Here is a 57671-nt window from a genome sequence, read left to right on the forward strand (position 1 = left end):
GAAGCATCTGTAATAATCTTTTTATTTTCTTCTATCTTTTCTAATTCAGAAATTGCTATGCTATAGTCAACTATTTCAATATTAAGTTTTAAAAACGTATCAATCGCAATAGAAGAAAATCTATTTCTATCACAAAATAACCTTGTATGTGTTTTTCCTACTAAAGCATAAGCAGTTACCAGAGGTGTAAAATCTATATCTTGAGAACGAATGTTAAATAGCCATGCAATTTCGTCTAAGCTTGAAAATAAATAATAATCTGCTCTCGAGTTTAAAATTTCGTTTTGAACTTTTTTTACTTTAGAAATCGTTGTTTCTCCACTAAATTCTAATGGATGAATGTCAACTAAAAAATTAGGTAGATTAGGTCTATTGGCCCAAATTTCGCTAGCCAAAGCTGTTGTATTTTCAAGTTGGATATGTTTAGATTTAGCAATATTCTTAATATAATCTATTTGAGCTTTAGAAAATTGCAAAAAATCCACTCCTATAACAGCTTTTTCTTTTAGATTGTCGCATAGCCATTGTACATGCTCAGGAGCATGAGGAATTGATTGTTTATGTAAGTTTATATTATAATCTTTACACTCATCTTCAAATTGTAAAAAATAACGTGAATCTGTCCATAGCGCCGCTTCATCATGTGTTAAAACAAATATTCCTGCAGACCCTGTAAATCCAGAAAAGTATTCTCTTACTTTCCAATGCTCAGCGACGTATTCTGATTGATGAGGGTCTGTGGATGGAATGATAATAGCATCTAAATTATATTTAGACATACTCTCGCGAAGGTTATCTAGCCTTTTATTAATCATTTGTAATTAAAATTTTCTGTTTGGATGGAATGGATTTAAATCTAATGACGGTTTTTTATTAGAAATAATTTCTGAAACTAATTTTCCTGTTGAGGGTCCTAAACTCCATCCCATCATTGCATGACCAGAAGCTATTGTTAAATTTTTATATGTATCTGTTCTACCTATGTATGGCAAACCATCTGGAGAACATGGTCTTAATCCACAATCTGCCATATCAATTTCAGATTGCTCAATTATTAATCCTTTATAATAAGCTTCAGAAGCTTTTGCAATGGCACGAACTCTATTTATATTAATATTGTGGTTAATACCTCCTATTTCCATAGTCCCTGCAAATCGTGTAAAACCATTCATAGGGGTTACAGCAACCTTTGCTTCAATTAATATCGCTGGTGTTTGGATCCCTGTATGTCTTTCGACATTAATACGATAACCTTTTCCAGCTTGAATAGGGATTTTTAAATCTAACTTTTTAGCAAGCAAAGAGCTCCAAGAACCAGCTGCTAACACAACCTCATCTGCAGTTAACGTTCTTTCAGAAGTTTTAATCTCAGTAATTTCATCTCCTGTTGTTTTAATATCTTTCACTTCTTCATTTGTAAAAAACGTAACGCCTTGAGATTTTAAAAATGTATACATTTTATCCATAAACTCATGAGGGGTCATGTGAGCATCTGAATCGTAATAAATAGCACCTTTGATATTTAAATCAATATTGGGTTCGTATTTCTTGACCTCTCTTTTGGTTAAGTGCTTTACATTTAATCCTTCAGAGATTCCGCGTTGTCCAACCTCCCATTCTTCTCCTCCAGCTTCTTCTGTTTGATAATACATTAATAATCCTTTACGATCAAAGTGAAAATCAAATTCATCTGATGCCTTTAATGATTCATATAAATCTCTACCTAAAAGATTAATATCTTTTATCACAGGAATTGCTTTTTCTACTTTATGTTTTTTAGCAGATTTTTTAAAAGCCCAAGACCATTGTAAAAAATCTTTATTTAAACGAGGTTTTACATAAAAAGGACTGGACGAATCGAACATCCACTTTATGCCTTTTGTAATCATTCCTGGAGCTGCTAAAGGAACAAAATGGCTAGGCGTAATGTATCCTGCGTTAACAAAAGATGCGCCCTTAGTAATATCAGATTTATCAATAACAATAACTTCGTGTCCTTCTTTTTGAAGGTAATATGCAGAACATAATCCTATAATTCCACCACCTATTATAACTGTTTTTTTATTCACAAATTATTCCCATTTAAAATCCCAAATAGGAGTATTGCCTCCTAAATGTTCTACAAAGTAATTCCATCGCTTTTTTGTAAAGTAACTTCTATGTTTTCCTTGATAGCCATGCCTTTGGCTAGGGAGAATCAATAAGTCAAATTCTTTATCTGCATTTACCAATGCTTCGGCTAATTTAAAAGTTGCTGATGGATTTACATTATCGTCTATGCCTCCATGAACTAATAATAATTTCCCTTTTAAATGATTAGCCTTTGTTATGCTCGATACTTCTTGATAAGACTCATCAACTGGCCAACCCATGTACATTTCTGGCCACCACGCTTTTTCCATTCTAAAATCGTGATCTGCCGAACTTGCCACCCCTACCTTATAAAAATCCGGGAAATTAAGCAGAGCTTGCCCTGTATCAAATCCTCCAGCAGAATGTCCAAAAATACCAACTCGATCTGTATCTATCCAACTGTATTTATTTCCTAAATGCTTTATTGCTAAAATATGATCTTGCAGGTTGTTTCCCATATTTTTATACGAATGGTCATGAAACTCTTTTGAACGTCCCGAAGTTCCCAAACCATCCGCCATCATTACTATAAATCCTAATTCAGCTAATGATTGATTAAAAAAACCTCTGTCAAACGATTTAGGAAACATTTGAGTATGTGGTCCCGTATAAGTATGATCTATAATTGGATATGATTTTGTTGGGTCAAAATTTGTAGGCTTCCAAATTGCACCATATATGGTCGTTTTTCCATCTTTGGCAGTAAGTTCAAATACTTCTGGAGCCTTCCAGCCTTTTGAAATAGCTTCAGATACATCTGCAGTAGTTAATTCTGCTATAATTTTACCTGATTTTGATTCTCTTAAAACTGTTTGTGTTGGAATATTAATTGTAGAATAATTGTCTACAAAATAACGCCCATCTTCGGAAAAATCAACATTATGGTGTGTATTTTCTGGAGTTAATAATGTTAATTCTCCTTTTAAATTTACCTTATATACTTGTTGGTGATATGGATTATTTCCTACTTCTTTTCCTGATGCTAAAAAATAAATAGTTTCATTCTTTTCATCAATATATTCAATACTATTTATATAAAAATCACCATTGGTTACAGGAGTCGTTACTTTAGTTTTTGTATTTACAACATACATCTGTCTCCAACCACTTCTTTCTGACAAGAATAAAATTTTATCTGTACCTCCAATCTGTCTAAATTCAAAATTATCAATATTTGTATTACTGGTTTCTAAAATTAATGGCGTTTTAGTATTCGTGTTAAGATTCACTTCTAAAACATGTTCTTTTTGAAATCCTCTTTCTGCATAATTTGCAATTACTATTCCCGGTTTTTCAGTTGACTGTATCGTTACTGCATTAATATGAGTGTTCTTGGGAAGGTTAGCTTTTACTTCTTTTTTAGTATCTACATTAAAAAATACAGGTTGGGTATGCACCATGTTTTTATCTCCTGGTGAACCTCGATAATACGATAGTAATTTTGGCTTGTATAATGAATCTATACTCCAATCTAATAAGTACATTTTTTCTGCATTTTGCAGGTCTACAACACTAGTAGATATCCATTTAGAATCTTCTGACCAGTTTGCAAAAAAATGCTTTGGACGCTCTCCGTTTTCACCTTCCATTTTATCATACCATCCATACCATGATGCATATTCATAACCTCTTTTACCATCAAAAGTTAATTGATGTTCTTCTTCATTTTCTGTAGATTTTATATACAAGTTGTATGCTTTCACATAAGCTATCCATTTTCCGTCAGGTGATTTACTTTCAAAAAGATTTTGAGCTTCTCTCTCATTCTCTTCTTTAAGTTTAATAGTATACGTTTTTAAATTTAACGTATAATTTTTTCTATTACTTCTAAACGTAATTGTATTCTTTTCTGCTTTTTCAATATTAGAAAGAGATAGATCATTTGCTTTAATTTGAGTATTAGAAATTTTACTTAAAGCATCTGCAAGTTTTTGATGATCAAATAACAACTGTACTTTTCTATTTTTAAAAGCAACTGTTTTATAGGTCTTAGTTTCCTTTGTATAATCAATAAACCAAATCCCTGAATTGTCATCAAACCAATTTACATTGGTGTTTAAATTAAAAGCTGTTTTATTATTGTAATTATTAAACATAAAACTCACAGCTCTTTTATAATCTTCTTGTGTTAAATTTTGTGCTTTAATGGAAATTATCCCTAAACACATTATAACTATTAAGCTATAGATTTTCTTCATTTGTTCTTTCATTTCATGTTATTAAATTACCTGAAAACCATGAGCATACGGATCATCTTCATCATCAATTATGATATTATTATAACCGTATATTTTAGCCCATCCTTTTATGCTTGGAATAACAGCAACTTTACCATCCAAAGTTGTTACTTCTTCCACACATCCAATAAATTTACTCCCTATAAAACTTTCATGAATATAATCTTCCTTTTCTTTAAGCTTTCCTTTCGCATATAATTGTGCTAATCGTGCTGAAGTTCCTGTTCCACAAGGGGAGCGGTCAATAGCTTTATCGCCGTAAAACACAGCATTTCTTCCTGAAGATGTTGGATCTATAGGATCTCCACTCCATAGCATATGAGACACATCTCGTATCGTTTCATTTTCCGGATGAATAAACATATCTGGGTATTTTTGGTTAATTCTATCTCTAACTACCTGAGAATATTGCACAATTTTACTTGCGGTGAAATCATGCATTCCCGAAAAATTTTCTTGCGGATCTACAATCGCATAATAATTGCCTCCGTAAGCAACATCAAATGTTATCTCTCCTAACTCAGGGCAGTCTACTGTCAACCCTTCGGCAGCTAAATAACTTTTCACATTGGTCAATTTTACCCAATCTACTTTTTTCCCGGTTTGTTGATATTCAATCTGAACCAATCCTGCCGGAGCTTCCATTCTAATTTTCCCGGGAGTCTTAGGTGTTATCAAACCTTCTTCTATGGCAATGGTAATAGTACCTATAGTACCATGTCCACACATGGGTAAACATCCTGAAGTTTCTATAAATAGTATTGCAAAATCATTTTCAGGGTCATGTGGTTCATATAAAATAGAACCACTCATCATATCATGACCCCGAGGTTCAAACATTAAGCCTTTACGAATCCAATCGTATTCTTTTAAAAAATGTTGGCGCTTTTCACTCATATCAGCACCTTTTAAATTTGGTCCGCCACCGGCAACAACTCTTACCGGATTACCGCAAGTATGTGCATCAACACAAAAAAATGTTTTTCTACTCATTCTTCTTTTTCTCTATATATGCATTCATTCTATTTTCGAGAATTGAAAGCGTTACTGTACCTTGTCCTAAAATAACTTCATGAAATTCACGAATATCAAATTTTGATCCTAGTTCTTTTTTTGCTTTTTTTCTTAACTCTCTAATTTTGAGCTCGCCTATTTTATATGACAATGCCTGGCCTGGCCATGAGATATATCGATCAGTCTCTGTATTAACTTCATGGATAGATAATGCCGTATTCGATGACATAAAATCTACCACCTGTTCTCTTGTCCATCCTTTTGCATGAATTCCTGTATCCACCACCAGGCGACATGCTCTCCACATTTCATAAGTAAATTTTCCAAAATGCTCATATGGTGTTGTATACATCCCCATTTCTTCAGCTAAGAATTCTGTATATAACCCCCATCCTTCTCCATAAGCTGAGAGGTATAAGTTTTTTCTGAAATCAGGAATGCTATCTCCAAGTTCATTATTCAAACTACCTTGCAAATGGTGTCCTGGAACAGCTTCATGTACCGTTAATGACGGTAATGTATATAATGTTCTACTGGGTAGATCATAAGTATTCACCCAATAATAGCCAGGATCTGTACTGTTTTTTGAAGTTCCTATATAGCGTCCTCCCGTATATTTTGGAGCTATTGCATCAGGTACCGGAGCGACTCCATAAGGTTTACGAGGCAATGTTTTAAAAAATCGAGGCAATTGTTCATCTGCTCGTTTTGCCATATCTCTGGCAATCATCAATAACTCTTTCGGAGTTTCTGCATAAAATTGCTTATCGGTACGCAAGAATTTTAAAAAATCTGAAAAATCACCTTTAAAATTCAGTCTTTTAATGATCTTTTCCATTTCAGCTTTGATACGCGCTACTTCACGCAAACCTATATTATGGATATCATCAGCAGTATATTGAGTGCTTGTTGTATAAAAATTAATACGGTCTTGATAAAAAGCTTCTCCATTTGGCATATCTGAAGCTCCCAAAGTGGTTCTTGTATTGGGAAAGTATTCTGTTTCAAAAAACTCCTTTATACGTTTAAATTGTGGAGTAACATTCTCTTCAATTGCTTTTTTTGCTACTGTAAGCACAGAATCTTTTTGAGTTTCTGTTAAATTTTCGGGTAAGCTTTTAAATGGAGAATAATAAAAACTATCTTCGTAATTCTCTACAATATGGTCATCATATGTCGATTCATAACCTTTAAAAATCACTCTAGGCTGTGATACTCCTTTTTCCAGGCCTTCTCTTAAGATTACAAAATGCTGATCTACAAACTCCGGTATTGCATTTAGCTTATTAAGATAATCTACAACTTGTGTATAATTATTTAAAGGTCGTACCTGGTAAGTTAAATTACTATGAAATCCGGCATCAGAAAGTATTGGGTTTAGATATCTTTCTAACTCATAAAAACTTATTTCATCTTTTAAAACAAATTCTAATAGTTCTAAAGAGATTTTATCGATTTCATTTAAATTATCTCCATTAATTTTTGATAGTTCTTCAAGTTTAGATTTTGAATATTCTGCTTCGGCTTGATAATAGGTTTTGGTAAAAAGACCTAAAGGGTATTTCGTCTCATCATATCCTTTATGATTTTGATAATCTTCAATTATAGTTTTTAATAATTGTGATGAATCGTTTATTTCCTTCTGTGAACATCCAAAGGTTAGAATTACTAAAAAAACAAAAATAGATTTTATACAATTCATCACAACCAATTTTAAATTTTACCTCTTGTTTCTGTATTATCTACTAGTCTTAAAATATGTAATGGGTTTTCATTTTTAAGTGCATCAGGTAATAATTCATTTGGCCAATTTTGATAACTAAATGGCCGTACCCAACGCTTTATTGAATCTACCCCTACAGCTGTAAATCTGGAATCTGTTGATGCCGGATATGGACCTCCATGTTGCATCGACGGACATACTTCTACCCCTGTTGGCACTCCATTAAAAATAATACGTCCTACCCTGTTTTGTAAAGCAGAAATAATAGTTCTATTAGCATTAATATCATCACCATTACCTATAACAGTCCCTGTTAATTGGCCTTCCAAGTGATTTATCACTTCTTCTAACTGAGTTTCATCATTACATTCCACAACCAATGAAAATGGTCCAAATACCTCCTGATGTAATGCTTTATTGGCAATAAAATCCGAACCTTTTACTTTGGTCACGGCTTGCTGTGCATAATTGGATTGTACTGCAGTATCATAATCTGCTATTACATCTAATTCAGGCTGCACAATTGTTTTTGCTTTATTGGTTTGATATGCATTATTTATATTAGGGTGTAACATGCATGTGGGCTCTATCTTTGATATTTCTTCTCCCAATTCTGCTATGAATGCTGTTAATTCATCACTTCTAACTCCTAATAACAATCCTGGATTGGTGCAAAACTGACCTGATCCTAATGTAATTGATCCGGCATATATTTTTGCCCAATCAGATCCTTTTTCTTTTAAGGCTTCGGGTAATAAAACTACAGGGTTTATACTTCCCATCTCTGCAAAAACGGGAATGGGCTCCGGACGTTGTGATGCCAAATCAAACAATGCTCTACCCCCTCTAATACTTCCTGTAAATCCTACGCCTTTAACTTCCGGATTCTGTACTAATTTTTGACCAACTTCAATGCCACTACTGTTTATATTAGAAAATACCCCATTAGGCATTCCTGTTTTCTCAGCAGCTTTTATTATTGCTGATGCTACTAATTCTCCTGTTCCAGCATGCATAGGGTGTGATTTTACAATAACCGGACATCCTGCAGCCAAAGCAGCTGCCGTATCACCTCCTGCAGTTGAAAATGCTAATGGAAAATTAGATGCTCCAAATACTACCACTGGTCCTAACGGGATTAACATTTTTCGTAAATCTGCCTTTGGTAAAGGCTGGCGTTCTGGTTGAGCAGTATCTATACTGGCTCCTACCCAGGATCCTTCTGTAATATGTGCTGCAAATGCTCTCAGCTGACCTACGGTTCTCCCTCTTTCCCCTTGTGCTCTGCCTGCCGGCAAACCGCTTTCAGAAGTATACGTCTCTATCAATACATCCCCTAAAGCTTCTATTTCATCAGCGATTGCATTTAAAAATTCTGCTTTCTTTTGTCCGGATAATTCCTGGTACTCTTTAAATGCTTTCGATGCTAAAACTGCAGCTTGATCTATTTCATCAGATGTAGCTTCTACAAAAGTTGTTACATTCTCAATATTTAACTGAGGGTTAAATGTCTTATATGTTTCTGTTCCTTCAGCTTTAAGTTGATTTCCGATATAATTTTTTCCTGTAATCATCCTTTACTTATTTTTTAAATGTTTTTTTCAAATTTACTTGTTTGTAAGCTATTTCTTTTTTAATAATTTGAAAGGCTTAACCTATTAAGTCCAGAGTTTCAAGTCTTTCTTTTGCCAGGATATATCTTGCACGGACATCATCAATTTGCTGTTGCGTTAATTTCTTACCAAAGGTACGAAGCCCGCCATCGGCATCATTATGATGAATTCCAAAAGCAAACTTAAGATATTCTAGAAGCAACGGCTGAGCATCCAGATACGATATAGAATTCATAGCTTGAGAAATTTTGTTCGCCTCGGCCCATTCTTCATTTAAAACATACTCCTGCATCGTAACACTAGCTTTAGGGAAGATACAACCTACACCTGTAATTCCACCACATGCTCCGGCTAGTCCTGCATGTACCGTTACGGTGTCGACACCTGCCAAAACTTTTAAATCTTTGTTCGCTAACATCATCGTTTCAATAATAGAAACATCTATGGTCGATATTTTTAGCGCAGTTACATTAGGAAGAGTAGCAAGCTTTAGAAGAAGCTCAGTTGAGAGCGCATGGTAACCAGCTGCATCAGGATTGTTGTAAGGCATAATAGTTACACCTGCAGCTCTTGCAGTAGCTTCAGCAAGCTCGTAGTACGCATACATTTCTTCGTCAGAAGGAAGCGCCTTAGTTTTTGGAGGCATTACCATAACGGTATCAACACCAGCCGCCGCTAATCCTTCAACGATTGTAGCTAGTTCTTCTTTCGTTTCTGCTGCTGCTCCACTGATTAATGGAACATTATATTCTTTAGCAACCTCAGAAAGGGATTTAAGCAAAGAAACGCGTTGCTCAGAGCTTAGATAGCTATTCTCACCTAGCGTACCAGAACCGACCAATCCGCTCATTCTGCTTCCGCCCAATCCTTGAACTTTTAAAATACCTGCAGCGTATTCTTTTGTTTTTTCAAGGTCAATTTCAACGGTACCTGATTGTGACTCTTTTAGCCATGTAAACACGGCTGGCATTACGCCATTCCATTGTAAACTCATCTTTATATTTTTTTGTAAAGTTACTTCTAGATGTCTTAATTTTGATAATCTCTTTTTATCCATTATATGTACTATATTATCTTATATATTAATTTTAACATTATTTATGAATAGTATTTGCGTAATTTTATAATTCTTATTTTTATTGTTGGAATATTAGTATAGGAGATTATTTACAGATTAGATAGATGAAAGTATTACCTTTTATAATCCCAAAGCCCGAACAAGCTGCTCTTGTATATCAAGAGGATCATGAACTTGTATTTTATGATAAGTTTCATCAGCATGAGGAGATTCAGATCAGTTTAATTGTTGAAGGAGAAGGCACATTAATAGTTGGAGATACTATTAATTATTATAAGGCAGGAGATGTTTTAGTTATAGGTAGTAATTTGCCTCATGTTTTTAAAAGTGATCTTAAAAAAGAAAAGAAGTCACATATGCTTACTTTATTTTTTACAGAAGATGCTTTTGGAAATGATTTTTTTAAGTTAGAGGAATTAAAAGAATTGCTTCCTTTTTTTAAAAGAGCTTCTCACGGTTTTAAAATTAGTACTCCTAAGAAAGACTTGAATAACTTATTTTTAAAACTTAAAAGTGCATCAAAGCTAGCTCAATTTATTTTGCTTTTAGAAATCTTAAAAATAGTTTCTAAACAGTCTTACAAAAGTTTATCGTCATTCATTTACGAAAAAAAATACAATGATCTTGAGGGCAAGCGCATGCGTGACGTAATGGAGTATACCATGAACAATTTTCACAAAGACATCACACTTGATAAAATTGCAACAATAGCCGCCATGACAAAAAATGCTTTTTGTAAGTATTTTAAAAAGCGAACCAATAAAACTTATTTTAGGTTTTTAAACGAATTAAAAATTGAGAGTGCTTGCAAACTACTTTTGGCTAACGAAGATTATACTATATCTGAGATTGCAGATAAATCAGGTTTTAATAATATTTCTAATTTCAACAGGCAATTTAAATCTTTTAAACGAATTAGTCCAAAAGCATTCAAAAAAAATAATGTGATTAACTAATAAAAATGTTTATTTATTTAAAGCTTCTCTTATTTTTTTAGGCATTCCTTTAACAACCATATCATAAGAATGATCTATTAATTGTAATAAAAATTGATTAGATACATCTTTATTATTCTCAACTGTATTCCAATGTTTTGTATTAACAAATTTTGCATCAGCTTTTCTTCCCATTTGAAATCCACCATGTATACCATCATACGATTCTCTGAGTTCTAATGCCCATTGAGGGTCAAATTTTAAAACAACAATTTCTTGATTTCTTTCCCAGCGGTCTAAAGGGATTAGTATAAACATTTTGTTCATGACTTTAAAAACCAAAGTGTCATTATCAAAAGGAAGTTCTTCTGTAACTTTCTGTTTTTTTAAACAATAATCCCTTAACGCTTCAATAGTCATAAACTATGTTTTTTCGATTATGCCATATAAAATTGGTTTACTAGGGCTTGCATCATTATGAAAAGGTGCTATTTGTAAATTCAATATATAAGTTCCGTCTTTTATCGTATTTGACACAAAAATAAATTCTGTAATTGTAGCTTCAAACCTAATTTTTCCTGCAGTATTCCAAAAAGCATTATGCGCCAAAAGTTTACCATCATCTTTTTCTTTATCTATACTAGGCAAGTCAATTAGTAAGTGTTTTATTCCTAATTCTTTTAAATATATTACAGCTTCTTCTAATAAATAAGGTGGATTGGTGTTAGAATACTGACGCTTAAGTTTATCTTCAGTATTTGGGAGCGTTCGAATAATAATAGCTTCTGGATGATGATTGTTTTTTAAAGCTAATTCCAATTGTTTTTTAGTAATTACAAAATCATTTTTTAGTTTTCCAGGAGCAATGGTAACTAGTTCTGCAAAGAAAACAAATTGTTTTAAACTATCATTTACAGAATAAAACTCTTTTGTAATATGTCCTACACATTCTGTATGTGTTCCGTGAGAGTGTGGGCTAAATTTTATAGAATTAAAATTAACAGCAGCTCCTTTTTTAACTTTCCCTACCCAACTTCCTATTCGTATAGGTTTAATTTTTGGCTTCCCTACATACCAAGCACTCACATTATCTTTAGAGCGTTTTAAAGTCATAGAAATATCTATAGGTTTAGATAAATCAATATGGTATTCTTTTTTGTTGTATTCGATGGTAGCCTGCATATTCCAAAGATAATTAAATCTTAAACAATTCTGAAGCGATTCCGTCTGCTAAAAATTTCCCTTTTTTAGTAGTAGTTAATACTTGTGAGTTTGAAATTTTCAATAAACCTTGCTGTATAAATATTTCAGCTGAAACCAGTAAATGAGTTTTTAAATCTAATCCAAAATTTGATTCAACTTTTTCTAAAGATATCCCCCAAATAGTTCGCAATCCTGTCATTATATATTCGTTATAACGATCATTATTTGACAAGGTTTCTATAGTAAGGGGTAAATTATTTTTCTGAATGGACTGAATATATTTTGTATTGTTAGCTATATTCCAACTGCGTTGCTTACCATTAAATGAATGTGCAGAAGGACCAATACCTAAATACTCTTTCCCTTGCCAATATGATGTATTATGTCGTGATAAGTAATCAGGTTTTCCAAAATTTGAAATTTCGTAATGTATAAACTCTTTTTCTTCGGTTGCTTTAACTAAATGATTAAAATGCGCTAATGCTAGATCTTCATCCATTTGTGGGTATTCACCTTTTTTAATAAAGCGATCTAATGCTGTTTTAGGTTCTACGGTTAAAGCATAACTGGAGATATGATTAACTCCAAAACTAAAAGCCGTGTGCAAATTCTCATTCCATTTTTCTAAACTCATATTAGGAATACCATAAATCAAATCGATTGTTATATTATCAAAAAATTGTGTTGTTAACTCTAAACATTGTTTTGCTTCTTGAGCATTATGTGCTCTATTCATACTTTTCAAATCATCTTCAAAAAACGATTGTATCCCAATACTCAATCTATTAATAGGCGTATTTGATAAATTGTGTATTTGTTTAGTAGTTAAGTCATCAGGATTTGCTTCTAAAGTAATTTCAGGTTTATGGATGACAGTATAATTTTTATAGATATTATCAATCAATAATTGCAATTCATCAATCGATAATACACTTGGTGTTCCGCCACCAAAATATATAGTTTCTACAATTTCATTTTTTAGCTCATCTTTACGTAATTCAAGTTCTTTCACCAAAGCTTGAATTAATTCATCTTTCTTTTTTAGGGATGTCGAAAAATGAAAATCGCAATAATGGCATGCTTGTTTACAAAACGGGATATGAATATAAATTCCTGAGATGGCTTAAAAATTTAAATTAATGAGTTACTATTTCTTAATTCGTTTTTCATTTTGTTTTACAAAACTCTCCCAGCCTGTATAACTTTTACCAATAGTAACTTTTCCTGAATTATAAAAATGACATACCGCGGCTGCTAACCCATCTGTAGCATCTAAGTTTTTTGGCAATGTTTTTAATCCTAATAAACTTTGAAGCATCTTGGCAACTTGTTCTTTACTTGCATTCCCGTTTCCAGTAATGGCCATTTTAATTTTTTTAGGCAGATATTCTGTAATTGGAATTTGTCTGGATAAGCCTGCTGCCATTGCTACACCTTGTGCTCGCCCTAACTTTAACATACTCTGTACATTTTTACCAAAAAAAGGCGCCTCAATAGCAATTTCGTCTGGGTGATGTGTATCGATTAGCTCAATAGTGCGCTCAAAAATGAGTTTTAACTTTAGGTAATGATCACTATATTTTGATAAATTGAGTTCGTTAAGTTGAATGAATTGCATTTGCTTACTCACCACTTTTATAAGTCCAAAACCCATAATAGTTGTTCCTGGATCTATTCCTAATATAATTCGCTCCTTATTCATTAATTAATTGCTATATACACAATAATAATCTTACTTTGTAAAGCCTTCAAAATCTAAGGCTAGATTATATGTTTACTGGTTGGTCTCACAAAACTAAGCAATTCTTTTTTACGCTTATTAAAGTAAGCATTGTAATTGGTGCATGCTATTTTATTTATCAAAAATTATATAATAATGAAGATTTAAGTTTTTATGATGTTAGTCAGTTTTTAATTAGAAATGATATGTTTTCGCTTAAAAATGCTCTTTTTTTATTGATTTTAACTAGTTTTAATTGGTTTTTAGAGATTTTAAAATGGCAAAATTTAATCACTTCTTTTAAGTTTATTTCGTTTTCTGAAGCATTTAAACAAACTTTAGCGGCTCATACTGCAGCTATTTTTACACCAAACCGAATAGGTGATTATGGTGTAAAAGCGATGTATTATAAACAATCACTCAGGAAACGCATATTATTACTTAATTTAATTGGGAGTTTAGCACAAATGGGAACGACTATTGTTTTTGGAATTGTAGGTTTATTATTATTTATTTCCAAATATGATATAGCAATTTCAAATCAAAACATTTTTATATGTATTAGCAGTATTATTGTAATTGGTATTTTGATGTTTTTTATTCGAAAATCACTTCAGGTTAAAGGCGTATTTTTATCTAAAATTATAACGTTTACAACATCTATAAAAAAAGCTATTCATTTAAAAAATGAGATACTATCCATATTTAGATATCTTATTTTTTCTTTTCAATATTATTATTTATTAATATTATTTGGAGTAGACATTACTTATTTTGAAGCTATGACTGTTATTAGTTCAATGTATTTGTTATCATCTATAATTCCTACTATTTTTATTTTTGATGCAGTTATAAAAGGGAGTGTTGCTTTATATCTGTTTAGTTTTTTAGGAGTTAATGAATTTATTATCTTGAGTATTACTACTTGTATGTGGCTATTAAATTTTGCTCTACCAACTGTTTTCGGAACCTTTTTTGTTTTGACCTTTAAGTCTACAAAGGTTTTTAACAAAGCTATTAATATAAAATAGTAAGCTATGCTCTTTGTATTTTCAGGTGTTACTTTCTTCTATTTATTTCTAATTATAAGTTTAATTGTTGGCTTTAATAAGGTAACTCCATTTACCACTAGTTCTTTTAATTCAAAAACTTATTTCTCTATAATTATTCCGTTTAGAAATGAGGCTGCAGTTTTACAAAATTTATTGGTTTCACTTAATCATTTACAATATCCTAAAGAGGATTTTGAAATTTTATTAATTAATGATAATTCTACTGACAATTCTGTCGAAATTATTGAGCATTTTAAAAAAGAGAATCCCAAATTAAACATTACTATTTTAAAAAATAAAAGGCTTAGTAATGCTCCTAAAAAAGATGCTATTACTACGGCTGTTTCCATTGCAAAATACAGTTGGATTATTACTACAGATGCCGATTGTGAGTTTTCTTCACAATGGTTAAAAACCGTAGATAATTTTATACAGCAACAATCTCCAAAAATGATTATTGCTCCTGTTATATATAATTCTAATAATTCATTTTTAAAATTATTTCAAGCTTTAGATTTTTTAAGTCTACAAAGTGCTACTATTGGTAGTTTTGGACTTAAGCGTCCTTTTTTATGTAATGGTGCTAATTTTATTTATCAGAAAGAATTATTTACAAATCTTAATGGATTTGAAGGGAATACAAAAATTGCAAGTGGTGACGATATTTTTTTAATGGAAAAAGCAATTACTAAGCATCCTAACGATGTATTATATTTAAAATCTACAGATGCTATAGTAAGTACAATACCTCAGCCTGATTTTAAATCTTTATTATATCAGCGTATGCGTTGGGCTGCAAAAACTTCGGCATATCATAATGTTTTTGGAAAACTTGTTGGATTACTCATATTTTTAATGAATGGAGTTGTTATAATCGGTTTGTGTTTTTCTATTGTCGGGATCTTAAATTGGTTTATGCTTGCTTATATGCTTGCCATAAAATTTATAATAGATTATATTTTCATCTATAAATCTGCAAAACTATTTAAGCAAATTCCTTATTTAATTGCCTACCCAATAAGTGCTATTTTGTATCCTTTTTTTAGTGTATTAGTGGTAATTCTGACTGTGTTTTTAGATTATAAATGGAAAGGGCGCTTCTTTAAAAAATGAAGTCTAGTTAATTTTTTATAATTTTACATAGACCCAAAATCTATTTCTTATGAAAAAGCACATTATTTTAATCGTATTTGCTGTATTTTCAATTAGCTTTTTATCTTCTCAAGAATATTATACTGTAAATGGAAAAAGCTTAGAATTAAAAACTGAAGCTAAAGGTACTATTGACTTACTTTGGAATATTATAGATCGTCAATATCGTTATTTTGTTAGAAAAAATGATATCATTACCGAGTTAACAAATACAAAAGGAAATACTAAAAAATTTAAAGAAGAATACAAAGTTGTATTACAACAATTAAGTTCAGATCAAAATTTAGATATAAGTAAAGTCAATTTTACTTTAACTAGCTTAAGGCGCTTTATAAATAAATATAATTTAGCAACTAATACTAGTTATTCTGCTATACGTAATGATACAAAGCTTAAAACACAACTTTTATTATTTGGTGGTATTACCAATAATGTTTTTGTTGTAAATCCTAGTAATGTAGTTACTCCTTTTTTTGGAGCAGAAATCGAATTATTTACAGAGAATCGTTTCTCAAATCACGCAGCTTTTTTTAATGTTAGACATGTATTTGAACAAGATGATTTTGACTATTCCGAAACGCAATTGGCTTTAGGTTACCGTTATCGATTTATAAACACATCAAAATTTAATATTTATGGAAACGTAAATTTCCTTACTTATAGTTATGTCGACACAACTGTACAACTGGAAGAAAATATGTTTACAGAGCGTTTAAGTGATGGAAATATTGATTTCCCTTTTATTATTGGCTTAGGTGCAGATATAAAATTAAGCTCAAAGAGTTTTATAACTTTAGCTTACAATGAGATTTTTGCTTTATTTGAAGAGAGTTCTGATAACTTTCCTATAGACTTTGCGATAGGTATAAAGTTTGCTCTATAGTTAGTTTACTTTAACTACTACTGGGAGTTTAAATTCTGTTTTTACTTCTTGACCTCTTTTTATGGCAGGGAGTATTTTGGGCAGGTCATTTAAACTATTTTCTAACAATTTATTAATATTAGGGACTTGGGCTTTGGTTAAGCTATCACTTTGTATCTGTTGAATGCTAATTGCTCCTGTCTCAGAAATTAAAAATTTAATGAGAATAGTATCGTTAATTGTTTCTGTTACCACAACTACTTTTTTATTCAAATAGGTTGTAATGTGTTTAGTAATTGTATTTTGAAAACATTGTTTTCTTTCAATTTTAGTTGAAGCAGAGCTGCAAGAAGAAAAATTTGGATATTCATCAACTTCGCTCCAATTAAAAGTCTTTAACTCTTCATTAATGATATCTTCGGGATACACCTTTTTCTTATCGAAATAATCGCAAGATGATATGCACAAGAATATGAGAATAAGTTTTAGATACTTCATCAATTAAAACTAAAACTGAAAAGTAATTTTTTTGAGATCGAAAAACAAGTTTAGATCTGTTTTTAATCTTCTATCTTAAGAAACTTCTCTTCTTTTAATTTACTTAATTTACTCTGAGCAAAAGTTAAATATCTTGATTTGGGGAATTTTTTTATAAACTCTTCGTAAGCCTTAATTTTTGCATCAACATCTTCATAGTATACTTCTTTTAACAATACTAATCTAAAATAGGTGAAAGCGTTTCTAGGGTTTTCTTTAATTGCAATCTGCAAAACCTCAATGGCTTCTTTATATTTTTTCTGACTACTATATACCCCAGCCAATTTTAAGTACTCTCCATCCAAAGGTCTATCTAATATTTCTATTGCTGCTTTCATATATTTTTCAGCATTTTTATAATCATCTTCATTATTGTACAATAGTGCTTGTTGCTCGTAAGCTTGACCCAAAGCAAACATGTTTTCAGGACTTTTAGGATCTAGATTTAATGCTAAAACACCATACTCTATAGCTTTTTCAAAATTATAAACCTTTATATAAATCTCTCTTAGTTTTTCGTAAACAAATAGTGTTCTTTCATCTAATTCTACTAGTTTTTCAAACCATTTTATAGATTTATGATAATCTTCTTTCCAATAAAAATTTTGTGCTTTTAAACTTATTAATTCTTTATTATTTGCATATGATTTTAGTCCAATATCAATAAAATCATCTACTGTTTTATGATGTCTTTTAATTAAATGATGCTTAGCAATTCTAAATATTGCTTTCTGATGTGTACTGTCTAAACGAAATGCTTTTAAAAACCGATCTTGAGTTGTAGAGTCTTTTAATTTCTCTAGAACCAAACCAAGTTCGTAATGGTAATTAGGATTGAGGCTATCTGTAACTACAAGCGTATAAAAAACATCCGAAGCTGCTTTATATTGTTTGATCTTGTTTAGCAGTTTAGCATATTCAAATTTAAATAATGTATTATCAGGATTTGCTTTAACACTATATTCATAATTTAATAAAGCTTTATCATAATTTCCTAATGCGATATAGGCTTTTGCTATTTTATCATAAACATCTGCTTTATTCGTATGATCTTGATACGCTTCAATAGATTTTGAATAGTAACCTTTAGCATACAAGTCGTTTCCAAGTTCTAAAGCCGAAGACTGAGCTTCGGCTTTATATAACGTAATTAATAATATAAAAAGTATTATGTATTTAATCATGTATTTGAAAAATTATTGGTAAAGCATAAGGTACAATTACATTTTCACCTTGATGCTTACCTGGTTTCATTTTTGGTAACGACTCGATCACACGTTCTGCTTCTTCTTCAAGTTCTAGATGTGGTGCTCTTGATCTAATTTCTGTAATATTACCGTTTTCATCAATCTTAAAAAAGACATGAATCTTTTGCCTTCCAGATAACCCTAGTTTTTTTCCTAAATTAAGATTAAAATTTTTATTTACATGAGATGCTATTTTATTTGATAAACATTTTCGCTGAGCTTCTTTATCTAAACCTTCACATCCAGGAAAAACAGGAACTCTATCTATTTTTGCAAAAGGTACTTCATCTTCTTCATAAGACTCTGTTTCTAATTTTTCTTTAGAGTTTTCATTTTTAAAATCTGCAAATCCTAAATAATAAATCAACCCTTTATCTTCTTCTTTAAATCCTTCCAATTTATTATAACCATCAGGAACTTGTTCACTTGTATTATGTATTGTATGACTTATTCTATCAGGGCTAATTGTAACCCATTTCACATAATTTGGGTTAGCTCTTAAAAAAACATTCATTTTTTCATCATTCTCTTTAAACGGTGCCATTAATTCATCTATGTTATTACGGGATTCACTATTAATTAGAACTGAAAAATTAAGCTCACTAATAGTAGCCAGTATCTCCTCTTCTTCTAATACAGTTTCTTTTTCACAAGAAGTATATAATAACATTCCAAACACCATAGGGATTAGTAATGCGTATTTAAATTTTAAAATTTGGTTTGACTTTGTTTTACTTAACATGGTAATCCGGTTTTTAATTAATGATTGTTTAAAAAATGTATTTGTAAAAGAGAAGTTTTTTGTTTCAAAAACTTGAGATAATAAATTTTGATAATACTCTGCTTTACCTTGTAATTCTATTGCTTTTGCATCTGCAGTATATTCATGCAATGCTGTCATTTTTTTTTGATATAAATAAATTAAAGGGTTAAACCAGAATACAATTCGTAATACTTCAAAAAACAACAAATCGAAAGTATGCTTGTGTTTTACATGAACTATTTCATGGTTTAGAATAGTAGATTTATCCTCTGTTTTAATAAACTCTCCTAAAAATATGTAATGAAAAAACGAAAATGCAGCATTACTATTTATAAGTTTTACAATTAGTAAATCCCCTTTCCATTGTGTCGGATTTTTATAAACTAAAAACAACAATCTAACAAGTTTATATATAAAGATTACTGCTGTGATCACTATTCCTACATAAAATAACAGTTCCCAACTAAAAGTGAATCCAGTTGTAGTGTTATTTACATTTGATAGTGGACCTGTAAGTTCTATAGACTGCTCTCCTAAAAGCACTTCAGGTAGTGCGATAACAAATTGTTCTGGAATTACAGATTTAAAACTATCTACTTTTATAAACGGAAGGATTATAGATAAAGCAGCAGTAGACAATAAATACACCCTGTTCCAATTAAAAAAAGTTTCTTTTTTCAAGAACACATCATACACTATCAAGAAAAATAATTGAAATGCGATGGTTTGTAATATATAATGCAACATAACTATTCTTTTTTATTGATTTCTTTTAAAATAGATTCTAACTCATTTAAACTAATATCATTTTTCTTAGCAAAAAAAGACACCATACTTTTAAATGAACCTTGAAAATAGTTATCTACCAATTTGTTGATTGACTGATTACTATATTCTTGTTTTTGTATCACAGGAAAATATATATGTCCTTTTCCTTGTTTTTCGTAATCCACAAACCCCTTACTCTCTAATATGCGTACAATAGTGGATACTGTATTATAGGCAGGTTTAGGTTCTGGAAATTCAGATATAATTGCTTTTACATTGGCTTTTTTTAGTTGCCATAAAATTTGCATAATATCCTCTTCTGCTTTAGTTAATTGCTTCATATTATTTCCCAATTAGATTGGTAATATTTTTAGTTAAACATCTATTTATGAGATACTGAAACAAGTTCAGTATAGCAAAATGAATCGTAATTCATTTTGCTAATATAACTAAATAATTAGTTTAAACTAATTATTTAGTTTAAAAATGTAACATTTAACATTTCTATGCGTCCAACAATTAAATTCTAAAATGGATATCCTCTTAATTTTTGTGGCAGCTTTATTTATGATTCTTGGTATCATAGGAAGCTTTTTACCAATTCTTCCTGGGCCTATAACCAGTTGGGTAGGGTTACTTATACTTCATTTTACAGAAGCTATTCCAATGAATTGGACTTTTCTTGGTATTACTTTGGTTATAGCTATTATTATATGGATTCTGGATTATATTATCCCAGCCATGGGTACCAAAAAATTTGGTGGCTCCAAATACGGTATGATTGGTACTTCTGTAGGTTTAGTTGTAGGTTTACTATCTCCAATTCCTGGAGGTATTATTATAGGTCCATTTTTTGGTGCATTTGCTGGAGAGCTAATTAATAAAGCTGATTCTCAAAAAGCTTTAAAAGCAGCATTTGGTTCTTTTCTAGGGTTTTTAACATCTACACTATTAAAGTTTATTACAGCGCTAATTTATTTAGGTTTATTTATTGGAAAAGTAAGTGATTACAGTGGGGTAATTTTTTAAAAAGTAAAGCCCTACAACTTTACATTATGCGCTTATGCTTAGTTATAGGACCTTAGAATGAATTGCTATTAATTCAACAATTAAATTAGAGGGATTAATTAATTTACTGTTGATGTTATAACAAATATAACTTTACAAATTGATTTTCTTTTGCGGTTATAACTCCAAATTGGTAAGGTAAAACCGTACTTTTTAGGTTTTACTACTATTTCGAGAAGTTTTAAAATTTAAAGTTTAACGTATTTAAATAAGAAAAGTATGTCTTTTATTTAAATAAAGCCCTTCTCTTTAGCCTCTTTTAACAAGGTTTCGTCCTTGCCATCTTCAATAGAGAACAATAATTTAAGCTGTTTTTTTCGTTTTTCTATACCACTCATAGACAAACCTACATGGTTTGTTAAACTCTTTGTTTTTATACCCTGAGACAACAAGTACAATATTTTCCTGCTAATATCATCCAGTTGTATATTGGTCGTTACAGAAGCTCTTAAAAAGTTAATTACTGTAACACTATAATAAGGTGGCTTTGTTTGGATTTGCTGAAAAGCATCAGCCAATTCACGAGAGGTTAAGTCACTCTTAATTAAAAAGCCTTCAGGGTTAATTTCTTTTATAATATTGTGTACTCGATACGATTCATTAAACATCGTAAGGATTATAATTTTTGCTTTTGGTAAATACTGTCTTGCTATTTTAGCAAGGTCAATACCAGAAGTTATTAATCCGTCTTTAGATGGAGGCAAGCTAATATCGAAGAAAATCATATCGTAAGGGATAGAACCTCCTGAGCTTTTAATCATTTCGTTAGCCAAGTCACAATTAGTAGCAATATCTATTTGCAATTCCTGATCTGCTGCCTTTGTTGCTTGTAATGTATTTTTATAGCCTTCAATGATCATAGGGTGATCATCGACCATTAATATTTTTAATTTTTGTGCCATTAAGTTACTAATTAAGGGGGATTGTTATAGTTATAATTGTACCTTCATTAATCACCGAGTCTATATTAACTTTCCCTCCAAAGTCTTTTACTCTTGCATTAATGTTTTTTATTCCTATTCCTTTCTTAGCTTTTTCTGTATTAAATCCAATACCATCATCTCCAACAGTTACTAAAATTACACCTTTTTTTAATTGAAACCCAATATTTATGTAACTAGCTTTTGCATGTTTATAAATATTTTGCATAGTTTCTTGTAACATTCTGTAAATGTGAATTTTATTTTTATTGGTAACCTCATCCCAATTTATATGGGTATCATCAGTAAAATGATATTCTAACCCATAAGCTTGAGTTTGGGTCTCGATAAGTGTTTTTACAATATCTATAAAACTGGTACCTACAATAAAATCTGCATTTAAATCGTGAGAAATTTTTCTGATCTCCTGCTCTATGGTTTGTAACTCGTTAATATATTTTTCTCTGTTTTTTACAGCATCATCTGTATGCACCATATTTAAACTATCTAAACTTAAGCGTGTCCCGAATAGACGCCCTAAAATACCATCGTGTAACTCTTGGGAGATTCGTTTTTTCTCTACGGTACGCCCTTCCTCAATTTTATCTTGTTGTACCAACATTAAGTTATAAATCTCTTCATTTGCTTGCTGTTGGGTTTGTGCAAATTTTAATTCTCTATTTTTATTACGTTGCGTAATCACCACATAAACTAAGGCAAGCAAAGCAAATAACCCAATTGAGAGTATTAAAAATAATAAACGTTCTTTAGAGAGAGTGGCATTATCTGCTTCTAACTTATCTGTTTCATAGTCTATTCTTACAAATTTATCTCGATAAGCACGTTCTCTTTGCAATAAACTATCACTTAACACTCTATGTTCATTAAGATATTCTATCCCTTCATCTCCTCCTTTAATTCGTGACATTAATATTAAAGATTCTAAAAGTGTTTCATTAGAGTTAAGCTCTCTAGCTAACTTTAAAGCTTGATTATTATAATAAAATGCTGAATCTTTTTCATTTTTACTTAAAAAATATTCTGCTAAACTATTACTAATCCCCATAGTATTAACTTGATCTTGAATACTATCATTTAACCTATAAGATTCTTTTAATAATTCATAAACTTCTATACTATTATCATTTTTATTAATTAATCTAGTATAAGCTAAATTATTTAGAATTTTTATATATGTACTAGGATTAAATTCAAATAAGTTTTCGTCTTTTAATAATTCATTATAAAGAGAAATTGATTTGTCATATTCTCCATTTTTTTTGAAAGCTCTGGACAAATTTAAGTTAGTAGATAAATTGTAATAATAATTATCAGAGATTTTATTACTATATTTTAAAGATTTATTGTGATATTCTAATGCTCTCTCAAAATCTCGCAATTCCAATGATATAAACCCAATTAAATTATGTAAAGACCATAATGTATCTAGATTGTTTTCGGTTTCTGGAAGTTTTTCTATTAATTTAATAGCTTCAAAAGCATTAATTTCTGCACCTATATAATCACGTTCAGACTCTTGAATATGTGCCATATTTAATAGAACTTCTCCTTGATTTCTATTATCTTTTAATTTACTATATAATTTAACTGCGTTAGAATAATAAAAATAAGAGCTATCATTTTTTGCTTCGGTAGAATAAAACCATCCTAAGTTATTATTTGCTGAAGCTAGCGCAACTGTATCATTTAACTTCTCAGAAAGCTCTAAGTTTATAAAATTTACTTTACCAAATTCTTTATAATTCTGCTGATTTAAGTGCAACCTTGCCAAATTTCGATAACTTCTTAATACAATTGAATCTTCGTTTGTCCTTTTAGAAAACTCAACCGCACTTTCTGCATAAGAAAGTGCTAATATTTTTGATAAACCTTTATCTCTTGACAGCTGTATTAGAATGGATATAGTGTCTGACTCTTTATTAATAGATCTATTTTGTCCAAGTAGAAAACAGCTTTTTAAAAGTAGTATTAAAATTAATTTTGTTTTGATCTGCATTAGAGAATTAGTATTATTCTCAAATTTATAATATTTTGTTATAGAAAAAAATTAATTAAAATATCTTCAATACATAAAAAGGTCTATAGTTAAAAAACTATAGACCTTTTTATGTATTCTTAACACGTAAATTATCTAAGAATCTTGTTGACTAGGCAATTTCATCTTTCCATTCTTTAAATCATTTGCAACTTCAATTTCATTTTTATCAATTTGATAAGTATCATCAATTTGTGGTTTAACATCATAAGTACTTCCAGATACAGTTAAACAAAATACGACTAGTAATAATAAAGCTTTTAGGGTTTTCATAATATTAGATTTTAGTTGTTATACAATTTGTGTGTTTATTAATGTTTTGGGTACATTAATAGCTTTTAGAAATTGCGAGGGAGCACAACGGACTAATATTTATAAAACACCAATAGGCGAGTTATTTTTTAATTTAAAAATGAGGGAATCCAATTCTTTATAAAAAAATTGAATATTAGGGAATGGATTAATAATTACCTTTAAAAAGCATTTGTAATTCTTGGGGCTTAAGAAAGGACTGTAAACTTATCTCTAAGTCGTACAAGGTTATTCAAATAATCGATGAAATACATAAAAATACGATTAAAAACATTTATATATATATTTTCTTACCTATAATGTGCATTTATTAACACCTTATCAACAATACAACTATTGCTTTTTTTTAATTCTTAAGTTACTGTTTATGAGCTACAATGAGCTTTTTTAATTAAAATTTAAAAAAGCTCATTTATATCAAAAAAAGAGTTATTGAATATACTTTCAATAACTCTTATAAACCAACGAACGGAAATGTCGATTTTAATTGTACGTCTTACTCAACTTCTCCCAGTTCTTATCTGCCACCGATACTAACTTATTATGATTCTTCTCTGCTAACCATAATTGTTGTGCATCTAATTCTAAAGTGTATAGGTATAAGAAGTATTTACCATCTTTTACAATAAACTTATTTGGGTCTGGTCTGAACTTCGCTCCTGCATACGTCCCAAAGGCACAGAATCCTCCATACTGGGGTACATATCTCGCCGGGTTCTTATCAAATGCTTTCTTCTGATCTGCCGATGTGAAGTAGTATGATATCTTCTTGTATTCTGATTTAAATTGTTGCTTCCCTTTTTGTGCTATTCCTAAATCTAAATACGATACCGGGCTATATCCTTGTAATGCGATATTACTATTGTCTATATTATTTGCTTTCTTGTCTTGTGCAAATACGGTTGTGCTTACTACTAAAGCTAACCCCAAAATTGTTGTTTTTATTAAATTCTTCATCTCTTTTTATTTACTTTATTATTTTCCTTGTTGTTTTTATTACTCTGCGTTAAAGTATTCTTCTTGTACGACTTCTCCGTTTTCATTCCATACTCTTCGAATGATCTCATGCCAGTAGATCTTACTGTCATCTTTCATGTTAAAGTCAAATGTGAATTCTGAAGCGGATACATTTCCGTCTACGATAGTGTGATGATGGGTAATGCCATTTACTGCTGCTATTGCACCTGCAAAGCCTTCCATCTTTTCGATCATCGCTTGCTTTCCTACAGTTCCACCGCCACCATAGTCTGATGTGTTAGCGTCTTCTGCAAAAAATTGCTTTACGGCATCTACTATTGCGCCTTGTGATACAATAGCATCCATTTTTGTTGCCTGGTCTTTGATATTCATCTTTATTATCTTTTTAGTGATTAAACAAATTTTGTTTTGTAATTACACCGCAAAGATCAATGAGAATAATTCCTTATTTGATACAAAAAACACGCAAAATATTGCACTATTTTATTTTAAGAAAGTCGTTGGAGGAGCTCCAACATAATGAGAGAAAAATGAAGTAAAATGATTGGGTTCGTCAAAGCCTAACTGAAACGCAACATCCTTAACCTGTTCGTTTTCTTTAAGCATTTGTTTGGCGCTATGAATAATTTCACTACGAATTAATTGCCCGAGTGACACACTCATTTTTTGTTTTACTTTTTTAGAAAGCGCTTTAACACTCATATTCATTTTATCTGCGTAAAACTGCAAAGAATGCTCTTCTTTATGAAACGTCTTTAAGAGGTCAATAATATTTTGAGAAAACAGATCTCGATTTTCATAATCAAAATTTTCTCTAAATTCTTTTGGAGTTTGCCCTAGCGAGTTTTTAAAAACACGGTTAAAATAAGCAGGATCTTTAAACCCTTTATCGTATGCTATTTCTTTAATACTTTTATTTGAGAAAGCCACATCTTTCTGACTCTCAATAAGTAGTTTTTGATGTATTAGCTTATTAACGGTAACACCTAATTTATCTTTTACTAAAGATTGAACATTAAAATTATTTGTAGTTATAGCATTTACAAGCTTAGCACTATTAATATTATTAGAATACTCCTGGTCGATAATATCTTTTACATCAAAAATAATTTGATACTCGTCCTTGTCTGCATGGAAAGGGTTTTGCCAGTACCATTGCTCGGTAGAAACATCAATAATATTACTAGCTTCAGGGTTAAATACACTTTGCGACAAAAACTGTTGGCAGTCAAAACATTCGTTAAAATCAATATAGCCTAAAGAAATAAGGTGTTTAAATAATATTCTGACATCTTTAGATCTGAACATTATTTCATCAGGAAAATCGATAAAACGAACAACAAAATCATCCGACAAAAACTTTATATACTGGCCTTTCTCTAAATATATAGCTTTATCCTTCCAGTTATGATAGTTTTTAAAATCAACTTGAATATTACCCGATCCCTCAAGAATATGAATCAGAGTATATTTATTAATAAAATATACCTTATTAATTTCGGCATTTATTTTATTGACCATAAATAATGGTTGGTTATCTTTTTATTTTAAACGCAAAGTTAACATTTTTATAAAAAAGAAGTCGTTATATTTGTAAAGATATAACGATTATTTTATGATTTCTGTAAACGAAGCATTAACTATATTAGAGCAAAACACGTTTAAATTACAAGGGTTTAAAAATATACCTGTAGTAGATGCTTTGGGATATGTTTTAGCTGAAGATGTTATATCTCCAATTAATATGCCTCCATTTAAACAATCTGCTGTTGATGGTTATGCACTTTGTATACACAATAACTTAGATTATAATCTTAAAGGCGAAGTAAAAGCTGGAGACAACTACAATCCAATATTAAATACTGGTGAAGCCATACGCATTTTCACAGGAGCTCCAGTTCCAGAAACAGCAAATGCTGTTGTAATGCAAGAAAAAGTAATGGCAACTGAAGAGGTATTACATTTAAAAGAAGCTATAAATCAAAATCAAAATATTCGCCCTCTTGGAGAACAAACAAAAAAAGGAGCAATTGCCTTAACCTCTGGCACACGTTTAACCTCGGCGGGCATTGCTTTTTTAACATCTCTAGGGATTACAGAAATTAAATGTTACGAAAAACCATCAATTGCAATAGTGGTTACAGGTAACGAATTAGTTTCTTCAGGGCAGCCTCTTAATTATGGACAAATTTACGAGAGCAATGCTACTATGTTGTTTTCAGCATTAAAAAGCTTAGGATATATTCATACAACAATTTATAAAGTAGATGATAACTATCAAAATACTGTAGATACATTGCAAAATGCGATTTCAAAAAATGATGTGATTTTAGTATCTGGCGGAATTTCTGTAGGAGATTACGATTTTGTTGGGAGTGCTTTAAAAGAATTACAGGTCGAGCAACTTTTTTATAAAGTAAAACAAAAGCCTGGAAAACCTTTGTTTTTTGGAAAAAAAGAAAATAAATATGTGTTCGCATTGCCAGGGAATCCTGCAGCAGCATTAAGTTGCTTTTATATTTATGTATACCCTACATTACAACGATTATCTGGAAATACTAATTTTGAGATAGCAAGGGTTAAGGCAAAGTCAACATTAACATATACTAAAAAAGGAGAGCGTGCTCAGTTTTTAAAAGCAACTTATAATGATGGTAATGTTACCATTTTAGAAGGTCAAAACTCATCGATGTTACACACATTTGCTATTGCAAATGCTTTGGCTTATATCCCTGAGGATCTTTATAATGTTAATATTGATGATCCCCTGGAAGCCATTATACTCCCTATAAACTAATACTAAATATGAACTACAAGATCAAAAGCAGAATTTGGATTGAAGCAGATGGAAACATATTGTTAGGAGAAGGTCGTGTACGCTTATTAAAAGCTATAGGCGAAACAGGTTCGCTTACTAAAGCAGCTAAATCTCTGGAGATGTCTTATAAAAAAGCTTGGGGATTGGTTGATGCTGTAAATAAGCGTGCTAAGGAGCCTGTAGTAGTGACGAGTACTGGTGGCAAAGGTGGCGGTGGCGCTGTGCTTACCACTCATGGGCAACATTTGGTAAATACTTTTGAAAACATTAATAAAAATTGTTGGCAGTTTTTAGATAATGAAGCTTTAAAAACTAATTTTTCATAAAAAAGATTTTCAATCAAATTGAAAAATAGCATGAAAGATAAAAAAGACATAACAGGTATAATTCTCGCAGGAGGACAAAGCTCAAGAATGGGAACCGATAAAGGGTTACTCCATTTTAAGAACAAACCTTTTATTTTATATAGTATTGAGGCTTTAACACCTTTGGTAAATGATATTATTATCGTAAGCAATAATCCTGATTATGATATTTTTAATCTCAATCGCGTTAACGACGCTATTGAAAATGCAGGGCCATTAGCAGGCTTATATTCTGGTTTATTGCATTCTAAAACGGAAGACAATTTGGTACTTAGTTGTGATGTCCCGCTAATAAACAGTACAGTTTTAAATATAATTGCTGATAATTTAGAGGATGAATTTGATGTTGTTCAGGTAGAAAGCAAAGGTAAATCAATGCCAATAATTGCCGCTTATAAAAAACGATGCATGTCTAAATGTTTAGCTTTATTAGATGATGGAGAACGACGTCTTCGCAATGCTGTAAAACAGTTTAAGACTAAGACTATTCCACTAGAATCTGACTTGCATTATTGCACAATGAATATTAACACACCAAATGAATTAGAAACCATTAAAATTATAAACGTGTGACCATAACTATTAAATATTTCGGATTGCTTTCAGAAGTCACTCAATGTAATGAAGAGGTTATAGAATGCACAAAAACTTCTATCTCGGGATTACTAAATATCCTTTTTAACAAGCACCCTGAGTTAAAACATAAAGATTTTCAAGTTGCTCAACATCAAGAAATAGCTTCAAAAGAAGATCTTATCTCTAGTAATGAAATTGCATTATTACCACCTTTTGCAGGTGGATAAATTAAATTATAAATGAATAGATATAGCAGACATATTTTGCTTCCAGAAATCGGACAATCTGGACAAAACAAAATCTCTAATGCCAAAGTGTTGGTTATTGGATCTGGTGGGTTAGGTTGTCCTATTCTACAGTATTTAACTGCAGCAGGAGTTGGCACTATCGGGATTGTTGATTTTGACAATGTGGATATCACCAACCTTCAACGTCAGGTTTTATTTGGCGAATCTTCTTTAGGTGATAATAAAGCATTAGCTGCAAAAAAGCAATTACAAGATTTAAACCCTACGATTACCATTAACGCATATCCTGAGAAATTAACTTCAGATAACGCTTTAAATTTGTGCAATCAGTATGATATTATTGTAGATGGCACCGATAATTTTTCAAGTCGTTATTTAATTAATGACAGTGCTATACTTACTGATAAGCCCCTAGTTTATGGAGCCATTTACAAATTTGAAGGACAAGTCTCTGTATTTAATTACAAAAATGGCCCAAGTTATCGTTGTTTGTTTCCAAATCCGCCACAAGAAGGCACTATGCTTAATTGTTCAGAAATTGGAGTTTTAGGAGTTTTACCGGGTATTATAGGAACAATGCAAGCAAATGAAGTGCTAAAAATCATTTTAGGTTTAGGCAATACTTTAAGTGGGCAATTACTTTGTTACAATGCTTTAAATAGCAGCACTACAACACTAAAACTAAAGCGATCAGGTTCCGAAATTAAAAAGGTTCTGGATCAAAAAGAGCAGTTCATTAACATTCATAAAAATGAAATCAATTGTGAATTACCTGTTCTTGAAATCTCTATTGAAGATGCGCTTCAAAAAGAACAGCTTCAATTTATAGATGTTCGTGAATTCCATGAACAACCTAAGTTAGACGACCATTTAAATCCAATTGAAATTCCGCTAAGTATACTTCACAATCATTTAGATAAAATAAATCAAGACTCAGAAGTTGTGGTATTCTGTCAGTCGGGAATTCGAAGTAAAAAAGCAATATCTATTTTACAGGAACACAATATAAAAAATTGTTATAGTTTAAAAGGAGGCGTATTTGCTTTCTTAGAACACACAAGTCATTAATTTTAAAGATTATGAGTGATAAAAAATTGAAAAACGTTTTTAAGCATGGTGCCATTCCAGCATCATTTATAGGTGAATCTATTGCAAAACATCAATCTAAAACAGGGATTGGTGCACATAATATTTTTTTAGGTCAAGTACGCGCAGATACCATTAATAATAAAACGGTTTCCGCAATTGAGTATACAGCTTATGAAGAGATGGCCAATACAAAGTTTGCAGAAGTACGTGAAGCTACTTTTGAGAAGTTTAATTTAACCTGTATGCACATCTATCATAGTTTAGGAACTGTAAAAACAGGTGAAATTTGCATGTTCGTTTTTGTATCCTCGCTAAGACGAAAAGAAGTTTTTAAAGCGATTGAATATGTAGTAAATGAAATAAAAGATAAAGTTCCTGTATTTGGAAAAGAGATTTTTGAAGATGAAACACATCAATGGAAGGTTAATAGTTGAATCATTTAATTGTTGAATCGTTTTTTGGATAAGAACTAATAAACAATATTATATTATGTCGCATATTTTCTCTTTTGAAAAATTAAATGCATTACGCAACTCCCAGTTAAACAACTAAACGAAAAAACGGATAAACATTATAATGGTAGACATTACACATAAAACTAATACTTTAAGAATTGCAACAGCTCAGGCAATTATAAAAGTTAGCAGCATAGAAACTATTCAGGCCATACAGAACAAAACTGTTCCTAAAGGAGATGTTTTTGCAATGAGTAAAGCTGCGGGGTTATTAGGTGTTAAAAAAACTCCTGATTTGCTCCCCGATTGCCATCCATTACCAATTGAATATACAGGAATTGAATATAATATTAACGATCTAGAAATTACTATACTATGTACAATTAAAACCATTTACAAAACTGGGGTTGAAGTTGAAGCGATGCACGGAGCTAGTGTAGTAGCATTAAATATGTATGATATGCTAAAACCGATAGATAAAGGTGTTGAGATTCATCATATAAAATTACTAGAAAAGAAAGGTGGTAAATCTGATTATAAAGATTCTTTTAGAAAAGACATTACTGCTGCTGTTATTGTATGTTCTGATACTATTTCTGCAGGTCAAAAAGAAGATAAAGCGGGAAAAGCGATTATTTCAAAATTAGAAGCTTGCGATGTTTCTATTTCAGATTATATTATTATTCCAGATGAAAAAGAGATCATTCAGAATAAAGCAAAATACTATCAAGAACAGAATATAGATTTAATTATTTATACTGGTGGCACAGGTTTATCAAAACGTGATGTTACTCCAGAAGCTCTAAAACCTATCTTGGATCGTAATATTCCTGGAATAGAAGAGGCGATTCGTAGTTATGGACAAGATCGTATTCCATATTCAATGTTATCCAGAAGTGTTGCAGGCACACTTAAAGATAGTTTAGTTTTGGCATTACCTGGGTCTACAAACGGCGCCAAAGAATCTATGGATTCTATTTTTCCTGCGGTGTTACATATTTTTAGAATTTTAAAAGGTGCAAGACACGATTAATGAAACAAAAAAGTCACATATTAACAGATACTTTTAAAAGAGCACATAGCTATTTGCGAATCTCATTAACAGAGCGTTGTAACTTGCGCTGCTCATATTGTATGCCTGCAGAAGGAATTCCGTTATCTCCAAAATCTCATCTCATGAACTTTGATGAAATTTATACCATTGCTAAAACTTTTGTCGGCCATGGAGTGACCAAGATCCGACTTACTGGTGGTGAACCTTTAGTTCGTAAAGATGCAGCAAAAATTATTGAAAGGTTAGCTAGCTTACCTGTAGAATTATCTATTACCACAAATGCAGTGACTGTAGATCGTTTTATTGATGTTTTTAAAGTCAACGGCATTAAAAATATTAATGTGAGCTTAGATTCTTTAAATGCAGAAAAATTTAAAGAGATTACTCGTAGAAGTTATTTCGAAAAAGTATACAACAACATCTTATTATTAGTTTCTGAAGGATTTAATGTAAAACTAAATGCAGTTTTAATGAAAGGGTTTAATGATAATGAAATCATTGATTTTATAAACTTCACAAAAGATAATACGATTAATGTACGATTTATTGAATTTATGCCTTTTGATGGCAATAAATGGGATTTAAAGAAGATGGTGTCCTATAAAGAAGTGATGAATTATGTTAGTGATACTTTTGAAAAGAAAGATATTATTCGCTTACAAGATACACCTAACGATACTTCTAAAAACTATAAAATAGAAGGTTACAAAGGTTCTTTTGCTATTATTAGTTCTGTGACTAATCCCTTTTGTGATAGCTGCAATCGTATTCGATTAACAGCTAATGGTCAATTAAAAAACTGTTTATTTTCTGCTACAGAATCTGATCTTCTAACGCCACTTCGTGAAGGAAAATCGATTGAGCCCATTATTCAAAAAGCCATACAAGCAAAATTTAAAATGCGTGGCGGAATGGATACTATAGAAAAATTACAAGAGCCAAAATTGCATTCAAAAAATAGAAGTATGATTACTATTGGAGGGTAGTTTAATTCATTTTATCGATTTTATTGATTTTCAATAAACAGAGAGAGATTTTTTAATAACTTGGATAGCTTGAACCAACTACTTATCATAAAATGAAGAAAATATTAAGCTTAGTATTAATCATACTTATTAATATTAATTTAAATGCTCAAGAGCAAATTACTGATTTCAAATCACAAATAGGAGATAAAAGTTCTTCTCCTTCAAATTTTATTGAATTTAACGAATCTATATATTTTACAGCAACTACCGAAAGTTTTGGAAGAGAAATATGGAAAACTAATGGAAATACTGATAACGCTGTTCTTTTAAAAGATATAAATCCTGGAAATGATAATGGTATTATTTCACCAAGCTTTGTTATCTTAAATAATTTAATATACTTTATTGCTAGCGATGGTACTTCTTCAGGTGAATTATGGCAAACGGACGGAACGACTCAAGGAACTTTTAAAGTTACAAATTTCATAAATTCTAACACTTCCGGTTTAACTTTAGTAAATAACGAGTTTTTTTTTCTTACCCAAACAAGTGATTCTTCTCTACAGAGGCTATGGAAAAGCAATGGAACAAGCTCAGGAACAATTGTTGTAAAAGAAGACATTCCAGCTAGCTCTTCAGGTTATAAAGGAAAGTTAAACGATCTTTTTATGTTTAGCGTTAGAGTTCCAAGTACAAACGGATCAAAGGTTTGGAGAAGCGATGGTACAGAACTAGGAACCTATTCTCTAACGGATGCCTTAGGAGGAAATGGCTCAGGCTCTGGAGGCACTTCTTTTTTATCACAATACATTAATTTTAATAACGAATTATATTTTATTGTTAGAAGTAGTTCTATTTTTGGAACCAATAGTGTTGGGATAATGAAAACTGATGGAACTATAGCAAATACTGTTCCTGTAAAAGGAATTCATAATGGGAGTAATGCAGGAGGAACTACAGGTATTATTAATTATGGTAGTGAGATTCTATTGGACAACAAGTTATACTTTTCATTTTTTCAAAAAGATTTCAACAGACTTTTTATATGGGAAACCGATGGTACAGAAATTAATACTAATAAAATATACGATTTAAACAATAGTACTTATTTTATTCCATCCGAACTTTCAAAAAAGAATAATTCTCTTATTTTTTGTAGTGGGAATGCTTCTGGAGGAACCTCGTTATTTGATTTAAATGTAATCAATTCGATTTTAACAGAAATTAAAGAATTAGCAAATAACACTCCAAGTCCAAGATTTTTTAGCCCAACAAATAGTTTTACAAAAATAGATCAAATAAATTCTAATCAATTTTTTATTGATGTCTCTCTAGACAGATCTATATCAACAAAAATAGGTTGGGTTTCAGATTTTACAACAAGTTTTACTTCACGAGCTACTTATCTTGATCAAGTAAGATCTGTTTTTTCTTTTAATGATCTTATTTATTTTTCAAAATCATCAACAATGGAAGGTTTTGAATTATGGCGATCAGACGGCAGTCAATCTAATACTTTACTAATTGATAATATTAATAAATCTAATTTTGGTCTTTCACCTACGACAAGTATTTCCGTTTTAAACAAAAGTTTAATTTTTAATACAAATGATGGTCTTATAGGAGATGAACTATGGATTTATAACACCAATAATTCAGAATTAAACCTCTTGAAAGATATTAATATAGGGCCAAATAGTTCAACTCCAAGGGAGCTAACACTCTATAATAATAACATATTTTTTAGTGCCAATGACAATATAAATGGTAACGAGTTATGGAAAACTGATGGATCTGCATCAGGAACATTAATTGCACATAACATAAATCAAAATAACACATCTTCTATTCCGCGTTTTCTCAAAGAGTTTAATAATAGTTTGTATTTCATAGCTAGAAGAGATAATCTTTTTTATTTGTTCAAAAAAACTGAATCTGAGCTTATTACTTTGAAAGATTTAGGGCAAGATTTTAGTGGTGGAGCTATTAGTGCAACTCAATTAGAAACATCAGGTAATTATATTTATTTTTCAACTATCTCTGGCACTTTATGGAGGAGTGATGGAACTGAATCTGGAACTATTATTTTAAAAACTTTTAATGATATTGGCAAAATGATTGATGTTAATGGAACATTATATTTTCCTACATCCTCAAGTGAAACAAACGGTGAAATTGAATTACATAAAAGTGATGGTACAATCGCAGGCACCGTTTTGGTTAAAAATATTGAACCTGGTTTTTCTGCTTTTCCCACCAATTTAACTAATGTAAATGGAGTTATTTATTTTTCTGCAGAAACATCAAATGAAGGAAGAGAGTTATGGAAATCTGATGGAACTGAAAATGGAACTATCCAAGTAACCGATATCAATCCAGGAGTATCTGGTTCAATCTCTAATCCTCAGAGTACAGCAGTAATAACTTTTGCTATTGATCAAAGTTTTAATGTGTTGGAAAATGAAGTTTTTTTTAACGCAAACGACAACGTTAATGGTTCTGAGTTATGGAAATCTGACGGGACTGAATCGGGGACATTATTAGTTAAAGATATAAATAGTGGTTCAACTGGATCTAATCCTTCTGAAATGACAGTTATTAACAATGAGTTATATTTTCAAGCATACGATCAAGAAAATGGAACAGAGTTATGGAAATCAGATGGGTCAACCGCAGGAACAACTTTAATTTCGAATATCCTACCTGGAAATCAAAGTTCACTTCCTAGTAACATTCTAGCAATAGATAATGATTTATTTTTTGCTGCTGAGACTATTAATGATGGTCGACAAATATGGAAGTTTCGAAATGGGGTTACATTAAGTACTTCTGAGTTTTCAAATAATGAGTTAATTTCAATTTACCCTAACCCTGCTCGTGATCTTATACACATTAATACTAGAAGTCAGATAGATAAAATGAATATTTATGATTTAAATGGGAGGTTAATCAAAAGTTATTTTCCAACTTCAAACAGTATTGATATAGCAGAAATTAATCCAGGAATGTACTTAATGGTTTATGTAATAAACGGAACAACTAATACAAAAAAAGTAATTAAAATATAATTTAAATTAATCTGTTATAATCATCTTTGGTATCAATATCTGTCAATTTATCTTCAGAAATCATTACTGAATTAGTTTTTTCATTCTCAATCAGTTCTTTAGCGCCAAAGTCATTATTCAAATTAGATAGCTCTTTAAAATATACTGCATCAAAAATAGCAGGTACACCTTCTTTATATTTATTATAAGAAGTTGTAATAATCTTATGTTTCTTATTTAAAAAAGATTCTATTAATGTGTTTAAGTGAGTAACATCTATAAATGGTTGATCTGCTAATACTATTAAAATTCCATCAAAAGTTTTTTTTAAGCTTCGAATATATTTTGCCCCACTAGCAATCGAGCTTCCCAATCCGTTTTGCCAATTAATATTATGTATAATTTCAATTGGATAAGATTTGATTTTAGAACTCATCAATTTAATATTTGCGCCTAAAACTACAAACGTATGCTCAATATTTAATTCTAAAACTGTTTCAATAGTATGCTCTAATAAAGTGGTATGCTTCCATGGTAAAAGTTGTTTTGGAATCCCCATCCGGTTAGATGCTCCAGCAGCAAGGATTAAAATAGCTATGTTTGGTGTTTTAGTCACTGCTCTAGATTTTAATCATGAATTCCTCCCGACTTATCTCTTAATGAAATAGGTTTTTTATTTCTAATTACACTTAATATTTCTGAGATAATCGATACCGCAATTTCTTGAGGTGTTTCTGCGCCAATATCTATCCCCGCTGGTGCATAAATACAATCTAAAAACACATCATCTATTTCTGGATAATACTCTATAAATTGAGATAATAATTGCTCTCGGCGTTTATTAGCTCCTAAAATTCCTAAATAAGCAGGTTTAGTGTTTTTTAAATGTATTAGATATTTTAAATCCGATGCATAATTATGAGTCATTAATACAATAGCTGTTTGATCGTCAATTTTAGAAACATCCATCATATCTGCAACTACTGAATAAAATTTTGCCGCTCCAGGAAAGTCTTTAATTGTTTTTTGTTCTAAAGGTCCGGAAACAATTGTTACTTCCCAACCGTTTAAATTCGCAAATTGGCATAATAAAACTGCATCATGTTCTGCACCAATAATCATCAATTTAAAACACGGTGGTAACTCTTGCTTAAAAACAGATATGTCAGTTTTAGTATTCTCTATTCTATTCGAAATTAGGAATATCTTATTTTTAAATACAACTTCACTTCCTAATGCAGAATTAGACCCTTCTTCTTTTATATAACATGATTGAATATTGAACTTTATTCTATCTTTTAAAGCCAATTGAAAAGCTTCAAAAAAGTCAGTTTTAACTTCGAATTGCTCAATTAAAATATATAAAATGCCTTCACAACCTAAACGATATCTTCCATCATAGGTCATAATTTTAGACACGCCCGTTTTAAAAACTGATTCTGACTGCAACAACACTTCCTTTTCAACACAACCTCCGCTAACAGCTCCTATCATTTTGCCGTTTTCTAAAATCAACATCCTTACACCTGGTCTACGATACGATGAGCCATCAAGTGCTACAACAGTTGCCAAAACAGATTTAAGTCCGTTTTGCTTAGCAAGCAAAGCGTTTTCAACAATAGTTTTAAATTCGTGAGTCATATATTACAACAAAAAGCCTTTTCTCAAAGGCTTTTTGTTTTTATTTTAATAGTTATAAATCTTTATCCAAGAACTTTCTTAGATGCTATATTATTAATCAGTGGGAATTTTGCCACACGTTGACCAGTAGCCTGAAAAATAGCATTAGATACAGCAGCAGCAGCTGGTGGTAATGTTGGTTCTCCTAATCCTGTTGGTGCAATTTCATTTTTCACAAAATGCACATCTACCTGAGGTGTTTCTTGCATACGAATTAAACGATACTGATCGTAATTATCATATTCTGGCACTCCTTTATTAAAAGCAAAGTCACCATATAAGGCATGGCCAATACCATCAATCACTCCTCCTTTTATTTGGTTTTTTGCACCTAATGGATTCACTACGATCCCGCAATCTACTGCACAAGTTACTCTTTTAACAATAGGGTTTCCATTTTCCATAACTACATCAGCAACTTCTGCAACATGTGTGTTATGACAATAGTATACTGAGAATCCTTGATAAACACCTTCTCCAGTATTACCCCAATTCGATTTTTCAATTGCTAATTTTATAACACTTTCTAATCGTTCTGGACTATACTGTATACGTTCATCTGTTGTTCCTTTTACATTCTGCAATAAATCTAATCGCAACTGTACACGATCTATTTTCATTGCATCTGCTAATTCGTCAAAGAAATTTTGTTCAGCATAAGCTAAAAAATTTGTGTATGGTGCTCTCCAAGCTCCAGTAGTAATATTACTTCTATAATTAGCACCATCTACTTGATAGTTTTCAATGGCTCCTGCAGGGAAAAAATTTGGTATTAATCCATACATATTTCCATTTATACATGCTTCTTTTAAATGGTATCCTGTAACTTTTCCATCTTTGATTGATGCTGCAATCTTATACTTAGAAGCAGGGCGATATATCCCAGATGTCATATCATCTTCACGAGAAAACACAACTTTAACTGGTTTTTTTGCCAGATTAGATACTGCAGCCGCTTCAAGCACAAAATCACCATATAAACGGCGTCCAAAGCCACCTCCCATACGTGTCATTTCTAAAGAGATTTCACTTGGATCTCTATCTAACATTCGTGCTACTTGACGTGCCGTTCCTGCTGGAGTTTGTATAGGGCCTACTAATCTTACTTTATCTGCAGTTACATCTGCAAAAAAGTTCATAGGCTCCATGCAATTATGCGGTAAAAATGGTGCTTCATATGTACGCTCAATCACTTGATCTGCTTCTTTAAATGCTTTCTTTACATCACCATCTTTTCTTAAGGTTTCAAACTTATTTCCATTTAATAAGTTCAATAAAGTTTTATCATGAAACTCAGTATCTTCAGCTTTTGTTCCTTCAGACCAATTTGCTTTTAATGCTTTTTTACCTTTCATTGCAGTCCAGGTATTATTCGCTAAAACTGCTATTTTATTTTCAAATCGAAGAACATCAATCACACCATTAACAGCTCTAGTTTCTGTATCGTCAAACGATTCTAGAACTTGTCCAAAGGCTGGTGATCGTAATACTGAAGCATACAACATTCCTTCTTCTTTATAATCCATTCCATATAATGGTTTTCCTGTGATGATTTTATCAATATCAACGTTACTTATATCTTGACCGATAATCGTAAAGTCTTTTGGTGATTTTAATGTTACATCTTCAGGGACTTCTAATAAAGCTGCTTCTTTAACCACCTCACCATAACCTAACTTATCGCCATTGGCATTCATAATTACACCCTCTTTAGTAGTACATTCTGAAGGAGACACTCCCCATTTTGCAGCAGCAGCATTTACCAACATTTGCCGTGATGTAGCTCCTGTTTGTCGCAATGCATTCCATCCTTGTCTTAACGACTGACTTCCTCCTGCCACTTGCCTAGTATAGTTTTTAGTATCTAATACTCCTTGAGCTACATAAACATCACTCCAAGCTACATCTAACTCTTCTGCAATAATCATTGGCATTGATGTTTTTACGCCTTGGCCAATTTCTGGGTTAGGTGAAAAAATCGTTACTTTTCCTTCATCAGAAATCTTGATAAAGGCATTAAAATCGTTGAAATTTAGTTGACTGATATCTACTGGTGCTTTCACATCTGAAGCACAGGCATTAAACAAGTTAAAACTAATAAGCATTCCGCCTCCCGCTAGTGCTGAAGTTTTTAAGAATGATCTTCTACTAAAATTCATTTGTTTTGAAGGTTCCATTTTATCTTTCTTATTAGGTTAATTTATTTTATCTGCTGCAACTTTTACTGCTTTTTGAATACTATTATACGATGCACAACGGCAAATGTTACCGTGCATGGCGCTCCTAATTTCCTCTTCCGTTGGGTTTGGATTTCTATTTAAAAATGAAGATGCCGTCATAATCTGTCCAGCTTGACAGTAACCACATTGTGGCACATCAATTTCCTTCCATGCTTGTTGTACTGGATGGGAACCATCTTCAGAAAGTCCTTCTATAGTCGTAATTGCTAAATCTTCTGCTGCCGAAACTGGAAGCACACAACTACGTGTTGCTGTACCATCTACATGAATTGTACATGCTCCACATTGAGCGATACCACAACCAAATTTAGTCCCTACAAGACCAACATGATCTCTTAATACCCATAGTAAAGGTGTATCTGCATCGGCATCTACAGTATGGGATTTACCATTAATGTTTAACTGAAAAGTTGGCATATTTAAATGTTTTAATTAATATATTTAACCAGAAATAGCTATGCAGAATGCATAGGGTTATAAAAATACTAAAAAAAGAACATATCGTCTTTCTTTAATAAAGAATTAACTTTTATAAATGAGTTCTGTATATTTATTCTATACAATTAAAAGTACAATATTAGTTTAAGCGAAAATATAGCTTATAATTTATTGCTCTAATAGTCCATCATCTAACCATTTTATAATAATATCAATATCAAGCTCTGGCATTCTTCCAGCTGGAGGCATAACTCCTGGTTGCCCTGTTTGTCTATCTATCCTATCAATAGTACCATTAATGTTATCTCTTGCAGTCGAAAAAGTAGAAATGTCCAAACCTCCTTCTAAGTTTAATGGATTATGGCATGACGTACATCTTTGATCATAAATAGGTTTTACATGTTCATCGTATGTTATTGTTTCTCCATTTTCTATAGGATTGTTGGGATCAATATCAGATAAATCACTAAAACTATCATGCCTACATGCTGAGAATAGAATAAAAATAGTGATTAACGTAAATACTTTTTTCATTTGAGGTAAATTTTAAACTGCCATAATTTAAAAATAAATATTTATTTTCATAAAGGATTATTTATAATAATAACAATTTTATTGTCACTTTATCTAAAATTTTTGCGATTTTTTTATTTAAATCGCATTTTTATATCGTTTTCTTAATATATATTTTATTATATTAACGTATTGACATCAATATACAAAAAATACAATGCTTAACAAGCATTTTTTACTTAGCTTGATATAGATTAAATTAAATGGAGTAAATATGAAGACGAAGTTGTTATATAATTTATATACGTTTAATTTTTAAGCAATAGCAGGTTTTTTTAAATCAGAAATTATATGAAATTTTCAAAAAAGATTGGATTAGTATTTTTATTTATAGCTATCTTATTTTTTGTTGCTTATAAAATAATATATAAAAGCCATAGAAATATTGAGCAGGAAAAAGCATCTTTTACGATTGTTAATTCTAATATTTTACAAGAATTTAATACGGATGCTAAAACTGCTAATGCAAAATATGCCGATAAAACAGGGATTGTTTATGGCAAAATAACTGAAATTGATAAACAAGGGATTACAATTAATGATTATGTATATGCCCAATTTGAAAATATAAATTCATTCTCCATTAAATTAGGAGATACTATACAAGTTAAGGGAAGATGTATTGGTTATGACGAATTATTAGAGATCGTAAGATTTGATCAATGCTCTATTATTAATTAAATACTTTTCCTATACTAAAAACCAATTAACGCTTATTCAAACCAACATTATGATAAGATTTTTTTTAATACTTTTTTTATTGTTTTCATTACCATCGCTTGCTCAGGAAGAAGATGATTTGTTAAATGAATTAGATTCAGAAATAGAAGTTGATCAAAAAGTAACTTCTGCCTTTAAAGGATTAAAAATTGTTAATCTAGAGTCCACAAAATTAGCTGCTAAAAAAGATTTATATTTTGTTATTTCTCATCGTTTCGGTTCGGTAAGTGGAGGCGCAAAAGAGTTTTTTGGGTTTGATCAATCAACAATACGATTTAGTTTAATATATGGTCTTACAGATTGGCTTACCGTTGGAGGTGCCAGAAGTTCTTTTCAAAAAACTTATGATGTTAATTTAAAATATCGATTTATTCAACAAAAAAAGGAAGGGTTTCCTTTAACCATAGTCGGGTTTAGTGCTGCATCTGTCAACACTCAATTAAGTCGGGAAGATATTCCAGGTTTAGAATATATAAATCGTTTAACTTATTTATCTGAAATACTTATTTCCTCAAAAATCAGTAAATCTTTATCTCTAGAATTGGCTCCTATTTTTATACATGAAAATTATGTTGCAAACGATTTACAAAGCAATAGTCAGTATGCATTAGGTGGTGGCGGTAGAATGAAATTATCTAAGAGGTTATCATTTAATATAGACTATGTTTATCATTTTAATAGAGCACAAACTGAGGCATTTAGAAACCCTTTATCTATAGGTTTTGATATAGAAACCGGAGGACATGTATTTCAAGTACATTTTACTAATGCTCAACCTATGTATGATGCTGGGTTTATAACCAATGCCACTGGAGATTGGACAGAGGGAGATTTTTTCTTTGGTTTTAATTTATTAAGAGTTTTCTAATTTAGAATTAATAGCTCGCAATTACCTATAATTCATTAGATCCTGAATCAAATTCAGGACGACAAAACTGGAAGAGTTAAAGTAATTTTGCATTCTTCAAAAAATCAATCACTTTTTCTTCTGGCATTTCACAAGGTTTTAGAAGTTCTTTAGTTGTTGTCATATAATAATTCAAGCTAATAAAATCATTGCCTTTTAGTTCTTTTGCATATATTTTAAATGACTTTCCCTGATTAAATATTTCGTTGGTAACACCATACTTAGCATCTTTATAAATCGCTTCCGAATAACCTATAGGAATTCTTTCTATATATTTTAAAAGCATTGCCTAATTTTATAATAAAGTATTATTCCGAGCAAAGCTGGGGAATCTGTTTTATTGATTATATCAAACTAAATAAGAAACAAATTGCTTCGTCGTTTCCATTCTCGCTATGACGTATTGTTCTTGATTTAAAAGATTGCTTCGTCTCCCCGATAGTTATCTGGATTCCTCGCAATGACAATTCAATTTTAACTCAACACTTCTTTAAATTTTCCTTTACTTTTTCGGATTCGTACGGCTACTACCTTATATTCTGGGCACATTGCTTCAGAGTCGTGAATGTCTCCTGTTAAATTATTAATCATAATTTCTGGAAAATGGAATGTCGTACTTAATACTCCTGGTTTTACCTCATCTGTAATGCGTGCTTTAACATCTACTTTCCCACGAGGCGATTCTAAACACACATAATCTCCATCATTAATTAAATTCTGAGCAGCATCTTCTGGATTGACCATTAAATAATCATCTTGAAGAATCTCTTCATTTGCTGTACGACGTGTCATAGCTCCACAATTATAATGCTCTAACTCTCTATTGGTTGTTAAAATATAAGGAAAAGTCTTTCCATGTTCGTTTATTTCTTCGGTTTCTCTCCAGGCATTAAATTCAAAATATCCCTTTCCGCGTTTAAAATCAGTTTGATGCAAAATCTGTGTATCTGTTCCATCTTTAGCTACTGGCCATTGTAACCCGTTCTTTCCTAATCTATCCCATGTAATACCTTCAAAAAACGGTACGATCTGCGAAATCTCTTCTAACATTCCATCTGGTGTATAATCTGGCTGCGGATATCCCATTCTATTCATAATCTCTACAATAATCTGTCCATCTGGTTTAGACCCTTCAATAGGTTTTACTACTTGACGTACAGCTTGCACACGACGTTCACCATTGGTAAATGTGCCACTTTTTTCTAAAAAGGAGGCTCCTGGTAAAATAACATCTGCATATTTTGCGGTTTCTGTCATAAAGAGCTCTTGCACAATTACTAGATCAGTAGATTCTAATGCCTTAATTACCTTTTGAGTATTAGGGTCTGTTTGTACAATGTCTTCCCCAATAATCCAAATTGCCTTGAGCTTTCCGTCTAAAGCGGCATCAAACATTTCAGGAATTTTATACCCAATATGTTTTGGCACATCAACTCCATAAAACGCATTATATTTTTCATTAACAGCAGCATTAGTAACATCTAAATAACCAGCACCTTGATGTGGTTGCACACCCATATCTGCACTTCCTTGTACATTGTTTTGTCCTCGTAATGGATTTACTCCAACACCTCGTCTACCTATATTTCCTGTAAGCAATGCTAAGTCTGCGATTTGGATAACTGTAAATGTACCTTGTGAATGTTCTGTGACTCCTAAACCGTGAAACGACATAGCATTCGATGCTGTTGCATAGGCTATTGCTGCTGCTTTTATCTCATTACGATCAACACCTATAATTGCTTCAGACGCATCTAGATCGATATTTAAAATTTCAGCTTTAAAAGCATCAAAGCCTTCGGTTCTACTCTCTATAAATTTTGAATCTGCTAATCCTTCAGAAATGATGTAATACATCATCATATTCAATACCGCAACATTAGTTCCTGGTCGTAATGCGATATGATGTGTAGCATATTTAGCCAATTCTGTACGACGTGGATCGATAACAATAGATATGTTATCAGATTTCATTGCAAATTGCTTCAATTTCGCTCCTGTTACTGGGTGCGCATCGGTAGGGTTTGCACCAATGACCATAATACAATTCGCATCTTTTAAATCATCAATCGAATTTGTTGCTGCTCCAGTACCATAAGCACGTTGCATCCCTAATGCTGTAGGAGAATGGCAAACACGTGCACAGCCATCAATATTATTAGTTCCGATAACGGTTCTAATAAATTTTTGCATTAAATAGTTTTCTTCATTGGTACATCTTGCAGAAGAAATCCCAGCAATAAAATCGGGTCCAAACTCAGTTTTATATCCGTTTAGTTTAGTGGCGATATAATCGTAAACTTCATTCCAAGTTACTTTTTCAAATTCTCCGTTTCGTTTAATCATCGGTGAGTCTAAACGATCTTGATGGTTATAAAATTTAAAGGCATAGCGTCCTTTAATACAAGTGTGTCCTTGGTTAACTTCTGCATCGTAAGGTGCTTGAATACTTAATATTTCGCCATTAGTAGTCGATACTTCTAAATTACAACCCACACCACAATACGTACAAATAGTTCTTGTAGTATCTGTAGCTGCAATGGCTTTAGATTGGAATACGTCTGAGATCGCAGAGGTCGGGCACGCTTGTGAACAAGCACCACAACTTACACAATCTGATTCCATAAACGATTCGTCAAAACCTTTAATAATATGCGAATCAAACCCTCTTCCAGACATACTTAATACAAATTCACCTTGTACTTCATCACAGGCACGTACACAACGATAGCAATTAATACATTTAGACAGGTCGGACGTCATATAAGGGTGACTTAAATCCTTTAATCTGTATAAGTGATTATCGCCTTCAGGATATCGCACTTCACGAATTCCTACTTGTGCTGCTACAGTTTGCAACTCGCAATTTCCATTAACTTCGCAGGTCAAGCAATCTAAAGGATGGTCAGTTAATACGAGTTCTATAATATTTTTACGCAATGCTTTTATGGCTTCCGAACTTGTATAAATATATTGTCCTTCGGCTACTGGCGAATGGCATGAAGCCATAGTTTTTAAGGGTCCATTTTTTTCTAATGCCACCTCAACACTACATACACGACAAGATCCAAAAGGATCTAAATTTGGTGCATCACAAAGTGTAGGCACTAAGTTTTTTTCTTTATAGCGCTTTATAAACGCTAACATGGTTTCTCCTTCAACAATTTCAAAGGCTTGGTTGTCTATATAGGCTACTTTTAAACGTTCCATTTCTTTCTTTTTTTTAGTTGAAGTATTGTTTTAATTCATCTTCAAAATACTGCATTGCATTACGTACTGGTAAGGGAATTCCACCACCATGAGCACATAGTGACCCTTGTTCCAAAGTAGTGAGCAAATCGTTAAACAATGTACGATCTATTTTATAATCTGATGCTAATGCTTTTGAAGCTAGTTCTTGCCCTCGTTTGGTTCCTAATCGGCAAGGGAAACATTTTCCGCAGCTCTCATAGGACGCAAAATCGAATAGATGCTCGATAAACTTTAATATCGAATAGTTTTTAGGTACACATATGATTGATGCATGACCTAATAAAAATCCTTCTTTCGAAAACGATTCAAAATCGATGGTTAAATCGTTAATTTTTGAAACAGGTACTAAGCCCCCTAATGGTCCTCCTATTTGGAGTGCTTTTACTTCAGATTTAAATCCACCTCCTAAATCGTTAATCACTTCAGATAAAGGGGTTCCCATCTCTACTTCGTACATTCCCGGTGTATTAAAAAAGCTATCCAAACTCACCAGTTTTGTTCCTGAAGAACGATCTGTCCCTATATGTTTCCAATTATCGCCACCATGTTCAATAATATAGTGTAATGCCGCTAAGGTCTCTACATTATTTACCGTTGTAGGTTTATTAAACAATCCTTTTTGTGCAGGAAATGGTGGACGCACACGTACTTCTGGTCGCTGACCTTCAATAGAATTTATCAAAGCTGTTTCTTCGCCACAGATATATGAGCCTTGTGCTTGTATAATTTTAAAATCAAAGTTAAATCCGCTGCCATCTATATTATCACCTATTAACCCTTCTTTACGTAGTTCGTCAATAGCATTCTGTACAATAGTCGCTGCTTCCGGATATTCGGCTCTAATGTATACCACACCATAGTTTGCATGGGTTACGTAGCCAGAAATAAGCATTCCAAATAATACCGAATGTGGGCGTTCTTCTAATAAATATCTATCGGAATAGGCTCCTGGGTCACCTTCATCGGCGTTACAAATAATAAATTTAGTATCGTTTTTTACATTCCGACAGAATTCTAATTTTAATCCCATAGGGAATCCTGCACCTCCTCGCCCTCTGATATTAGAGGTTTTAATCTCTTCCAACACCTCAGCAGAATCTCTTTTTAGTGCTGCTTTAAAAGGCGCATAATATTCTGTAATTGTTGTAAATGCTTCTGTTAGTATTGCTCTTCCGTTTGCTTTTACACTATACTTATCTTGATTTAATTCGGTATCCGAATTAAGTATTGTTTCTAATTGATTCACCGCATCTCCCGAATAGTTCTTTCCGTTATAATGAAATGCAGAATTTTCATGACAACGTCCTAAGCAAGTCATATGACCGATTTCATCAACATTAAAATGTTTTTGGAGTGTAGCTCCTAATTGTTCTTGTGTTCCTGCACATTCGCAAGCGGTTCCGTTACAGACATATACTTTTTTACCTTTATTTTCAGGTTTTAAAAAATCGTAAAACGAAGCTGTTCCGTAAGCATTTGCATTACCGACAAGGAACTCTTTAGCCAATCTTTCTAATTCATCATTATCTGGAGCACCTTCAGGTTGCGCCAACTTTCCCATCTTATCAAACAGGCTTTCATTAATTCCTTTTCTACCTAATAATTCGCTTAAATTATCTGACATATTTTTTAACTTGCTTTGGTATTCTTCTTTGTATTTATTTTGGTGCGCTGCGGATTAGAATAACAAGTTGCTCTCTTGTCTCTACAAAACGCAAATAGGGTTATTCCGAGTTCTTTTGCATAATCTACTGCCAATGATGATGGTGCCGATACGGCTGCTAAAAACGGAATTTTTGCCTTAAAACATTTAATAATAATCTCGTACGAAATACGGCCACTTACAGTAATTACTTTTGCTTTGTTCAGTTGTTCGGTCATAATGAGTTTCCCGACAACTTTATCTACCGCATTATGGCGACCAATATCTTCCATTGCACATAACAATTGCCCATCAATAGAAAATGCTGCTGCTGCATGCGTTCCACCTGATTGTCTGAAATCGAATTGAAACGCATTCATTTTCTCAAACAAACCATGTATTAAACTAATATCTATTTTTTGAGTATCATCAATGGTCACTCCCATAAACGATAAATCACCCAATTCTGTTTTTCCGCAAATGCCACAAGACGATACCGATAACAAACTTCTGCTATTGGTATATCCTTCTCCTAATTGTATTTCTGGTATCGTTAAGTTTATTACTGTTACAATCCCATCGTCATTCTCTTTTTTTAAAACGATATCCGGATGGTAATTCGTATCTTTTATAATATCTTCAGAATGCAACAAGCCACGCACCAAACTCGCATCTTCTCCAGGCGTTCGCATAGATACAGTAAACGGTGTTTCGTTAATGTTTATTTGCAAAGCTTCTTCAATAGTGAGTGCGTCCGTTATATTATGAACAGCATCCCTATCAAATTTTTTGCCTTGGTAATCACGTGTTGCCATGATATCAATAGTTACTATTGATTATTGTTTGTCTATTATTTCAATTTAAAATAAACCTGTTATATTTCCGTCGTTATCAATATTAATGCGTTCTGATGCCGGATGCGCTGGAAGCCCTGGCATACGCATCATATCTCCAGTAATTGGCACTAAAAACCCTGCGCCAGCAGCAATCTCAATCTCGCGAACCGTAATTGTAAAATCTTTTGGACGCCCTATTAGTTTTGGATCATCCGATAACGATTTTTGTGTTTTAGCGATACACACTGGTAAGCTTTCCAGTCCTAAATTAGCAATAGTTCTTAAATTCGCCTTTGCTTTTGCAGCATATTCTACACGATTAGCGCCATAAATCTTAGTGGCTACTGCTTCAATCTTATCTTTTACAGGCATATCCCAACTGTACATTGGTGTGAATTTAGAGTTACTCGCTTCTACCACATCAACAACATGTTGCGCTAAATCTAATGCGCCTTTTCCTCCTTTTGCCCAAACTTCAGCTAAAGCTACTCGAATGCCTTTTTCTTCGGCAAAGGCTTTAATTACTGCAATTTCCTCATCACTATCAGAGACAAAATTATTAATAGAGATAATTGGGGTAATATTAAACTGCTGTACATTCTCTAAATGTTTTTCAAGGTTTGGCAACCCTTTACGTAATGCATCTACATTAGGGGTTGTTAGTTCTTTTAAATCGGCACCTCCATGATATTTTAAAGCACGAATAGTGGTTGTGATCACCACCGCTTTTGGCGAAATCCCTGCACTCTGACATTTAATATCTAAAAACTTTTCGGCTCCTAAATCGGCTCCAAAACCTGCTTCTGTTACGGTGTAATCTGACAAAGACATCCCTAAGCGCGTCGCAATCACAGAGTTGGTGCCTTGCGCAATATTTGCAAATGGCCCGCCGTGAATAATTGCTGGATTACCCTCAATAGTTTGTACTAAATTAGGTTTAATTGCTTCTTTAAGTAGAGCTGCCATTGCGCCTTGTACATTTAGATCTCTTGCATATATGGGTTTTCTTTCGCTTATTTTAGCAAAGGTATAGCCTATAAAAATATTTCCTAAACGACGTTTTAAATCTTCTAGATCTTCAGACAAACATAAAATCGCCATGATCTCAGAAGCTGCCGTGATATCAAACCCTGTTTCTCTTGGGATTCCAGAACCTGTACCTCCTAATCCCACTACAATATTTCGCAGTGAGCGATCATTCATATCCATAACACGTTTCCAAGTTACCGTTCGTGCGTCAATCCCTAAAGAGTTGGTTTTACTCTGAATGTTATTATCAATGACTGCTGAGAGTAAATTATGTGCTTTTTCGATAGCCGAAAAATCTCCTGTAAAATGTAGGTTGATATCTTCCATTGGCAATACTTGCGAATAGCCTCCTCCTGTAGCTCCTCCTTTAATTCCAAATACAGGACCTAATGAAGGTTCTCTTAGCACGACCGTAGTTTGTTTTCCTAACTGGTTTAGCCCTTCAGACAAGCCAATAGACATTGTTGTTTTCCCTTCTCCTGCCGGAGTTGGTGAAATAGCAGTAACCAATACCAAATTACTTTGTTGTACTTTTTCTAAATCAATTTTTGAATGTGGTAACTTTGCTTTATACTTTCCATACATTTCGATATCATCACTATCTAAGCCTAATTTTGCAGCAATGTTACTAATATTTTCGAGCTGTACTTGATTTGCTATTTCTAAATCGTTCATCTGTTAATCTATTTGTTTTTTTGAGTGGTTTCTAACAAATCTATAAAAATAAATCACTTGTTTCACATTATTCATATTTCTAACAGGGATTTAACAATGAATAAACAACAGAGAAGAAGGTATTACATATAAATACACAGTGCTTATAGTTATGTTTTATTAGCGTAAATTATTGTTTATACCTGCTATTAAACAGGTTTTATGTATATAATTTAACAAACCGAGAGGTTTTCGTCTCGTTTTTTTAATAATTATTTAAACTACACTAATTTTTATACATTCGTCCTTAAAATCTAACTCCCTCAATTGCGCGCTATATTTCCCTACATCTTATGCATGCTATCTGTGTTTACTCTAAAAGCACAACAGCAATCTTTTAAACAAACGTTAGATTCTATTCAAAAGCTAAGGAGGCTATCTATTAATACTGATTTTGATTCAGAGCTACGAATAGCATATGCTTTAAAATCTAGTGAACTTGCTCATCAAACTAAAGTAGATACTATTATTTTAAGAAGTGACCAAAGAGTCGCTTGGGTTTATCTTGCAATGAGTCGCTATAAAAAGACTCAAGAATGGAGTCACAAAAACTTGAAATTAGCTAAAAAACTCAAAGATTCTTCTGCTATGGCATTTATGAATCACTATTTAGGGTATTCTTATGATTATCAAAAAGCTTATAACGATAGTGCTTATTACTATTATTATAATGCTATTAAATTCTTTAATTCTTTAAAAAGGAAACGTCAGGAAGCTGATGTTTTACTTAATCTTTCTATCCTACAAGAAAGTAATAAAGATTATATCTATGCTGAGCAAAATGTTTTTAGAGCAATTAGATTAATACAAACCCTTCCCGAAACAGAAAGAAATCTTAATACTTTATTGTCTTTATACAATCTAGTTGGTACTATTTCATTAGAATTTAAAAATTACAATAAAGCTTTAGAGTATTATAATAAAACTATAGAAATAACTAAAAAACAATCAAATACAAGTAATATTTATACAAACAACTTATATGTGAAAATAAATATTGCGCTTACATATAAAGAAAAAAAAGAATATAAAAAAGCTATTCATATATATAAAGAATTACTTCAAGACACAGAAATGTATCATAAGGATCCTGTAAGTTATGCTGGTGTATTAAACAATCTAGGGGAAGCTAAATTTTTTAAAAAAGGCCCCGATGATGAAATTTTATCTTTATATAAACGTGCTTATCATATTAGTGATAGTTTAGATGCTAAACTTGAAATTACTTATTTTGGAAACGATCTTTCTGAATTCTATCTGTCTCTTCATCAAAAAGATTCGGCTTTACACTATTCAAAACGTTCTTATAAATTAGCAAAACAAATTAATGAAAATGAAGAAGTACTTCGTTCTTTAAAATTACTCTCTCAAGCCATTGAAGGTGAAACAGGGAAACAATATTTGTATGAGTATATCAAGCTTAATGATAGTCTAATTACTAAGGAGCGAATTGCACGTAATAAGTTTGCGCTTATTCAATTTGAAACCGATGAGATCACAGAAGAAAGGGATAAGGTAACTAAACAGAAATCATTGCTATTTGGAATTTCCATTACACTGGTAGTGATGCTTGCATTAGCATATCTTGTGTTTGTACAACGTTCTAAAAACAGAAAACTCCTCTTTGAGCGTGAACAACAAAAAGCTAATGAAAGTATTTATAGCTTGATGTTACAACAGCAGAGTATTCTGGAACAGGGGCGTACCGAAGAACGTTTTAGAATCTCTGAAGAGCTGCATGATGGCATCCTTAGTAAATTGTTTGGAACACGAATGGGTTTAGGCTTATTATCTAAAAAAATTAGTGGTGATGCTTCTGTTTTAAAAAAGCATAGTGATTTTATTAACCAAATGCAGGAGATCGAAACTGAAATCAGAGATGTGTCTCATGCCCTTAAAAATAAACTACTCTCTTCTACGGTTGATTTTGTGGCTATTATTGAGTATTACATTAAAGGGCTAAGTGAGTTACACTTGTTTGACTACAACGTGTATGCGAACCCTGAGATTCCTTGGAGTACTATTAATGATCAGATTAAAGTGAATTTGTATCGCATTTTACAAGAGGGATTACAAAATATAATCAAACATGCAAAAGCATCTCATGTAGATGTGAGTTTTTATATAATTGATGCACACCTAGAGTTAGTAATTAAAGATGATGGGATTGGCTTTGATGTTAAAAAACAAGCTAAAGGGATTGGTTTAAAAAATATAAAGTCAAGAACTCAGAACTTAAATGGAACACTGGATATAATATCTAATCCTGATAAGGGTACTTTATTAACGGTTCGTTTTCCTATATAAATTATGATGCGCACAATAGTCTATATATTTTGTTTTGGTTTTGCTTTTAGTGCTAATGCGCAACAGCAATCAATAGACTCTATACAAGAGTTAATAAAACTATCCAAAGATTCTAATAAAACACTGGAAGATCGTGTAAAATATGCTACAAAAGCTAGCGAATTAGCATCTCAAACTAAAGTAGATTCAATCATGCTTTTTAGTTATAGATGGACCTCAGATGCTTATCTCCAAGTCGAAAATTATGACAAAATGAGAGAATGGGGGCATCGTAGTTTAAAGCTTGCTATCAAGCTCAAAGATTCTTTACCAATGGCTTATATGAATGAGTATATTGGTTTTTCTTATAGAAGGCAGGAAATCTATTCTGATAGCACCTACTATTATTACTATAATGCTATTAAATTATATCATAACTTAAAAAAAATCAGAGCTGAAGTAAATTCTTTATACAACATTGCAAATATTCAAGAAAGTGAAAAAGATTATGTTAATGCTGAACAAAATGTTTTTAGAGCAATTAAATTAATACAAACCCTCCCCGAAACAGAAAGAAGTTTTGAACTTTTATTTAGATTACATAATATCATAGGTGCTACTTCTCTTAAATTTAAGGATTATGGAAAAGCCTTAGAGTATTTTAATAAAGCTCTAGAAATAACTAAAAAGCAATCAGATACAAGTAATATTTATACGAATAATTTACATGTGAAAATAAATATTGCAATTACATATAAAGAAAAAAAAGAGTATAAAAAAGCTATTCATATATATAAAGAATTACTTCAAGACACAGAAATGTATTATAAGGATCCTGTAAGTTATGCCGGTGTATTAAATAATTTAGGTGAAGCTATATTTTTTAAAGAAGGTGGTGCTAATGATGAAGTTTTATCTTTATATAAACGTGCGTATCATATTAGTGATAGCTTAGACACCTCATTAGAAATTACTTATTTTGGAAACGATCTTTCTGAATTTTATCTCTCTCTTAATCAAAAAGATTCAGCTTTACCTTATCTAGAACATTCTTATAAATTAGCAAAACAAATTAATGAAAATGAAGAAATACTTCGTTCTTTAAAATTACTCTCTCGAGCTACTGAGGGAGAAGCTGGAAAACAATATTTGTATGAGTATATCAAGCTTAATGATAGTCTAATTACTAAGGAGAGAATTGCTCGTAATAAGTTTGCGCTTATTCGTTACGAAACCGATGAGATTATAGAAGAAAGGGATAAAGTAACTAAACAGAAATCGTTGCTATTTGGCACTTCTATTGTACTAGTAGTGATGCTTGCATTAGTATATCTTGTATTTATACAACGTTCTAAAAACAAAAAACTCCTCTTTGATCGTGAACAACAAAAGGCTAATGAGAGTATTTATAGTTTAATGTTACAACAGCAGAGTATTCTGGAACAGGGGCGTACCGAAGAACGTTTTAGAATCTCTGAAGAGCTACATGATGGGATCCTTAGTAAATTGTTTGGAACACGAATGGGTTTAGGCTTATTATCTAAAAAAATTAGTGGTGATGCTTCTGTTTTAAAAAAGCATAGTGATTTTATTAACCAAATGCAGGAGATCGAAACTGAAATTAGGGATGTGTCTCATGCACTTAGAAACAAACTACTAGATTCTACAGTTGATTTTGTAGCTATTATTGAGTATTACATTAAAGGTTTAAGCGAATTACACTTATTTGATTATAAGGTGTATGCAAATTCTAAGATTCCTTGGAGTATTATAAACGATCATACCAAAGTGAATTTGTATCGTATTTTACAAGAGGCTTTGCAAAATATCATTAAACATGCGAAGGCATCTCATATAGATGTGAGTTTTTATATGATTGATGCACACTTAGAGTTAGTGATTAAAGATGATGGGGTTGGGTTTGATGTGAAAAAAGAAGCTAAGGGCATTGGTTTAAAAAATATAAAATCAAGAACTCAAAACTTGAATGGAACACTCGATATTGTTTCTACTCTAAGTAAAGGCACTTTAATAACGGTTAGCTTTCCTATATAAATGATGATGCGCACAATAGTCTATATATTCTGTTTTCTTTTTGCTTTAGGTACAGCTGCGCAACAGCAATCAATAGACTCTATACAAGAGTTAATAAAACTATCCAGAGATTCTAATGAAACACTGGAAGATCGTGTAAAGTATGCTACAAAAGCTAGTGAATTAGCATCCCAAACTAAAATAGATTCGATCATGCTTTTTAGTTATAGATGGACTTCAGATGCTTATTTACAGATTGAAAATTATGATAAAATGAGAGAATGGGGTCATCGTAGCTTAAAGCTTGCTATTAAACTTAAAGATTCTTTACCTATTGCTTATATGAATAGTTATATAGCTTGGTCTTATAATCAACAAGAAGTATATATTGATAGTGCTTATTATTACTATTACAAAGCATCTATAATTTACAAAAAATTAAAAAAAATTGATTTCGATATATATATCACTTTAAATATTTCACTTATACAAACCCTACAAGGGGCTTATGTCGATGCCGAAAATAATTTAATAAACGCTATAAAACTATTACAACCTTTACCCAAAGATGAAGAAAGATTAGATACTCTATGGTCTTTATATAATACTATAGGTAACATTTCATTAAAACTTAAAGATTTTAAAAAAGCTTTAGAATATTATAACAAAGCTTTACGGTATAATGAGAATCAATCTAATATCTTATATAAATATACGAATCACCTATATACAACTATAAACATTGCTGAAGTATATAAAGAAAAAAAAGAATATCACAAAGCAATTAATATTTATAAAAAATTACTTGAAGATGAAGAAATGTATTATAAAGATCCTATTACTTACGCTACAATATTAAATAATTTAGCACATATTAAATTTATAAATAAAGATTCTAATCATAACGAAATTTTATCTTTATATAAAAAAGCTTATCGTATCAGTGATAGTTTAAATACATCTTATGAAATTTCCAATTTTGGAAGTAACATAGCTGAGTTCTATCTGTCTCTCAATCAAAAAGATTCTGCATTACTTTATTTAGAACGTGTCTATAAATTAGCCAAGCAAGCAGAGTTAAATGAAGAAATTCTAGAATCTCTAGTGTTAATGTCTAAAATTAAAGAGGGCGAAGTAGGCAAACAATATTTGTATGAATATATTAAACTTAATGATAGTTTAATTGCTAACGAACGTACTGCGCGTAATAAGTTTGCTCGCATCCGTTTTGAAACAGATGAGATCACTATTGAGAGAGATAAAGTGACTAAGCAGAAATCATTGCTATTTGGTACTTCTATCACGCTAGTGGTGATTCTTGCCTTGGTATATCTTGTGTTTATCCAACGCTCGAAAAACAGAAAACTCTTGTTTGAGCGTGAACAGCAAAAAGCTAATGAAAGTATTTATAGTTTAATGTTACAACAGCAGAGTATTCTGGAGCAAGGGCGTACTGAGGAACGTTTTAGAATCTCTGAAGAATTGCACGATGGCATCCTTAGTAAATTGTTTGGAACACGGATGGGATTAGGATTGTTATCTAAAAAAATTAATGGTGATACTTCGGTTTTAAAAAAGCATAGTGATTTTATTAACCAAATGCAGGAGATAGAAACCGAAATCAGAGATGTGTCTCATGCACTTAGAAACAAACTACTCTCTTCTACTGTAGATTTTGTAGCTATTATTGAGTATTACATTAAAGGTTTAAGTGAGTTACATTTGTTTGAGTATAAAGTATATGCAAATTCTGAAATTCCTTGGGCTACTATAAACGATCATACTAAAGTGAACTTGTATCGTATTTTACAAGAAGCGTTACAAAATATGATCAAACACGCTAATGCATCTCGTGTAGATGTAAGTTTTTATATGATTGATGCACACTTAGAGTTAGTAATTAAAGATGATGGGATTGGCTTTGATGTTAACAAACAGGCTAAAGGCATTGGTTTAAAAAACATAAAGTCAAGAACTCAAAACTTAAATGGAACACTCGATATTGTTTCTAATCCTGATAAAGGCACTTTAATAACAGTTAGCTTTCCTATATAAATATGATGCGCACAATAGTCTATATATTCTGTTTTCTTTTTGCTTTAGGTACAGCTGCGCAACAGCAATCCTTTAAACAAACTTTAGATAGCATTCAAAAATTAAGAGCATATACTTTTGATGAGGACTTAAGTTTAGAAGAGCGTTTGGATTATGCTTTGAAAGCAAGTGAATTAGCGCATCGAACTAAAGTAGATACCATTATTTTAAGGAATGATTTTAGAGTGGGAGCTTTATATTATCAAAGTGAAGACTATAACAAAATTAGGGAATGGAAACATCGCAATTTAAAGCTCGCTAGGAAAGTTAAAGATTCTTTAATAATTGCATATGAAAATGGCATTCTAGGTTGGACTTATCACATAGAAGGTATCCAAGTGGATAGTATATATTATTACTACCGTCGAGCATTAAATATTTTCAAAAAAATAAAAGAAACTGATCATGAAGTAAGTGTAATTTTAAATCTTTCAAAGATACAAAAATCTCAAAAAAATTATATTGAAGCTGAAAACTCAATCATAGATGCAATTACGTTACTTCAAAAATTTCCTAAAGATGATGAAAACATTGATGCTTTATGGGATTCCTATAACGCTTTAGGATTAATCTCCAAAGATTTAAAATATTACGATAGAGCTTTAGATTATTATAATGAAGCCTTAGAGGTTAATAAAAATCAATCAGATATCTTATACAAATACACAAATTATTTATATACAACTATCAACATTGCCGAAGCATATAAAGAAAAAAAAGAATATCATAAAGCTATTCATATCTATAATGAGTTACTTGAAGACACGAAAATGTATCATAAAGATGCCATTACCTATGCTACAGTTTTAAGTAATCTAGCCTATATAAGGTTTCTCAACAAAGAGTCTAATCATAACAACATTCTCTCTTTATTTAAACGCGCTTATCAGATTAGTGATAGCTTAAATGCTTCTTATGAAATAGCTGCTTCAGGTAATAATCTTTCTGAGTTTTACATCTCTCTTAATCAAAAAGATTCTGCTTTACCTTATTTGGAACGTTCTTATCAATTAGCGAAACAAATTAATGAAAATGAAGAAGTGCTTCGTTCTTTAAAACTATTTTCTCAAGCTACAGAGGGAGAAGCTGGGAAAGAATATTTGTATGAGTATATCAAGCTTAATGATAGTTTAATTGCTAATGAGCGGATTGCACGTAATAAGTTTGCGCTTATTCAATTTGAAACGGAAGAAATTACTGAAGAGAGAGATAAGGTAACTAAACAGAAATCGTTG

The 57671-nt window shown here is 31.6% G+C and carries 50 protein-coding genes (2 of these 50 cut by a window edge); 20 read left to right on the top strand and 30 right to left on the bottom strand.

All coding sequences use genetic code 11. The annotated features are described in order from the left end of the window. The 7 genes from D1817_15065 to D1817_15095 all read right to left on the bottom strand — a co-directional run. Positions 1–815 carry the start of an aminopeptidase P family protein gene (locus D1817_15065; protein AXT21136.1) on the bottom strand. The gene continues 970 nt to the left of window position 1, outside the view, so the window shows 815 of its 1785 coding nt (coding positions 1–815); its start codon is at positions 813–815; its stop codon lies off the left edge, out of view. Between the two features lie 6 nt (positions 816–821). Further along, positions 822–2069 carry an FAD-dependent oxidoreductase gene (locus tag D1817_15070; GenBank protein ID AXT21137.1) on the bottom strand — a complete coding sequence of 416 codons (1248 nt, stop codon included), beginning with the start codon at positions 2067–2069 and terminating at the stop codon, positions 822–824. 3 nt (positions 2070–2072) lie between these two features. Further along, positions 2073–4301 carry a S9 family peptidase gene (locus D1817_15075; GenBank protein ID AXT21311.1) on the bottom strand — a complete coding sequence of 743 codons (2229 nt, stop codon included), beginning with the start codon at positions 4299–4301 and terminating at the stop codon, positions 2073–2075. Between the two features lie 51 nt (positions 4302–4352). After that, the gene (locus D1817_15080) at positions 4353–5363 is read right to left on the bottom strand and encodes a 4-hydroxyproline epimerase (protein ID AXT21138.1); all 1011 of its coding nucleotides are present in this window, start codon (positions 5361–5363) and stop codon (positions 4353–4355) included. After that, positions 5356–7086, bottom strand: coding sequence for a DUF885 domain-containing protein (locus tag D1817_15085; GenBank protein ID AXT21139.1), 1731 nt, complete (start codon positions 7084–7086; stop codon positions 5356–5358). Before D1817_15085 ends, D1817_15080 begins: the two co-directional genes overlap by 8 nt. Before the next feature lie 11 nt (positions 7087–7097). Continuing rightward, positions 7098–8681, bottom strand: coding sequence for an aldehyde dehydrogenase (NADP(+)) (locus D1817_15090; protein AXT21140.1), 1584 nt, complete (start codon positions 8679–8681; stop codon positions 7098–7100). Positions 8682–8757: 76 nt separating this feature from the next. Then, positions 8758–9714 carry a dihydrodipicolinate synthase family protein gene (locus tag D1817_15095; protein AXT21312.1) on the bottom strand — a complete coding sequence of 319 codons (957 nt, stop codon included), beginning with the start codon at positions 9712–9714 and terminating at the stop codon, positions 8758–8760. Between the two features lie 188 nt (positions 9715–9902). Here D1817_15095 and D1817_15100 point away from each other — a divergent pair, with 188 nt between their 5' ends. Further along, entirely contained in the window at positions 9903–10754 is an 852-nt protein-coding gene (locus D1817_15100) for an AraC family transcriptional regulator (GenBank protein AXT21141.1), read from the top strand. A 9-nt stretch (positions 10755–10763) separates the two neighbouring features. On the opposite strand, the gene D1817_15105 is transcribed toward D1817_15100, so the two are convergent. Genes D1817_15105 through ruvC form a run of 4 tightly spaced genes read right to left on the bottom strand, consistent with a single transcriptional unit; the run spans position 10764 to position 13638 of the window. Beyond that, the gene (locus D1817_15105; protein ID AXT21142.1) at positions 10764–11153 is read right to left on the bottom strand and encodes an MmcQ/YjbR family DNA-binding protein; all 390 of its coding nucleotides are present in this window, start codon (positions 11151–11153) and stop codon (positions 10764–10766) included. A gap of 3 nt (positions 11154–11156) precedes the next feature. Then, a complete protein-coding gene (locus D1817_15110) occupies positions 11157–11915 on the bottom strand; it encodes a cyclase family protein (GenBank protein ID AXT21143.1) in 759 nt (252 codons plus the stop codon). A 13-nt stretch (positions 11916–11928) separates the two neighbouring features. After that, positions 11929–13056: a radical SAM family heme chaperone HemW gene (gene hemW, locus D1817_15115; GenBank protein AXT21144.1), complete on the bottom strand. Its 1128-nt coding sequence runs from the start codon at positions 13054–13056 to the stop codon at positions 11929–11931. Between the two features lie 27 nt (positions 13057–13083). Beyond that, a complete protein-coding gene (gene ruvC, locus D1817_15120) occupies positions 13084–13638 on the bottom strand; it encodes a crossover junction endodeoxyribonuclease RuvC (protein ID AXT21145.1) in 555 nt (184 codons plus the stop codon). Positions 13639–13706: 68 nt separating this feature from the next. Here ruvC and D1817_15125 point away from each other — a divergent pair, with 68 nt between their 5' ends. Genes D1817_15125 through D1817_15135 form a run of 3 tightly spaced genes read left to right on the top strand, consistent with a single transcriptional unit; the run spans position 13707 to position 16743 of the window. After that, a complete protein-coding gene (locus D1817_15125) occupies positions 13707–14687 on the top strand; it encodes a hypothetical protein (GenBank protein ID AXT21146.1) in 981 nt (326 codons plus the stop codon). A 6-nt stretch (positions 14688–14693) separates the two neighbouring features. Beyond that, a complete protein-coding gene (locus D1817_15130; GenBank protein ID AXT21147.1) occupies positions 14694–15821 on the top strand; it encodes a glycosyltransferase in 1128 nt (375 codons plus the stop codon). A gap of 49 nt (positions 15822–15870) precedes the next feature. Next, positions 15871–16743 carry a hypothetical protein gene (locus tag D1817_15135; protein AXT21148.1) on the top strand — a complete coding sequence of 291 codons (873 nt, stop codon included), beginning with the start codon at positions 15871–15873 and terminating at the stop codon, positions 16741–16743. Here the strand turns inward: D1817_15135 and D1817_15140 are convergent, their stop codons facing one another. The 4 genes from D1817_15140 to D1817_15155 all read right to left on the bottom strand — a co-directional run bounded on the left by D1817_15140 (position 16744) and on the right by D1817_15155 (position 20378). Beyond that, positions 16744–17220, bottom strand: a complete 477-nt coding sequence (locus D1817_15140; GenBank protein ID AXT21149.1) for a hypothetical protein — start codon at positions 17218–17220, stop codon at positions 16744–16746. A gap of 62 nt (positions 17221–17282) precedes the next feature. Then, entirely contained in the window at positions 17283–18443 is a 1161-nt protein-coding gene (locus D1817_15145) for a hypothetical protein (GenBank protein AXT21150.1), read from the bottom strand. Further along, a complete protein-coding gene (locus D1817_15150) occupies positions 18436–19248 on the bottom strand; it encodes a hypothetical protein (GenBank protein ID AXT21313.1) in 813 nt (270 codons plus the stop codon). The genes D1817_15145 and D1817_15150 overlap by 8 nt, the downstream gene beginning before the upstream one ends. Before the next feature lie 770 nt (positions 19249–20018). Beyond that, positions 20019–20378, bottom strand: a complete 360-nt coding sequence (locus D1817_15155; GenBank protein ID AXT21151.1) for a BlaI/MecI/CopY family transcriptional regulator — start codon at positions 20376–20378, stop codon at positions 20019–20021. A 190-nt stretch (positions 20379–20568) separates the two neighbouring features. Between D1817_15155 and D1817_15160 the strand changes: the two genes are divergently transcribed. Then, the gene (locus tag D1817_15160; GenBank protein ID AXT21152.1) at positions 20569–21066 is read left to right on the top strand and encodes a DUF456 domain-containing protein; all 498 of its coding nucleotides are present in this window, start codon (positions 20569–20571) and stop codon (positions 21064–21066) included. A gap of 269 nt (positions 21067–21335) precedes the next feature. On the opposite strand, the gene D1817_15165 is transcribed toward D1817_15160, so the two are convergent. The 5 genes from D1817_15165 to D1817_15185 all read right to left on the bottom strand — a co-directional run bounded on the left by D1817_15165 (position 21336) and on the right by D1817_15185 (position 26892). Then, entirely contained in the window at positions 21336–22007 is a 672-nt protein-coding gene (locus D1817_15165) for a DNA-binding response regulator (GenBank protein ID AXT21153.1), read from the bottom strand. Positions 22008–22014: 7 nt separating this feature from the next. Continuing rightward, positions 22015–24042, bottom strand: a complete 2028-nt coding sequence (locus tag D1817_15170; GenBank protein AXT21154.1) for a two-component sensor histidine kinase — start codon at positions 24040–24042, stop codon at positions 22015–22017. A gap of 834 nt (positions 24043–24876) precedes the next feature. After that, positions 24877–25350: a hypothetical protein gene (locus D1817_15175; GenBank protein AXT21155.1), complete on the bottom strand. Its 474-nt coding sequence runs from the start codon at positions 25348–25350 to the stop codon at positions 24877–24879. Positions 25351–25389: 39 nt separating this feature from the next. After that, positions 25390–25743: a nuclear transport factor 2 family protein gene (locus D1817_15180; protein ID AXT21156.1), complete on the bottom strand. Its 354-nt coding sequence runs from the start codon at positions 25741–25743 to the stop codon at positions 25390–25392. Positions 25744–25854: 111 nt separating this feature from the next. Continuing rightward, positions 25855–26892 carry an AraC family transcriptional regulator gene (locus D1817_15185; GenBank protein ID AXT21157.1) on the bottom strand — a complete coding sequence of 346 codons (1038 nt, stop codon included), beginning with the start codon at positions 26890–26892 and terminating at the stop codon, positions 25855–25857. A gap of 94 nt (positions 26893–26986) precedes the next feature. Here D1817_15185 and D1817_15190 point away from each other — a divergent pair, with 94 nt between their 5' ends. From D1817_15190 to D1817_15230, 9 genes are all read left to right on the top strand, one after another. After that, entirely contained in the window at positions 26987–28168 is a 1182-nt protein-coding gene (locus tag D1817_15190) for a molybdopterin molybdenumtransferase MoeA (GenBank protein ID AXT21158.1), read from the top strand. An 8-nt stretch (positions 28169–28176) separates the two neighbouring features. Then, positions 28177–28515 (top strand): LysR family transcriptional regulator, encoded by a 339-nt coding sequence (locus D1817_15195; GenBank protein ID AXT21159.1) that lies wholly within the window; start codon positions 28177–28179, stop codon positions 28513–28515. Between the two features lie 30 nt (positions 28516–28545). Next, positions 28546–29127, top strand: coding sequence for a molybdenum cofactor guanylyltransferase (locus D1817_15200; protein AXT21160.1), 582 nt, complete (start codon positions 28546–28548; stop codon positions 29125–29127). Continuing rightward, positions 29124–29357, top strand: a complete 234-nt coding sequence (locus D1817_15205) for a MoaD/ThiS family protein (GenBank protein AXT21161.1) — start codon at positions 29124–29126, stop codon at positions 29355–29357. Before D1817_15200 ends, D1817_15205 begins: the two co-directional genes overlap by 4 nt. A gap of 12 nt (positions 29358–29369) precedes the next feature. Further along, entirely contained in the window at positions 29370–30446 is a 1077-nt protein-coding gene (moeB, locus tag D1817_15210; protein ID AXT21162.1) for a molybdopterin-synthase adenylyltransferase MoeB, read from the top strand. Between the two features lie 26 nt (positions 30447–30472). Continuing rightward, a complete protein-coding gene (locus D1817_15215; GenBank protein AXT21314.1) occupies positions 30473–30901 on the top strand; it encodes a molybdenum cofactor biosynthesis protein MoaE in 429 nt (142 codons plus the stop codon). Between the two features lie 142 nt (positions 30902–31043). Next, positions 31044–31955 carry a bifunctional molybdenum cofactor biosynthesis protein MoaC/MoaB gene (locus D1817_15220; protein AXT21163.1) on the top strand — a complete coding sequence of 304 codons (912 nt, stop codon included), beginning with the start codon at positions 31044–31046 and terminating at the stop codon, positions 31953–31955. Beyond that, on the top strand, positions 31955–32962 hold the full coding sequence (gene moaA, locus D1817_15225; GenBank protein ID AXT21164.1) for a GTP 3',8-cyclase MoaA: 1008 nt from the start codon (positions 31955–31957) through the stop codon (positions 32960–32962). Before D1817_15220 ends, moaA begins: the two co-directional genes overlap by 1 nt. 92 nt (positions 32963–33054) lie before the next feature. Next, positions 33055–36012, top strand: a complete 2958-nt coding sequence (locus tag D1817_15230) for a T9SS C-terminal target domain-containing protein (protein ID AXT21165.1) — start codon at positions 33055–33057, stop codon at positions 36010–36012. A 1-nt stretch (position 36013) separates the two neighbouring features. Here the strand turns inward: D1817_15230 and D1817_15235 are convergent, their stop codons facing one another. The 5 genes from D1817_15235 to D1817_15255 all read right to left on the bottom strand — a co-directional run bounded on the left by D1817_15235 (position 36014) and on the right by D1817_15255 (position 40883). After that, a complete protein-coding gene (locus D1817_15235; GenBank protein ID AXT21166.1) occupies positions 36014–36607 on the bottom strand; it encodes a nucleotidyltransferase family protein in 594 nt (197 codons plus the stop codon). Positions 36608–36618: 11 nt separating this feature from the next. Continuing rightward, positions 36619–37632, bottom strand: a complete 1014-nt coding sequence (locus tag D1817_15240) for an XdhC/CoxI family protein (GenBank protein ID AXT21167.1) — start codon at positions 37630–37632, stop codon at positions 36619–36621. 62 nt (positions 37633–37694) lie between these two features. Next, the gene (locus D1817_15245; protein ID AXT21168.1) at positions 37695–39848 is read right to left on the bottom strand and encodes a xanthine dehydrogenase family protein molybdopterin-binding subunit; all 2154 of its coding nucleotides are present in this window, start codon (positions 39846–39848) and stop codon (positions 37695–37697) included. A gap of 18 nt (positions 39849–39866) precedes the next feature. Continuing rightward, on the bottom strand, positions 39867–40328 hold the full coding sequence (locus D1817_15250; protein ID AXT21169.1) for a (2Fe-2S)-binding protein: 462 nt from the start codon (positions 40326–40328) through the stop codon (positions 39867–39869). A 189-nt stretch (positions 40329–40517) separates the two neighbouring features. Next, on the bottom strand, positions 40518–40883 hold the full coding sequence (locus D1817_15255) for a hypothetical protein (protein AXT21170.1): 366 nt from the start codon (positions 40881–40883) through the stop codon (positions 40518–40520). 330 nt (positions 40884–41213) lie between these two features. Here D1817_15255 and D1817_15260 point away from each other — a divergent pair, with 330 nt between their 5' ends. Next, positions 41214–41603, top strand: a complete 390-nt coding sequence (locus tag D1817_15260) for a hypothetical protein (protein AXT21171.1) — start codon at positions 41214–41216, stop codon at positions 41601–41603. Positions 41604–41655: 52 nt separating this feature from the next. Continuing rightward, positions 41656–42510 carry a hypothetical protein gene (locus D1817_15265; GenBank protein ID AXT21315.1) on the top strand — a complete coding sequence of 285 codons (855 nt, stop codon included), beginning with the start codon at positions 41656–41658 and terminating at the stop codon, positions 42508–42510. 76 nt (positions 42511–42586) lie between these two features. Here D1817_15265 and D1817_15270 read toward each other — a convergent pair whose 3' ends face one another. The 5 genes from D1817_15270 to D1817_15290 form a co-directional block, all read right to left on the bottom strand. Then, positions 42587–42835, bottom strand: coding sequence for a peptide methionine sulfoxide reductase (locus tag D1817_15270; GenBank protein ID AXT21172.1), 249 nt, complete (start codon positions 42833–42835; stop codon positions 42587–42589). A 188-nt stretch (positions 42836–43023) separates the two neighbouring features. Continuing rightward, positions 43024–45759 (bottom strand): formate dehydrogenase subunit alpha, encoded by a 2736-nt coding sequence (locus D1817_15275; protein ID AXT21173.1) that lies wholly within the window; start codon positions 45757–45759, stop codon positions 43024–43026. A 13-nt stretch (positions 45760–45772) separates the two neighbouring features. Beyond that, positions 45773–47425, bottom strand: a complete 1653-nt coding sequence (locus tag D1817_15280; GenBank protein AXT21174.1) for a formate dehydrogenase — start codon at positions 47423–47425, stop codon at positions 45773–45775. A gap of 5 nt (positions 47426–47430) precedes the next feature. Beyond that, positions 47431–48258, bottom strand: coding sequence for a formate dehydrogenase accessory sulfurtransferase FdhD (fdhD, locus tag D1817_15285; protein ID AXT21175.1), 828 nt, complete (start codon positions 48256–48258; stop codon positions 47431–47433). A gap of 45 nt (positions 48259–48303) precedes the next feature. Further along, entirely contained in the window at positions 48304–49983 is a 1680-nt protein-coding gene (locus D1817_15290) for a formate--tetrahydrofolate ligase (GenBank protein ID AXT21176.1), read from the bottom strand. Positions 49984–50319: 336 nt separating this feature from the next. Between D1817_15290 and D1817_15295 the strand changes: the two genes are divergently transcribed. The 4 genes in view from D1817_15295 to D1817_15310 are tightly spaced (at most 3 nt apart) and all read left to right on the top strand, a layout consistent with a single transcriptional unit that may run on beyond the window. Further along, positions 50320–52329, top strand: a complete 2010-nt coding sequence (locus D1817_15295; protein ID AXT21177.1) for a two-component sensor histidine kinase — start codon at positions 50320–50322, stop codon at positions 52327–52329. A 3-nt stretch (positions 52330–52332) separates the two neighbouring features. Continuing rightward, positions 52333–54363 (top strand): hypothetical protein, encoded by a 2031-nt coding sequence (locus tag D1817_15300; GenBank protein ID AXT21178.1) that lies wholly within the window; start codon positions 52333–52335, stop codon positions 54361–54363. Beyond that, positions 54364–56397 carry a tetratricopeptide repeat protein gene (locus D1817_15305; GenBank protein AXT21179.1) on the top strand — a complete coding sequence of 678 codons (2034 nt, stop codon included), beginning with the start codon at positions 54364–54366 and terminating at the stop codon, positions 56395–56397. It begins immediately after the preceding gene. A gap of 2 nt (positions 56398–56399) precedes the next feature. Then, a protein-coding gene (locus tag D1817_15310; protein ID AXT21180.1) for a two-component sensor histidine kinase crosses the window boundary here: on the top strand, positions 56400–57671 show its 5' portion. The gene runs 771 nt beyond the window's last position; only the first 1272 of its 2043 coding nucleotides appear in the window; it begins with the start codon at positions 56400–56402; its stop codon lies beyond the right edge, outside the window.

The sequence above is a fragment of the Flavobacteriaceae bacterium genome, assembly GCA_003443635.1.
Classification (GTDB): domain Bacteria; phylum Bacteroidota; class Bacteroidia; order Flavobacteriales; family Flavobacteriaceae; genus AU392.

What these genes read in the sequence shown, in the direction of transcription:
- D1817_15275 (AXT21173.1), bottom strand. Translation starts at nt 45,759, where the DNA reads ATGGAACGTTTAAAAGTAGCCTATATAGACAACCAAGCCTTTGAAATT.
- D1817_15140 (AXT21149.1), bottom strand. Translation starts at nt 17,220, where the DNA reads ATGAAGTATCTAAAACTTATTCTCATATTCTTGTGCATATCATCTTGC.
- D1817_15145 (AXT21150.1), bottom strand. Translation starts at nt 18,443, where the DNA reads ATGATTAAATACATAATACTTTTTATATTATTAATTACGTTATATAAA.
- D1817_15185 (AXT21157.1), bottom strand. Translation starts at nt 26,892, where the DNA reads ATGGTCAATAAAATAAATGCCGAAATTAATAAGGTATATTTTATTAAT.
- D1817_15295 (AXT21177.1), top strand. Translation starts at nt 50,320, where the DNA reads ATGCTATCTGTGTTTACTCTAAAAGCACAACAGCAATCTTTTAAACAA.
- D1817_15150 (AXT21313.1), bottom strand. Translation starts at nt 19,248, where the DNA reads ATGTTAAGTAAAACAAAGTCAAACCAAATTTTAAAATTTAAATACGCA.
- D1817_15240 (AXT21167.1), bottom strand. Translation starts at nt 37,632, where the DNA reads ATGACTCACGAATTTAAAACTATTGTTGAAAACGCTTTGCTTGCTAAG.
- D1817_15080 (AXT21138.1), bottom strand. Translation starts at nt 5,363, where the DNA reads ATGAGTAGAAAAACATTTTTTTGTGTTGATGCACATACTTGCGGTAAT.
- D1817_15290 (AXT21176.1), bottom strand. Translation starts at nt 49,983, where the DNA reads ATGAACGATTTAGAAATAGCAAATCAAGTACAGCTCGAAAATATTAGT.
- D1817_15155 (AXT21151.1), bottom strand. Translation starts at nt 20,378, where the DNA reads ATGAAGCAATTAACTAAAGCAGAAGAGGATATTATGCAAATTTTATGG.
- D1817_15165 (AXT21153.1), bottom strand. Translation starts at nt 22,007, where the DNA reads ATGGCACAAAAATTAAAAATATTAATGGTCGATGATCACCCTATGATC.
- D1817_15300 (AXT21178.1), top strand. Translation starts at nt 52,333, where the DNA reads ATGATGCGCACAATAGTCTATATATTTTGTTTTGGTTTTGCTTTTAGT.
- D1817_15105 (AXT21142.1), bottom strand. Translation starts at nt 11,153, where the DNA reads ATGACTATTGAAGCGTTAAGGGATTATTGTTTAAAAAAACAGAAAGTT.
- D1817_15250 (AXT21169.1), bottom strand. Translation starts at nt 40,328, where the DNA reads ATGCCAACTTTTCAGTTAAACATTAATGGTAAATCCCATACTGTAGAT.
- D1817_15270 (AXT21172.1), bottom strand. Translation starts at nt 42,835, where the DNA reads ATGCTTTTAAAATATATAGAAAGAATTCCTATAGGTTATTCGGAAGCG.
- moaA (AXT21164.1), top strand. Translation starts at nt 31,955, where the DNA reads ATGAAACAAAAAAGTCACATATTAACAGATACTTTTAAAAGAGCACAT.
- D1817_15160 (AXT21152.1), top strand. Translation starts at nt 20,569, where the DNA reads ATGGATATCCTCTTAATTTTTGTGGCAGCTTTATTTATGATTCTTGGT.
- D1817_15190 (AXT21158.1), top strand. Translation starts at nt 26,987, where the DNA reads ATGATTTCTGTAAACGAAGCATTAACTATATTAGAGCAAAACACGTTT.
- D1817_15130 (AXT21147.1), top strand. Translation starts at nt 14,694, where the DNA reads ATGCTCTTTGTATTTTCAGGTGTTACTTTCTTCTATTTATTTCTAATT.
- fdhD (AXT21175.1), bottom strand. Translation starts at nt 48,258, where the DNA reads ATGGCAACACGTGATTACCAAGGCAAAAAATTTGATAGGGATGCTGTT.
- D1817_15075 (AXT21311.1), bottom strand. Translation starts at nt 4,301, where the DNA reads ATGTGTTTAGGGATAATTTCCATTAAAGCACAAAATTTAACACAAGAA.
- D1817_15245 (AXT21168.1), bottom strand. Translation starts at nt 39,848, where the DNA reads ATGGAACCTTCAAAACAAATGAATTTTAGTAGAAGATCATTCTTAAAA.
- D1817_15180 (AXT21156.1), bottom strand. Translation starts at nt 25,743, where the DNA reads ATGAATATCAAAGACCAGGCAACAAAAATGGATGCTATTGTATCACAA.
- D1817_15125 (AXT21146.1), top strand. Translation starts at nt 13,707, where the DNA reads ATGTTTACTGGTTGGTCTCACAAAACTAAGCAATTCTTTTTTACGCTT.
- D1817_15085 (AXT21139.1), bottom strand. Translation starts at nt 7,086, where the DNA reads ATGAATTGTATAAAATCTATTTTTGTTTTTTTAGTAATTCTAACCTTT.
- D1817_15095 (AXT21312.1), bottom strand. Translation starts at nt 9,714, where the DNA reads ATGAGTTTACAATGGAATGGCGTAATGCCAGCCGTGTTTACATGGCTA.
- D1817_15100 (AXT21141.1), top strand. Translation starts at nt 9,903, where the DNA reads ATGAAAGTATTACCTTTTATAATCCCAAAGCCCGAACAAGCTGCTCTT.
- ruvC (AXT21145.1), bottom strand. Translation starts at nt 13,638, where the DNA reads ATGAATAAGGAGCGAATTATATTAGGAATAGATCCAGGAACAACTATT.
- moeB (AXT21162.1), top strand. Translation starts at nt 29,370, where the DNA reads ATGAATAGATATAGCAGACATATTTTGCTTCCAGAAATCGGACAATCT.
- D1817_15280 (AXT21174.1), bottom strand. Translation starts at nt 47,425, where the DNA reads ATGTCAGATAATTTAAGCGAATTATTAGGTAGAAAAGGAATTAATGAA.
- D1817_15170 (AXT21154.1), bottom strand. Translation starts at nt 24,042, where the DNA reads ATGCAGATCAAAACAAAATTAATTTTAATACTACTTTTAAAAAGCTGT.
- D1817_15195 (AXT21159.1), top strand. Translation starts at nt 28,177, where the DNA reads ATGAACTACAAGATCAAAAGCAGAATTTGGATTGAAGCAGATGGAAAC.
- D1817_15255 (AXT21170.1), bottom strand. Translation starts at nt 40,883, where the DNA reads ATGAAAAAAGTATTTACGTTAATCACTATTTTTATTCTATTCTCAGCA.
- D1817_15090 (AXT21140.1), bottom strand. Translation starts at nt 8,681, where the DNA reads ATGATTACAGGAAAAAATTATATCGGAAATCAACTTAAAGCTGAAGGA.
- D1817_15230 (AXT21165.1), top strand. Translation starts at nt 33,055, where the DNA reads ATGAAGAAAATATTAAGCTTAGTATTAATCATACTTATTAATATTAAT.
- D1817_15200 (AXT21160.1), top strand. Translation starts at nt 28,546, where the DNA reads ATGAAAGATAAAAAAGACATAACAGGTATAATTCTCGCAGGAGGACAA.
- D1817_15220 (AXT21163.1), top strand. Translation starts at nt 31,044, where the DNA reads ATGGTAGACATTACACATAAAACTAATACTTTAAGAATTGCAACAGCT.
- D1817_15305 (AXT21179.1), top strand. Translation starts at nt 54,364, where the DNA reads ATGATGATGCGCACAATAGTCTATATATTCTGTTTTCTTTTTGCTTTA.
- D1817_15175 (AXT21155.1), bottom strand. Translation starts at nt 25,350, where the DNA reads ATGAAGAATTTAATAAAAACAACAATTTTGGGGTTAGCTTTAGTAGTA.
- D1817_15135 (AXT21148.1), top strand. Translation starts at nt 15,871, where the DNA reads ATGAAAAAGCACATTATTTTAATCGTATTTGCTGTATTTTCAATTAGC.
- D1817_15110 (AXT21143.1), bottom strand. Translation starts at nt 11,915, where the DNA reads ATGCAGGCTACCATCGAATACAACAAAAAAGAATACCATATTGATTTA.
- D1817_15260 (AXT21171.1), top strand. Translation starts at nt 41,214, where the DNA reads ATGAAATTTTCAAAAAAGATTGGATTAGTATTTTTATTTATAGCTATC.